The following is a 57,671-nucleotide window of genomic DNA, read 5'->3' on the forward strand; positions in this document are numbered from 1 at the left end:
TTACAACCGCCCGATGATGGAGCGCTGGGATACTGATACCGAAATCTATCGCATGATCCGATTGCTGTCGGGGGTGCGCCGCCTTAACCCGGCGGTGTCTATGGGCGGGCAATGGCAAAAATACATCACTCCGGATGTTTACTGCTATGTGCGTACCTATGGCGAATGTCGTTGCTTTGTGGCGCTGAATCGGGGTGAAGCCACCACAATCGACGAAGTGGAGACCGACATGCCCGACGGCGAACACACCTGTGTGGTAACGCACAACAAGTATGAAGTGAAGGACGGTAAGCTCTATAACCTGCAACTGGATGCACGCGGGGTGATTGTTCTCAGTCATGTAGGCGAACGAGCCAAAGGGCAAACGATCGTGCGGGTGCAACTCAATGGAGTGCAAACTCAGCCCGGTGAACGCATCGTTGTCACAGGTGATTGTCCAGAACTAGGCAACTGGGATATTGCCAAAGCCTATCCACTGGAATATATCAACCCCAATACTTGGTTTGCCGAAATTCCCTTTAATGAAAGCGCCGGAAAACTGGTGAGCTACAAGTATGCCATGTGGCGCGAAGGACAGTCGCCACTGCGGGAAAACTTAGTGGCTCGTCGTTGGGTAATTGCCAGCGAGGGCACGGTGAAGTGGCGCGATACGTGGGCCCCGGGTCGCGAATCTTAACCCCGAAATGGCGAATTAAGGAGTAGGTTGAGAAATAAGGGTTAGGAAGTTATGGTTTAAGCTTCAGCTTGACCCACTGACTTCCTAATTATTTTTCTTCTATTCCTGTGATCGCTTATGAAACGTATGAGCTTTCCCTCCCGTCTGGAGTGGAATGACGAAATTCAAGACATTATTCGCGCAGCAGCAGGCGGTTTTCTGTTTGGTATTCCGCTACTATACACCATGGAGGTCTGGTGGATTGGTTCCTATACAGAACCACCGCTGATGCTGGGAATTTTAGCTACGACGTTTGTAATTGTGTTTTTGCTTAATCACACCGATGGGTTTCGCCAGATACGTCCCGATCGCCCCACCCAGGCAATGACCGATTCGATCGAGGCGATTGCCATTAGCACCATTTGCGCTACATTCATTCTGACGTTGCTGCGTGAAATTACCTCAACCACGCCCCTCGATGAAGCACTGGGTAAGATCGTTTTGGAAGGCGTGCCCTTTGCGTTGGGGGTGGCCTTGGCGCGATCGATTCTGCAAGGCGATCGATTTGAGTCGTCCCAAGCCACCGAGCATCAGGAAGCCGCATCGGAACCATCAGGTCATCCGCCGTCTGCCTCGAAGCCATCCCATTACAACGCCACCTTGGCAGACATTGGAGCCACCTTAATTGGTACGATCATTATTGCTTTTAACATTGCCCCAACCGATGAAGTGCCCATGCTCGTTGCAGCAGCTTCTCCGCCGTGGTTAATTGCAATCGTGCTGGCATCCCTGCTGATTTCTTATAGCATTGTGTTTTTGGCAGGCTTCACCGCGCAACAGCAACGTATTCAGCAACGGGGGCCGTTTCAGCACCCCATTACTGAAACGTTAGTATCCTACCTCATCTCGTTACTGGCGGCGGCCTTGATGCTATGGTTTTTTCATCGCCTTAGCTTTGCTGACCCGTGGACTTCGTGGTTAGAAAATACGGTGATTTTGGGGCTTCCAGCTACGATTGGTGGGGCAGCAGGACGGTTAGCAGTATGAGCAATATGAAACGATCAGTTTCGCAAGGTCAATTTTCGCGGGGTCAATTTTCTCGATCGTCTCAACGATCGCGTCTTTCAGCCGAAGCCATCACGATCGCCATTTCCTCACTGATTGTGGCGGCTCTGATTGGGCTGATTTTGCTCGTGTGGATAACAAAAGACGATCGACCGCCGATTTTGTCAATCAGCACGCCCGAAGCCGTTCGGCAAGAACAAGGCTATTACTATGTGCCTTTCACGGTGAAAAATGACGGTGGCGGTACGGCGGAATCAGTGCAAGTGATTGGCGAACTGCGCATCAACGGACAAGTAGAGGAACAGGGCGAACAACAAATTGACTTTCTTTCTAGTCGTGAAGAGGAAGAAGGCGCATTTGTCTTTAGCCGTAATCCGGCATTAGGGGATTTGGTTCTCCGTATCGCTAGTTATAAACTTCCGTAGTCAACGTTCGAAGATGAGGAAGGATACTACTTTTCTGCGAGCATTGAGGTGGCCCAGTATCTAGTTAAATGGATCACGTTATAGAAGTCGTAACCTACGGAGAATTACTAGTAGCTCCTTGCCAAAAGAAAAACCCCAGAGTTGCCTCTGGGGCTTGAATCAGGGTGCATCTACCATTCACTTTTACCTATATATGGGCTGATGTCCGGACTTGGTGGAGTGTTTTACATAGTTTTTAAATAACTCATTGCCTTTTCAAAGTTTTCACGGATCAATATTTCTTTACGGTTGTAAAAACAAAACCTATTCTATCTAGTCTACGCAAATGCAAACCGAACCGTTACACTTACCGGCTGCCGTGTATATTGTCGGAGCCGGGCCAGGAGATCCAGAGTTGTTGACGATCAAGGCTCAGAAGCTATTGATGCAGGCAGATGTCATTCTGTTTGCTGATTCCCTCGTGCCGCCACAAATTTTGGATATCGCCCGTCCCAATGCCGAGATTATTCGCACAGCAAACAAAACCCTGGAAGATATGCTGCCACTGATGCTCGATCGAGTGCGATCGAATCGATCGGTAGTGCGGTTGCATTCGGGTGATCCGTGTTTGTATGGTGCCGTACACGAGCAAATGCAAGCCCTAGCAGCCGCAGAAATTCCATTTGAGGTGATTCCAGGAATTAGTGCCTTCCAAGCCGCCGCCGCTACGCTGAAGGTGGAATTGACAGTTCCAGGACTGGTGCAAACCATCATCCTAACGCGCATTAGCGGTCGCACTCAGGTTCCAGAGACCGAAGAACTGGCATCCTTGGCGGCTCATCAAGCTAGCCTCTGCCTGTATCTCAGTGCTCGCCATATAGAAGCTTCGCAAGCCAAGCTGATGCAACATTACTCAGCCGATACCCCCGTGGCGATTTGTTTTCGCTTGGGCTGGCCCGACGAAAAAATTTGGGTTGTGCCGCTGAGTCAGATGTCCGAAGTCACCGAACGAGAACGTCTGATCCGCACTACGCTATATGTCATCAGTCCCGCCTTGGCAACTGTAAATGCTGGGCTTTATCCTGATGGGCGCCGATCGCGACTCTATAGCCCCGATCATTCCCATCTGTTTCGCCCAGATAGGGGATAAGGAAGGGATGAAGGAAGAAGGATGGGGGGTGGGCAAAAGGTAAAAGGTAAAAGGCAACTCCTCATCCCCACTCTCCACTCGCCCTACTGTGCCACCCTCAAATCGGTGTAGGAGCGCGATCGTTTTTCCTTCGTGACCACAGCAATGGCTACTCCAATCAAAGCTCCAAACACAGCGGCAGACCCCAGATCTTTCTCTAGATCATAAAAGTAATTGCGAACTGGCTCTCCAGATGGTGTCTTGATTAGCTCTGGCGCAGACACTAGTTGCCAAGTCATTTGCTGAGGTGGCACTTGAGCTTGCAACTCCTCGCGTTGGTCAAAATATTGCTGCAAAATTTTCGTCTCGGCTTGCAGTTGTTGACGCAAGTCGCCATACTGCCGCAGCACCGTTGCCAGTTCTTGCTTGCGTTGCGTCACGGACTTCTGGGCTTCAGCGATGGTTTGCTGCCGCATTTCCATCAGGTTGATCTGATGCACGGTGCTGATGGACTGTTGCAGCAATTTCAACAGTTCTGGCTCTTGAAACACCGGATCTTGTAAATTCGACGCTGGATTAGTCACGTAGCGCTCTAAGGTGTTGACCATTTCTTGCCCTAGTTGGGCGGCTACGGTTTGATGTTGTGCTCGCAGCGATCGCAACGCCTCATCTTCTGCTTGATAGCTGCTTAATGCCGTCACAATTTGCCGATCTAACTCGCGAAACTGTTTCAGCAGGGCTTGATACTGCCCATCGCGATCAAGAATTGCTTGAGCAATCGACTCATCAGGCTGCAAGGCCATTCGCATCTGCAACTCTTCATAATCACGCCGTGCGTTAGCTAACTTGCCCGATAACTCGGCTTCTTGCTTGGCAATTTCGGCCGATCGGGCAGAAAATAGCCGAACTTGCATCTCTAGATTCTTTAATCCATGCTGCTGATGAAAGCGCTGGATTTGATCACGCAGTTCACTCACCCGCTGTTGTGCTTGAGGAATTTGCGCGTCGATAAATTTTAAGCCCTGGCAAGCACTGTCACGACAGCTTTCGTTGTTGTAGTCTACATAGGTTTTGGCCAATTGTTCTAAAACAAGCTGAACGCGCTGCGAGTCGGTATCGCGATAGCGGACTTCCAAGTGGCGATCGCCCTTTACCGTGATATCCAGGTTTTCACTGAAACGTTGGAAATCGAGATCAGGGTGTTCGGCTTGTAGCTGTTCAATGATGGGGTCAAGCAGACGCGGGCTTTCCAAAATTCGAATCTGCGTCTCGGAAATCCGTTGATTGGTGTCATCAATTTGCGGAGTGGCAGCCACACCATCTTGGGGTGCCTGGGTTTGCACCACTAGTTGAAACGTGCCTTCATATTCTGGAACGCGATTGGCAACTTGTCCGGCTGTTCCGGCTGTGACGGCAATTGTTACCCCTGCTGCAATGCCCACTTGTCGAGGAATGGCAAACGATCGAGTGGTTGATTGCACGTTGCCCGGGTTCTGGTCCGGGTTCTGATTGTTGATGGGCACAGCGTCCTCAACCGAGGCTTGACTAACCGCAACAATTGAAGTATCCGAGCAAGACTGAGCCACATCGACCAGATGTGCTGAAGGAAGAGAAAGTTGGGAGGAAGATGTGGGGACACTAGCAACAACCAAGGTTTCTGGCTCGGCTTCTGGTTTGGCTTCTGGCTCGGTCTCAGGAGTTGATTCCAGCTTTACTTCGTTTAAAGGTTGTGGTGTGTCAATCAGCCCTGTGTCAGGCTGTTGACGCTTGGATGCGGTCAGGGCAACCGCCTCGGCTTCCATTGCCCACAACATTTGGTCGATCGCCTCAAGCGATTGGATGAGTTGAAGATCAGAGAGAGTGGGTTCAACCTCTGCCAAACGCAGCATGATATCAATTTCGCTGAAAGCCGCTGCCATTTGCGCATCCGAGATCAAAGAATCAACTTCGATGGATTGCAAAATTCGATCGGCTTGATCGAGCAATTTCACCAATTCCGGAATATCCGAGAGAGAAACATCAAATATCGGACACAGATTAGAATCCGTCGGAGAAGATGCCACTGATCTACGATGACGCAGTAAAACGGTCAATAGCTTTGTCTGATTAATCTTCATGATTAAACTTCCTCCAACTGGACGCTAAGCAGGTATACTGTGTCCCCTGATCCAGGATTACCGAAATCGCCCCCCTGATCCGGAAATTTCGTAATGAGGGTAGACTCTGGAAACCGACGGGAAGCAGATGCGCCATCTAACGTTAATGAGTCGGTAGCGCAAAGACTCGTTGTAAAATTTCTAACCTTGAATCACTTGGGGGTGAAGTGGAAACAGAGGAAGCCGTGCAAGTTGCTGGCGATCGGCTTCAGCAAGTGGGTTTGATGCCGCGTCAGGAGAAACCACAGGAAAAGCGGCTCGTGAATTCCAAGTTCGGGGATCTGTCTGCGCTAGTACAGCTAGCCATGACAAAAAGAGCTTGCAACAAACTAGCCTCAAGCTCTCTTCCGATTGGTGTTTTTTGCACTTGTGTTTTGCAATGATAGCAGTGCGAAGTCAGGTGAGGGAGGGTTATCATGTCACCCTATTCAGTTAAAATTTCCATCACCTGATACTGTCCTACTTTATTCCATGCTTCTATCGCTGAATCGATTCTTCCGAAGTTTGTAGAGCAAGCTGTTGCTCGTAGGTAGGCATTTGTCCAGAAATGAGTCGTTGCCAATAATCTTTCAGATCGGCCGCCACCTCGTTAGAAAGGATGTAACAGCCAAGCAGATTGGGGAATGCCATGCCCAGCAGCAACAGGTCGCTAAAGTCAATAATCAGCGATAGGCTCGCCAAACATCCCAAAAAAGTGAATACCACATAGATAATCTTGAAGACGATCGTGCTGCGTTCTCCAAACAAATAGCCCCAAGCCTGTACGCCATAATAGCTCCAGGAAATGATCGTCGAGAAGGCAAACAAACAAACAGCAATACTCAGAATCACAGGAAACCAACCAATTACATCGGCGAACGCACTGGAGGTCATTTGCACACCGCTTAACTCTTCTCCAGTGTTTTGGTAGGCTCCTGTTAACACAATCACGATCGCCGTCATATTACAAATCACGATTGTGTCAATAAAAGGTTCTAAAAGTGCCACAATGCCTTCGCGAATAGGTTCATCAGTACGAGCCGCTGAGTGAGCAATGGCGGCTGAGCCAATTCCGGCTTCATTGGAGAACGAACTGCGGCGAATGCCCTGCACCATGACGCCAATAATCCCGCCCCCTACTGCGGTTGGAGCAAAGGCTTCTCGAAAGATAGTAGCGATCGCACCGGGAACTTGCGGTAGATTTGCCAAAAACACAATCAAGCAGGCAGCGATGTAAATAACCGCCATCGCAGGAACTAATTTCTCGGCAACAGCCCCAATGCGACGAATTCCGCCGATGATGACAACTCCCGCTAAGAGGGCAAGCACAATGCCAAATAACCAAGCTGGTAGCCCAGGGAAAAGACCAGAAATGGCAGAATAGGCCTGATTGGCCTGAAACATGTTGGCTCCGCCCAACGATCCACCCAGCGTCAAGATACAAAACAGCACCGCCAAGCCTTGCCCCAAAGGCCGCATTCCTCGTTGCGATAGACCACTCGTGAGGTAATACATGGGGCCACCCAACACCGTGCCGTCTGCTAACACACGGCGATACTTCAGCCCCAGCGTACATTCCACAAACTTACTGACCATGCCAAATAGCCCGGCCATCGTCAGCCAGAACATTGCTCCTGGCCCACCCAATTGAATCGCTACGGCTACCCCAGCAATGTTGCCCAAGCCAACCGTCCCAGATAAAGCCGTCGCCAACGCTTGGAAGTGGGATACCTCGCCATCGTCGTGGGGGTCATCATACTTGCCCCGTACGACATCGATCGCATGTTTGAAGCCGCGAAAATTGATGAAACCCATGCGAATCGTGAAGAAAACGGCCGCCACAAACAACCACAACACGATGAAGGGGAAACCATTCTCCCCACCAATGGGAAAGAACAGAATGGTGGCCAAAAAGTTGACAATGGGTTCAATGATAGCGTTGGCGATATTGCCACCCGGTTCTGCCTCCTGAGCCACAGCGCTTGGAGCAAAGATCATCATCAGCCCAATTAAAATCGGTATGGCATACCAGGTTTTGTGCTGCCAAGTGGTAGTGTCTAGCCGATGGTGCAGGCGGTTGATAATCAATCCAGCCTGAGTTTCAACGTTGATTTTTTGTCTCTTCATAACCACAACGATCGGGTATAATCTGCACTCAATTTGATAGTTACTAATCCAGCTTGTTGTCGGCGAAGTACAGCCAATTATGGAAACGTACCAGTGTAATTGGGACAGTGAGCTAGTTTGTAAAAAAACGCAAAAATCCCCACGCTTTCATCCAATACCACTTCTCGTGGATCAATTTTTGTTAAGTTAAACACGCTTACAACAAACAGTTCCTTCTTTCAACCGCAGGATCGATTCATCCCGATGACACAATCTCTCCCGAGAGAGTTGCATCTTAATCAATAGCTTTGATTTGAGGCAGTTTCTGAATTTTAACTTTGTCCTTCAACTGTCTTGATCTCTAGTGGAATACTCGAACGCGGACATAAGCGTACCTCTGGTTGTAAAGCAATTCATTGCCGCAACTAGCCGACCAAGACTCTGCAAAATGACTTGATTTAAGATTTTTATTAATTTAATTTGGCACAGAGAATGATAATTCTAGGTGATTTAATCTACGACATTCGATCGCTAGCGTTGCAATATGGAACGTTTTACCTTGTGTGAACCCGTACTGTAGCGAAACTAACAGCCAGTTTGGCGAAAACACTGCTGATAGTTAAAGTAAACAATTCATTGATATTAGAACAGTCAACTTAATCGTCAGGTGAAACAGAATGAGCCTATTTTCAACCGATCGCATTTTAGTGCCTATTGACTTCTCCGATGGAGCCTTTACGGCCTTGTCCCAAGCCATCGATTTTGTTGGCGACCCAGCCCGCGTGTATGCCTTGCATGTTTTGCAACCTCTAGAACCAACTGATCCGGCGGTTATCTGGCAAACGCTGGACGATCAGACCCGCAAGCAACATGTTGAGAAAGCTTTTTTTGAACGGTGTAGCGACGCTAAGTATCAAGGGCTACATTTTGATGTGGCGATCGGCAACCCCAGTTCTGAAATTGTTGACTATGCCAAACAACACAACATCGATTTGATTGTGGTATCGCCGCATGGTCGTACAGGCCCGCTGGGGCGGTTTTTGCTGGGGTCGGTAGCGGAACGGGTTGTTCGTCATGCCCACTGTCCGGTGTTGGTAGTGCGTAGGTAAACCTATCCTATGCACCAAAGCTGACCTCTTCAACCTTAAACCCGACAAAAAAAGTCGGGTATGTTTGCGGTGTTTTGCGGCCCATGCTACGATGCTCGGCAATGGTTAAAAGGCTATGCGCTGTTATTGCGCGAATTGATTCGTGGTTTAGCACGCTGTGACTGAGTATTCGCTAGCTATTTGCTGTGTTGATGCTGTTGAGAAAAGGTATCTAGGACGATCTCATGACCCAGGCAATCCCAACTTCAACTTCGACCTCTACTGCCGCCACCTTCACGGCTCTTAAATGTAAAGAATGTGGGGCTGAATACGAACCCAAAGCAATGCATGTTTGCGAATTTTGCTTTGGGCCGCTGGAAGTCACCTATGATTACAGCGCTTTGGCTCGAACGGTAACTCGCCGTAGCATCGAGGCTGGGCCAAAGTCTATCTGGCGCTACCGTTCTTTTCTGCCAGTTGCCAGTGAAACACCGATTGATGTCGGGACGGGCATGACACCCCTCTTGAAGGCTAACCGCTTGGCACGTCGCCTGGGTCTCAAGCAGTTGTTCATCAAGAATGATGCCGTTAACATGCCCACTCTCAGCTTCAAAGATCGGGTGGTATCAGTAGCCCTCACCCGTGCGCGTGAACTGGGCTTCACCACAGTGTCTTGCGCTAGTACTGGAAATTTGGCAAATTCTACGGCTGCGATCGCGGCTCATGCCGGGTTAGACTGCTGTGTGTTTATTCCCTCGGATCTCGAAGCGGGCAAGATCTTAGGAACGCTGATTTATGGCCCAACGGTGATGGCAGTGCAAGGCAATTACGATCAGGTGAATCGCCTCTGTTCGGAAGTGGCCAACACGCATGGCTGGGGCTTTGTCAACATCAACTTGCGTCCGTACTACTCGGAAGGTTCAAAAACCTTGGGGTATGAGGTAATTGAGCAACTAGGCTGGCAACTGCCCGATCACATTGTCGCTCCTTTGGCTTCTGGTTCTCTCTTCACCAAGATCTATAAAGGGTTTCAAGAATTTACTCAGGTTGGCTTAGTCGAAGGCAAGTCGGTACGCTTCAGTGGGGCCCAAGCCGACGGCTGCTCTCCGATTGCTCAAGCCTTCAAGGAAGGGCGCGATTTCATCAATCCAGTCAAGCCCAGCACCATTGCCAAGTCGATCGCCATTGGCAACCCCGCCGATGGAGTGTATGCCGTAGATATTGCTCGCAAGACCAACGGCAACATCGAATCAGTCACCGATCAAGAGATCATCGATGGCATCAAGCTGCTAGCCGAAACCGAAGGCATCTTTACCGAAACAGCAGGGGGCACAACAATTGCCGTCCTGAAGAAACTGGTAGAAGCGGGCAAAATTGACCCAGATGAAACCACCGTTGCCTATATCACAGGAAATGGACTCAAGACCCAAGAAGCGGTACAAGGCTATATTGGCGAACCATTGACAATCGAACCCAAACTCGACAGCTTTGAGCGGGCCCTAGAGCGCTCTCGCACCCTCGATCGATTGGAATGGCAACAAGTACTAGTTTAAAGACTGTAGCCATTAATCTAGAGCCATTTGTCTTCTTCTTTCTCCTTCCTGCTTGGTTCTCTTGATTCACCCTTCATTACGTTTACCGTTCAAGCTATGTCTGTTAAAGTTCTAATTCCTACACCTCTGCAAAAATTTACCCGCGACCAAGCCACGATTGAATGTGAGGGCAGCAACATCACTGAGTTGCTAGATTCGCTTGAGCAGGATTTTCCTGGTATCAAGGCTCGTTTGTGCGACGATCAAGGTGAACTGCGTCGTTTCATTAATTTCTACGTCAATAGCGAAGATATTCGCTTCTTAGATGGTAAGAATACTCAACTCAACGCTGGTGATGAAGTCAGCATTGTGCCAGCAGTTGCAGGTGGTTAATCCGCTGAAACTCTGCGAATTATTTCAGAGCATAATCAGCTTGATACTCAACTAACTCAATTTCATTACCGTCTGGATCATTTACATAAATCCGAAACTTGGTCTCTGGAGATGACATTGTATAGTACTCAATGTTGTTCGCCTCTAGAGACATTTTCATCTTTTCGCCATTCTCAATGACGAGACCGACATGATTGATGCCAATTTCCCGATAGGGTTGGCGTTCCCGCTTCATCGCGGGTTGATGATTGAGCGCTAGATAAAACTGCTGATTGCCTAAATGTATCCAACGATCGCCCTGCCATTCTCCTTCTGCCCGCACAAACCAGTCTGGAAACAAAGTCTGGTAAAACGTTTTAGAGGCGTCAATATCGTGACAGGATAAATTAATATGTTCAAACCGCTGAAAATTCATAACGCTTCTCCTATATGAGGTCAATAGGATTAATAGCTAAATCGTACTCGTTATGAATATGAGTTGTCTATCAGCATTCTTACCTACTGTTATTCAAGCTTGTTAATATTCAAACGACGAACTCCGCTGCCTCGTCTGCGAAAAAGGCTCGTGCGTCACCATTGCTTAGCACGAGACCTGGTAATTTGAACGATTAGCTGAACGTATTGTTTGCTGTTATCGTGAACGTTCTCAGCGCCGCTTTTTCAGCTTCGGTTGACCTTGAGTATTAATGTCTAGTTCCTCGCGCCGAATGGTTTCTTCGGCACTTACAGTGTCTCGATCGACTTCTTTACGAATCTGGACTTCTTCACTTACAACCGCTTCTTTGCGAATATCAGGGGTTTCTTCATAGACTTCCATGCGGGCAACTTCGCCTTCTCGGAAATCTACTTGACTAGCATCAACCGCCTGGTGGTTGGTTGGCTGAGTCCGCTCAATCACAACCCGCTCTTTCTCAATCGGAACCGAGACATGGGTAGTTTCGGTTTCAACCCGCTTGCCGATCACTGCCTCACCTGTTTTTTGCCGCTGCTTGTTAGCAACTAGGCGTTCCTCATACAGCTTCAAGGACTGGCGGTTCTGATCGCTTAGGTTATACAAATCCGGATCGCGATCGTAATCATAGGTATCGCGATCATAAGCAGGATCTGAGGAAGTTGAAGGCGCAGTGGACCGATAAACATTCCGCACGTGCTCTTCGTGTTCGTAGTCAATCTTGTCTAGATCATCAAAGTCTGGCAAAGATTCAACTTGGTGCTTAGTCAAACCTTTAGCATAAATGCGGCGCTCGTGAGTATTGATATCGGCTCGCCCAACAGGCAACAAAACCTTTTTCCCAAAGATCCAGAAGCCTGTATCGACTACAAAGTAGCGAAAGCTACCATTCCGATCATCCACGAGAATGTCGTAAACAGAGCCAACCTTGTCGATTTCCCGTTCATCATTGCTTTGAGCATAGACGTCATAGTTTTTGATGTCATCATTATCGGTAGCATTATGACGGTAATCCGAATAGAAATCTCCAAGTTTTAGAAGTGGCATATTGAGTACTCCTCCTTCTTGCTTTGTGGCTTTCGAGTTCCATTTTTCAAGGTTTTCGGAGTTTGTCCCATCTGTCTGTAGTTCGAATCTAGTAGATTTAACTGGGGCCCTTAAGCAATACTTACAGATAGGCGTTAGTTAGAAATACTTGGTTCAATCTGAATTGCCGATCGTTGTGTTCATTGCGGATAAACAGGAGGAAATCGGTAGTGTTGTCTATCACAAAATCGCTAAACGATCGGCGTCTAGCTTTGAAATTTATGATGGACTAGAGATAGATTTCAATCAATAAATTGAGATATTTATAATTCTCAATTTGAAGATTTTGAAGATTCGCACTTTGAGTAAGAATCAATGAACCTCATTGAATACCTATCATTAAGCACAATATTCTAATTTCGCTTTAATTTTATGCAGCTGTAGTTTTGTCTCTGCTATCGTTCAGCCTTGACGCATAGACAATCGTTGCTTCCATATCAGCCGGATTTGCTACGATCGTTGGCGTAGACAGTCTAACAAGATGGAGCAATACGGATGTTCCTTGATGAACTAGCGCCAGTTTTTAAAGAACTGACAGGAAATCCTGTAGCATTTCTGGGTGGATTTGTGTCTGGATTACTGCGGCTTAATCTAGCCGAAGACCCTGTGAAATCCTGGCTTGATCAACAAGCAGGGGGATCTTCTTACACGCCAACTTCTATCAGCAGCAACGGCAATGGTCCTCAAACGATTTCGATCGAGTAGTGCTGTGGCTAAGTGTTAAAATCTGCTTCAATCTTTTACCTAAACCTAATTCTCTATCTGGTTGTACCGTACACTGACCCCTCCCAACCTCCCGTTGGCAAGGGGAGGAGCCGCCAGCGGCAGGGTAAATGTGATGCCGCATGACAAAGGAAAGTATAACCTACTAAACTCGTTAGAGCCTCTAATCGCGAATTAGTGGCTCTTTTTAGGCAATTCATCTATACCAATAAAGCCAAACCCAATCAATCCGCTGTGTCTGGTTGACTACCCACTAAGCTGGCCAACCAGCGTTCTACTTGCGCTCGCAACCGCACCGACGGATTCTTTTGAAAAGTGCTAGATTCGGGCAGTAGAGCTAAGGCACGCCGATAATCGGCAACAGCACAGTTCCAATCGCCCTGTAGGTGATGAGTACGACCGCGTTCTGCGTAAATGTGTCCTTCCAATTTGCCCAGACACAGAGCCAGTTCTAGGCTCTCGATCGCCCGATCATACATTTCTAGCTCACGAAAGGTAATGGCTTGATTAATCCAAGCGCGACTATTGACTGGGTTCAAGTCAAGCGCCACATCATAATCAAGAATGGCTTCCAAAAACTGACCTTGAGCGGCATAGTAATTGGCACGATTGTTATAGGCACTGTCCAAGCGGGGGTTCAGTTCGATCGCCCGGTTATAGTCTGCAAGGGCCGCATCCGCTTGACCATTTTGGAAATACACTAATCCACGGTTGCTGTAATCGTTAGCACTGGTGGGATTACAGTCAATGAGATGGCTGAACAAAACGATGGCTTCAGTGTGATTCCCTTGCTGGGCTTCCGTCAGGGCTTGCTGCCGCAACAAAGCCCGCTGCTTAGCTGAGCTTAAACTCGACTGCACTGGGGGCTGGTGTGTGGAAGGTTTAGCAGGCTTAGCGGCTTCTCCTAATCTTGCTTGCCAATGCTTTTGAACACAACCGATAGTGCTGCACGCCTTAGCCACGGCTGGCTTGAGGAAGCGGCTATTGAGACCGATGCGACGAGTTTGACTAGCGAAAGAGTATGTATTCATGCTGTCCTCACGGTGTGTACAGCCCAACAGAATTTTCGATGCTATGGCGCCTCGATATCTAGTGTCTGGCTTTTCGTCTAACGAAACATCCTTCTGTATGTCACTTAATAGGGCGTCTGACGAGGAAGTGTAAGGTTGAAAGTACGGAAATAGAAATCAGGGTGCTAAGGGACTTCAGGAAGCGAGGAAATCGTGTTTAGGTTGAATCATGGCGGTTCCACCCCTGGATTACATCTGGCTATTATCAGTAGTATTGCGGAAAAACTTCAGTCAATTCGTGAAATTTTCCGGAGGCTAAAGGGAAGAATTTATAAAACTGTGATGAACTTTGAAGCGGTATGAATTGACAAGTGCCTCATTTATACTCTTCGAGGTCTAAGGGCGATCGATTCGGAGAGTTCGTTTAAAGTCACTACGAATCAACACTGGCAAAGTCAAGAGGCATCAGGCAATACGGTCTACCGAAGGACATTGAACTACCGGGAGCACCACTGTACCGCTTTAAAAATTGGTCTCAAAAACGAAAAGTTGGTTTCAAAAACGCAGCTTTTTGGTCTGGTAACTCTAGGTGGAACTGATCACTGCAACCCGAAGATAAAATTTTGACCACTGAACGTGAAACCCTTGAAGCTCACATTGGCAAGTGGCATCAAGCCGAAGAAGATTCGTCAACTGATTGAGTGTGGTTTTGGCTGCAAGCGTTTATCAAGATCAATGAATCTGCAATAAATCTTTACTTATTCTATCGATTCTGCCCTGTTTTTCAACCCTCAGATGATAAGTGAATCGAAGCAACGGTGACGAAATTCACCAGAATGCTTTATAAGGAGTTGGTAAGAAGCTTTACAAAATGATAAGGTTTACTCTCAGTAACACGTTTTGCAGGTTGGTGCCCTCCCTCGAACGTGTGAACCTGGACGACTAAATGAAGGAGTGTGAAAACGATGTCGGAGGCAGTGAAGCCCCTGACTGTGCCAAAGGAGCTATTGGGCCCACCGGGTGACGTAAACCCTACCCTGTTGATGTTTGTAGCAGCCGTTGTCTTAGTTGCCGTGTCAACATCTGGTCATTGGCTGTGGAACTTTCCAGATTGGTATTGTTTTCTCAGCAATACGATCGCCCTGCATCTGGTAGGGACAGTCATTCACGATGCTTCGCATAATGTGGCCCATCGCGATCGCTTGATGAATTCGCTGTTAGGTCACGGCAGTGCGCTGATGTTAGGTTTTTCCTTCCCGGTTTTTACACGGGTACACATGCAACATCATGCAAATGTAAACGACCCAGACAATGACCCAGATCATTTTGTTTCAACGGGTGGGCCACTCTGGCTAATTGCACCCCGTTTTTTCTATCACGAAGTATTTTTCTTTAAACGCAAATTGTGGCGAAAATACGAGTTATTGGAGTGGCTGTTCGATCGCTCTGTATTTGTGGCGATCGTTTGTTTGGCAATTCATTTTAATTTTTTGGATTACCTGTTTAATTTCTGGTTCTCGCCAGCCTTGGTAGTGGGGTTGGCGCTGGGATTATTTTTTGATTATTTACCTCATCGTCCGTTTCAAGAGCGCAACCGTTGGAAAAACGCTAGGGTGTATCCCAGTCCCATTCTCAACCTGCTGATTATGGGGCAGAATTATCACTTGATCCATCACCTCTGGCCGTCCATTCCTTGGTATAATTACCAACCTGCTTACCGAGCAACTCGTCCCTTACTTGACTCTAAGGGCTGTCATCAGACACTGGGACTGCTTCAGGGCAAAGACTTCTGGAGCTTTTTGTACGATGTGTTTCTTGGCATCCGCTTTCACGGACACACTACTTCTACTCAGGGGTTCACCGACCAAGCGATCGATGAGATGTCAACCGCCGATTCGCCTGAACCTACCTCTAAGTGACAGCGGTCAAGTGTAAATCTGAGGTTCGCAGAGTTTTGTAGGGTGGGCAATGCTCACCTTGCATTGCAGTTGCTCAAATGGTGTGAAGCAGGCAAGACGAACGCAGTAGGTCGATCGGTCAAGGAAAGCTTTCATTCAAACTTATTCAAACTATAAGTGTGGCAAGGCAAGCAAGTCCAGCGCTTCATCACAAATTGCCTGTTGTTTAAGTTGTTGTGTAATTTATTACAAAGTTTAGCTCGTTGCTATACCCAACGTCAAAAGTTGCAACACACCCAAATCCTGCTAAACGCGATTGGTAGTGCAAGCGCTAAGCCGAGATTGTTTAAACGCCAAAGTTTTTGAGACACAGCAAAAAAAGTCCGGACATAATAAAATCGCTATGTAATACACTGTATTGCAACCGTATAATTACGTATTTCCTTATGTCTAGTAAAAAGGTGCATTACTCGACAATGTTTAGCTTGAGTTATTTAAACTGTCTACTGATTTTTTATGCTAGTAAGCACTGAAATTGCCAAAGCTCCCGCGTGTAAGCGTTTGATCAAACTATGGGAGGATCGTTACACCCCCAACTTATTTGCCCTTACTTCAGCGCAAGCCCCCTGGGTCTTTAGTGAATTACTCGAAGCATCGTCTCCTGAAGGTCGAGCGATTACCGTATCTAAATTGCAAGAACCACTGATGAATCTTAGATGTGAGCTTGCTGTTATTCAGGCGAAAATGCTTTATGAGTACATCTCAGATGTGCTGAATTTACGAGAAGCCAGGCAACTCACGGAATGCGCCCTTCAGCTTTACATAAAATTGCTAGAGCTTTACCAGCAACCTACGTCGATCGAGACTCCGGTTTTGAGTGGTCTATATACAGATATCGGCGATACATCCCTTGCAGTTTGGGGAATTCCAGACATTGAAGCACTCGCTACAGCAGTAGAGCCAGCACTGCTACAGCTTCAGAAGCAACATGTGGCGTCGATGGACTGGCGTGCACTCGGCTTCATGACCACTCAGTTAAACTTCACGAACAATTTGCTTCTCCAGAAATTGACACCGATAGAACAAGTGTTAATCACTCCCTACTTCAAGTTTGTAGAAGAACAAGTCGCTATTCCCTGGAAACGAATTTGTGCAGCAGCGGCCAGACATGCAGCAGATTCACCTAGGTTAATTGTGGTAGAGCAAATGTTGCCGGTCTCACTCGATGTTGCTTGGTCAGTCTATCGCTATCTATCTTGCCAATTTCCTAACCATTGCAGTCGTAGAGGAACGCTAAACAATCCGGCTGTGATTCATTCCTGTATTCGAGACCTAGAAATGTTCCAAGCGTATCTGTGGCTCTCTGTCCTAGAAGAAAGCCTTTTATCTGTTAAACAGGAACTCGTTACCTTGTGCGTTATGGTCATGGAAAGCGTCGAGATAGCGGAAGCGTTCTTCATTAAAGCAATCCAACTGTTGATGGACGAAATTCTTAGCCGTGTCAGCTTAGACCAAAAAGATCTCTTACTGCCTTATATCGAAGGAATCCAGCAAGCATTTTATGTCAAGCGTGGACGCTTAGGAATTGTGAGTCAGGAAACCGCTTAGGTTAGACGGACTTTGATACCTTCCCCTCATTTCCCTACTCCTGCTCCTACCCTTGGGCGATGGAGAGTCAGAGAATCACCCCGCGACTCCAGCAACACCCATTCTTCCAGCTCCGAGCTCCGCTGCTAGCAATGGGAAGGGACGTGGAGACCTACTCCTCCGTTTCGACTCCCCTGACCCAAATGGAGCAAAGGGGGTGGAAGATGAGGGGGCAATGAGTTGTCAGTTAATCAGCTTCTCATGCTCTAATGGTCTTAGTCCGCTTCACCTTTGTAACGTGTTTGATGATTTTAGTTGCTGCTTTCAGGAATTAAGGAGGATGCCGCTGTAGTCTTATCATGGTTCAACCAACTAACCGAATGATACAGACGAACTTTGAGCTTAAAAGCGTTAGAGGCAAGCTTTGTGTAAAGACACGTTGCAGCTTATGTAAAGTCTTTTTCGGGGTAAATCAGAGCGATCCGTCGCTCTACTAGAGTAAAAGTAGATACTTCTATTGTTCGCTTCTTTTATCTAGTTCTTACAAGCATTTTTATCGATAGTTCGGGGGATCTGCACGTGGCTGGTTTAGTATCTAGTGCATCACTGGTGCGTAATTTTGCTCAACGTTTTGAAAAGCCGTTTACTGGGCTATTTTTAACGGCTGGTTTATTTGTTACAGTGCATCCTGATGTGCTTCTTGACAGCAAGCTTGTCTCCGATCACACACAACAGCTTTCAATTGCATCCTTTCAATCCGCAACATCAGATGTTGCGGCTGATGACATCATCGCTGATGGGGTGTATCTCTATGGTCAAGCATCAGAGCCAGATCAAATTGGTTCGACTTACCTGATCTTTGAAGTAGATCAAGGTCAAGTCGTGGGGGCATTCTATATGCCATATTCCTCATTTGACTGCTTCTATGGCAATGTGTACACCGATCGCCTAGCGCTGACAGTGATTGACAGCTACGAACGCACCTATCACCCTTACGCCATTGCATTGGAGCCGCAAGATGCTGTGGCCATGGTTGGCAATGACCCGATCGCTCCCATGGGACTCGAAGGCTTCCACCAACTAACTGAACCCAGCGGAAATGACCTGCGATTGCTGTCTATTTGCCAATCAGACGTACAATAAACAGACACACACCAATCAGACGTATCACGCAACGCATGGATGCACTAGTGCTTGAGATAGTTTCCTATGCAGAGGCAGCGTCTGCGGTTCGATTTGTACGACAAGCTGTTTTTCAGCAAGAGCAGCAAATTGATCCAGCCCTTGACTTCGACGGCTTGGATGAACTAGCGCAGCATGTGGTTGCCTACAATAATACAGACCCAATTGGAACAGCCCGGATTCGACCGCTAAACGATCGGTCTGCAAAGCTGGAACGTGTGGCCGTGTTGTCGGCTTATCGAGGACGAGGGGTTGGCAAAGCCTTAACAGAGGCAGCGATCGAATTCCTCAGACAACAGAAATTTGTAGAGATCAGGCTCAATGCCCAACTCCACAGCAAGCTGTTTTATCAAAAATTGGGGTTTGAGCCGCGTGGAGAAGAATTTGAGGAAGCGGGAATCCCTCATATTCAAATGTGGCGAGCATTGCAGTAGGACTTGCTAAAAAATTACATTTCAGCAGCGAACCCTGCCCATTTTTGTAAATGGTAGGCTTTGTATTGTGAAAGTTCAAACTGAGTAAATGTATTTTTAAATACGAAATCTCCCTCTTTAGGATGAGGCTGGTGTCGAGCTATCTATCTAAAAAGAGATAATTGACGAATAAATTTGCTTTCAAATCAATAGTACGATCGGTCTTTACTAAATAGGGATCAAACCAAACTCGGTAGGAATTCACGCTAAAAGCATTTGAAAACGTTCAAAAAACAAGAATTTTTCCGCTAATTCAATGAAAGCGTTAATTATTTTGAAGTCAATACAATTGCAGAAATTTAACAAAAAGTTAGAGTGGGGATCAGCCGTTTGCATGACTGATTTCAAGTAATTATGTAACTGAATATACGCATTTAGGTTAGTTGAAATTCAGGGAACAGTTTGCGATTATAGCAATGAAAGCAAAAGAGTTAGCAACAGTTTTTGTAATCTTGTTTACGGTTTTGTTCGTTTAGTTATGTAACTTAGAAGAAACTCATGAATACTCTTAATGAATGTCCTTGTTGCTCTGAACAACTCCTGCGTCATGCCCGTCATGGCCAGGTATACTGGTTTTGCCGCCACTGCCGTCAAGAAATGCCGAATTTGGTGACAGTAGTTTCATCCAATGACAAAAAAGCTGTTAATTCAAAGCAAGATTTATCCCATTTGTTGAATTTGGTTTAGGACTCCTTGAAGTAGGGTAGTCTGCCATTGTCGCTCCATTACCTCTTATCCATTACCTCTTAATTGTTTGCGTTCAGCACTAGCATGAGCCGGGAGTTTCTCGGCTCAATTGTTTTTGTTAGAATATAAAGCTTTTCAAAGAAAATTTTGCTTGTTGATGAAGCAGCGCTATAAAGTTGCTCAGATCTACGTAGCTGCTGTGGTTCTTGATGAATTTTGATTTATTGCTTTCCAATCCGCTAGCCTATCTCAAAATCTACTTATCGTCTGACAACTTCAATTTAGAAGAACAAGCGAGAGCCGTTGGCAATCTAATTGTGATTGCGTGGACGATCTATATTCTGGATTGGGGGATCGGTAAAGGAGCACTAGCCTGGTCGTTGGGGATTCGTCCCCGCACAGTAGGTGGGCTATTAGGCATTCCTGTGGCTCCATTTTTGCATGGTTTAAGTAAAACCAAAGATGGTGAGCCAGACAATTCGCATATTGTTGGTAACACAATTGCTTTTGCTATTTTGGGTTTGTTTATTGCCCTGCAAGGATTGCGCCTGTTTTATGTTGTAACGATCGGTATTGTTTTGATTAGTAGCTTCGGAACGTGGTTATTTGGCAGAGAAGGTAGCATTCATGCCGGGGCAAGTGGCGTCACCTATGGTTACACTGGCTTTCTGCTTGTGTATGGTTTTATTTCTAGAAATCCACTCGCTATCTTTTTAGGAGCACTGGCTTTTTTAATCAATTTAAGGCGAGGGTGGAGCATCAGCGGAGTTCTGCCAACTGACGCCGGTATATCTTGGGAGATGCATCTGTTCGGCTTCTTAGGTGGAATTTTGATGGCCTACCTCATTACCTACGTCACGCTCAGTTGTTGTTCGCCATAGCTTAATTAGCTGATAACCCTCGATGGACCTCACCTTAAATTCCTCTCCCAGAGAGGAGATGGGACTTTAGAGCCGTTCTCCCTTGCTCTCATGCGTGGGAGTAGAGGTTGGGGGATGGGGGAGCAATGAGTTGTTAGGCAATCAGGTTCGCCATAACTTCAAGGTATTTTTCCGAATAATTACTCTGCTAATAGTGGCGATCGATACAACACCGACTCGGATACGATCGCCAATTGTTCATTCATCCAAATCAGTGAAGCTTGCTGTACAATGCCAGCCTTCAATGTGACAAGGGAGAAATTGCGAATGTATCCAGTCTCAGTTGCTTTGATTCGAGGAACACTAGCGGCATTGAGATAAACCGTTCCCTCCATGTCATCTGTTGCCATCGTGCGTAGTCGTTCTTTTGTATGGCGCAACTGGTGGTGCATATGTCCAAAGGCAACCAGTGGAATCCTTTTCCCAATTTGACGAACCTGTGCGATCGCCGCCGCCAAATCCGGATCGCCATAATCACCACCGATGGGTTTCCAGTCCCTACCACAGGGAGCTTCGGCTGCCTCTCCCAAACCTTTGGGTCCACAATGTCCGATGAAGATTAAGGTATCATGGCTTGCCTGTTCCGCAGCTGCCACAATCCGATCGGTTGATTCCTCAAAGCTGTTGACGCCGTAGCGAGACTGGTAGAAATCGCCATGTTTCCACTCAGACCCACCCCAACTGAACGGCCGCCCTCCAATAACTGACAAGTTCAGTGCTGGGAAATCTAGCTTGGCATAGCCTACGTGGGTCTCGCCTAATAGGTCAAGTTGTCGTTGAACCCAGTCCTCCTGCTGTCGGTCATAGGGGCATTTCTCCCGCCCCCACTCTGTCACAGAATACCAAGCGTCATGGTTACCCAAAATCACTGCTTTAGGTAATGGCATCGCTGCAATCGATTGAACTACTGGAATGGATTCATTACCAAAATCGCCCACCAATAGCACCAGATCAATACCCAACTGTTTTAGACAAAGCTGATCCTCGTTATCCCAAAGATCGTGGACATCTCCAACAATCGCTACTTTAATCAGATCAGACTCCGGCTCAAGCTTCACCGACGACAATAAATCCTCTTCGTAACTGCTCATGCTGATTCTAACCGGCTCTAAACCGTATGCCTAATAGTTCGCTGAGCAAACCCAAAGCCCACACTTGGCCGACACCGTTAAGCATATTGTTAGGCATATCGATCGTGGCTGATATGCATTACTATTTTAAAAACCCTTACTTATGGGTCTACCTTTTCAATGTAATTTCGAATGTCATTAAGATCAATATAGCGATCGGTGGCATTGCGTAATTCACGGGCAATCATACCTTCTGTTGAAACCACCGTAATATGAGTATTTTTCGATCGCAGCAGTTCAATAGCCCGTTCAAAATCGCCATCTCCACTGAATAAGATGACCCGATCATACTGATTGACCGTGTTAAACATGTCTACAACAATTTCTATGTCCAAGTTCGCTTTCTGGGAGATCCGCCCAGAACTGTCATCATAGTATTCTTTCAGAATTTTGTGACGAACAGTATATCCCAAGCTGATCAGTGCATCTCTGAAGCCACGCTGATCTTGTGGATCTTTCAAGCCAGTATACCAAAACGCATTCACAAGCGATACGGTTGGATCACTAGTGAAGTACTCTAACACCTTTCTTGGATCAAAGAACCAACCGTTTTTTTGTTGAGCGTAGAACATATTGTTCCCGTCTACGAAAATAGAAAGACGGTTCATAGACGACGACATAGAAACTGACCTAGAGTTTTTGGCAGGAAAGTCGATTAGTCCACTCAAGTTTGACACCTTCCTCCTAACAAATATGAATAAGGACAAGAATTAAACGTCTAAATTTATAATCAAATTGAAGCCTATTACGCGCAGAACAAATAGCGGTGCTTATTAGATTTTATAAGAGCGCTATTGAACAGAGTTGTTATTAGATACTAAGATTCAAAGCTAACCATAGCATTAATTGCAAGCTAGGCGATTCAGCCTTTTGGGAGAAAACTAAACACTTTGAGCTAGTAACTAACCCTGAAAAATTAGGGCGTAAAAACAATCTTACCAATAGGATACAATCGTTTTTTAGGCGATGGCGGTGGTGACAACTGCTCAGGCTCAGCGCTACTGATTTAAGGCTAGATTTAAGGCTAGCTCAAAGATATAGTAGTTTAGCCGATAGAACTAAAAAGGAGTGAATTGATAGATACCAACATGCTCCAAATTTCAGGGGTTAACTATCAGCTTCAGTATTCTATAGAAAAATGTGAGCAATAAAATTCAACCAGGTAGCCACGTCAACTTAAAAGAACGAATCAGATAGTTATCCGCTCAATAACAACATAGGCATTGAGATGCTTGTCACAACAAACTGACTTGAGATATTACGAAATTATAAACATTTGACTAGATATTCCATCTACCTTGTTGTAGATCCAGGTTGCTGAAGATTAGGATTCCGATCGATAGGAGCACCAATCACTCCAGCTTCCAACATACAGTTGGCTATGAGAAATACCAGCCATTTCTAAAGACAGCACATTCACACAAGCTGTAACCCCAGAACCGCAATAAACGATGCGTTCCTCATGCTGGGGAAGCGTTGCCCATCGCTGCTGCTGCTCCAAAACTGACCGCGCATAGCCTTGGGCATCGGTTACATCTTGCCAGGGATAATTGAGCGCACCGGGAATATGACCCGCGATCGGATCAATGGGTTCCCATTCTCCTCGATAGCGTTCGCCTTCTCGGGAATCGATTAAGACAACCGAAGGCAGATCTTTACGCTGCCTGACGGTCTCAATATCCACGACTCGATCGAGTCGCAGCCGAGGCACAAAATGCCCCGATCGCCATGGAGGTATTACAGTACTGAGTGCATAACCCGCTTGCTGCCAAGCTGACAGTCCTCCATCCAAAACAGCAACGTGGTCATGTCCCATATAGCGCAATAGCCACCATAATCGAGATGCAAAAGCAAAGCGAGAGTCGTCATACACCACGACCCAACTAGGCTCTTGTCCATTACCTGAATAAATACCAAAGCAGCTTAATTTTTTTGCTAGTTCGTTCGGATCGGGTAGAGGATGGCGTCCACCGTGCTGGTGTACTGGCCCTGATAAATCCTGATTTAAATCCAGGAAATAAGCACCGGGAATATGACCTGTCTCATATTGCTGGCGTCCTTGTTGAGGAGCAGCTAAATTAAAGCGACAGTCAATTACAACCAGCCGAGGATCACTGAGGTTGTTGTGCAGCCACGCCACAGGAACGATGTAACATTCACCTCTAGCCATAGCGCTGCTGAACAGCGTTCCATCTAACTCCATGTTGACCTAACCATCCCCTAGGGCGTAACTCATACCCTTAGGCTAAAGCGCTAGCGTTTAGAGAATTTATTTATACGCTTCCATCCATATTCTACGCATTTATTCGCGATAAGGCTATGGGTTGGACAAGATTGAGATATGAGATTAGTGTGCAAGAATAGTACTATTCTTGGCAGTCTGGCGATCGAAGCAACGCTAACCGTCGTTACTGCCGATCAATGGCCGTGCCTACTCCGCTGCCCGCTCACCCGCATCAAAGTACTCTATCCACCGAGACTTTATCTATCAAGAAGGATAAAAACTCGGCTAGGCGGCTCATTCTCTTCACTCACTGCAAGATTATCGTAAAGTAGTTTCTTCTAGACAATAATCTCCGTGAAATACCGGATCTCTGCCAGGATTCAATTCTCCATACTGATGACGTAACCCTTCCGTTCAGTATCAATCCCCCGACGTTGGGGAATTTAGGGAGCGGTTCGGGTTGAAATTGGCACTGTTAAACCATCGTCTTAGAATCATTTAGGATCATTATTATTTGTTATTACTCGTTCGTTTCTCCACACTGCTTTGTGGAGTTCAGGAACTGTTGGATGGCTGTATGACTAGGAGATCTATCATCACTCTACTCTGAAGTAGGTACGTTTGCGGACTCAAGCGAGCATTTTCCTGTGAACTGTTTCGATTCCGAAAGACCCAAAATTTTGGTGGTGGATGATCATCCTTCTAGTCGGATGACAGCCGTGGCGCTTTTATCAGTGGAAGGATATGAAGTGCTGGAAGCAGATAGCGGTCAGGTGGCTTTAGAGCGTGTGAGTGAAATGGCTCCTGATTTAATTCTGCTAGATGTGATGATGCCGGGCATGGATGGCTACGAAGTTTGTCGGCGTTTAAAGCAAGAAGAGTTGACTCGGTTAATTCCTATTGTGTTTGTCACGGCCCTCAACGATCGTCGGGCCCGTCTATATGGAATTGAGGTGGGTGGGGATGATTTTCTCTCGAAACCATTTGATCAATTAGAGTTATCAGCGCGAGTCCGATCGCTGATTCGGCAAAAGCGGCTGAATGAAGACTTAGACCATGCCAGTAAGGTATTATTTTCTATTGCTCGTACGGTTGAACGTCGCGATCCGAATACAGGGGATCACTGTGAACGGTTGGTGGTGTTAGGCAAGGCTTTTGGCGAATACATGAAACTGTCGCGGCTGGAAGTGCGCGATCTGATTTGGGGTGGCTATTTGCATGACATTGGTAAGGTGGGAATTCCTGATGCCGTGTTATTAAAAACAGGTAAGTTGTCGCCCGACGAGTGGCAAATTATGCAACAACATGTATTGATTGGTGAACAGATCTGTCAACCCCTGCGCACGATGCGAGGCGTGATTCCCATCATTCGACACCATCACGAACGCTGGGATGGCACTGGCTATCCTGATGGCTTAGTGGGCAATGAAATTCCGCTGCTCGCGCAAATTTTTCAATTAGTTGATATTTATGATGCTCTGACGCACGAACGTCCCTATAAACGCGCCTATAGCCCCAAAGAATCTCTCGATCTAATGGTTCAAGAGACTGAAAAGGGCTGGCGCAATCCAAACTTGATGGAAAAATTTGCGGAGTTTATTGCAACCCAACAGGTAGCAGCTTAGGCCAAGTAATGAAGGGCTTGAACAAAAGTTCGGAAGAAAACGATCGGAAAGGGGACATAAGCGCGATATACTGCGTGGGTGAAAAAGTGCAGGCTAGAGTAAAGTCATGGTAGCGGTAGCAATTTTGGCAGCAGGACGAGGAACGCGCATGAAGTCTCGGTTGCCCAAGGTGTTGCATCCCTTAGGCGGGCGATCGCTACTGGAACGAGTGTTGGGATGTACAACAGGAATTCAACCCACTCGACGGCTGGTGATTGTGGGATATGCAGGCGAGACTGTGAAACAAGCGATGACCCACATTCCCGGTCTAGAATTTGTGGATCAGCCGGAACAGCTTGGAACCGGTCATGCCGTACAGCAGTTATTGCCACATTTACAGGATTTCTCTGACGATCTCTTGGTTCTCAACGGCGATGTTCCCCTGTTGCGCCCCGAAACTTTAACAGCACTGTTAGAAACCCATCAAGCGAATCAAAATGCAGCCACTATCCTCACAGCCCAACTGCCCGATGCCAAGGGTTATGGTCGGGTGTTTTGTGACGGGCAAAATGTGGTGACGCAAATCATTGAAGATCGAGATTGCACACCGGCACAACGACAGAATCGTCGGGTCAATGCTGGCATTTATTGCTTCCGCTGGGCAGCTTTGGCTGAAGTGTTGCCGAAATTGCAAGCTGATAACGATCAAAAAGAGTACTACCTCACTGATGCTGTCAACTTTTTAGATCCAGTGATGGCTGTTGATGTGCAAGATTATCAAGAAATTTTAGGCATTAACGATCGCAAACAACTAGCTACCGCTTACGACATTTTACAAACGCGGCTTAAAGATGACTATATGGCTGCTGGGGTGACGCTAATTGATCCCGATACAATTACCATCGACGATACCGTTCAATTAGAGTCAGATGTGATTATTGAGCCACAAACCCATCTACGTGGCCAAACCATCGTGCGATCGGGCAGTCGCATTGGCCCAGGCAGCCTCATTGAAAACAGCGAAATTGGCGAAAATACCACCGTGCTCTATTCCGTCATCAGCGATAGTGTAGTACAAGCGGGTTCCCGCATTGGTCCCTATGCGCATTTACGGGGACAGGTGCAAGTCGGTGAGGGCTGCCGCATTGGCAATTTTGTAGAACTCAAGAATTCAACATTGGGCGCACACACAAATGCAGCGCATCTTTCGTATATTGGAGATGCAACCTTGGGCAACCGCGTCAATATTGGTGCTGGAACGATTACAGCTAATTATGATGGTGTGCGCAAGCATCGAACTGAGATTGGCGATCGGTGTAAGACTGGCTCAAATAGTGTACTAGTTGCCCCCATTACTCTGGGAGCCGATGTCACCGTTGCGGCCGGTTCAACGGTTGTCGATGATGTTCCTGCTGATTGTTTAGTGGTTGCTCGGGCCCGGCAAGTGGTAAAACCTGGTTGGCGAATGAAATCTCAAGCGAGTTCAACTTCTAGTTCCGCCTCTAGTTCAATCCAGCCTAGTTCCGCTGTGTCTCCAGCCAATCCATCAGTCGATCTACCACCTGACACTTGAAAACCAATCCCCCTTCGCGTGTTCTTTACAAGTGCAGCCTCATTCACGTCAGCCTCTTGCTCCCGATTTCCTCATCCGATCGGGTCGTTTTTGCAACATTTGGTGTAGGTTCTTTCGTCATCACCAATAGATTAGAACAGGCTTACCATAGAAGTAGGCAGCCACCCAATGTCATTCCCTGGGTATGCTCGGCCGTAGACCGCCACTGTTACCCGTTTACTCGTCACCATTGCGCACTCAACGCGTTGACCGTCATGCATTGCACTCAGCTTGTTGAACAAGAACGGAACAGCAACCTGTCCTGACGGGAACTTGTTTTGCAGGGTGTTAATCTACCGATCGCTGGCTTCAATCCACTCATTGACCCATACCGGATAGATCGTGGGATTTTCCTAGTGCTACCCTTTGAATTCGTCGTCATTGGCAAACCAGTTTCTCACCAAACTAAAGATCGTAAACGAGTGCAAGCCTGGAAAGAGATAGTACGCCAGGCTGCACAAGCTTGCTGGGCCGGCCGCCCCCCTCTAGGAGAACCTTTGAGAGTTGTGATTACCCACTATTACGAGGTGCCATCGGGGGAAGAATCAGGAGTTCCTGATAGTGATAATATAGTAAAACCAGTCCGGGATGCGCTCAATGGTGTCATTTATGTAGATGACTACCAGATCACAGACTTTGTTAGCCGCAGACGCAATCTTAACGATTCCTTCAGAGTGAGGGGAATGTCTACCGTTTTAGCAGAGGGATTCTGCAAGGGCGAAGAATTTTTGCATATTAAAATAGAGGCTGCCCCCGATCCGTCGGACTTAAGTTGAGAACCTAGGTGAGAGCATAGAGTGGCTGTTATGACCCGCCGTGAGAGTCAGAATCCATTAGAATATCAACGACTGCTGCGTCTTGCCAGGGAATATCGGAGGAAGGGATACCAAGTCACTCTTCATCCGTCACCAGAGCAGCTTCCCCCGTCGTTGGCCCATTGTTCGCTTGATTTGTTAGCCGTCAGCGACAGTAAAGTAATTGCGGCTGAAGTACGAACTCGCGAAAACTTAACGCTGAACGGCTCAGAAGATCTGCGTCGAATTAGCGAATCTGTGCAAAAGTTACCAGGGTGGGAGTTTGAATTGATTGTCACCAACGCTCGCCATAAAAAGGCTGACTCCTTGGATTAGTGCGTATTAGATTAGTGCGTAACCGCTCAGTTCAAGACTGATCAAAACTCAATAGCTTTAGGCGTTGTGTGAATGGAAACCCTCTAGCCGTTTCCATCATGCAACGCTAATTCTTTACTGTGTCTTTGCAAGCGTGTAAACTTTGCGAGATTTACAGAATCTTTACGAGAAACCACTCCCCACTCCCTAGTCCCTAATTGCCTCATCTACATACCCATCACCCATATCTTCCTCAACATAATTTCCTGGGACATTCTGTCGATCGTCTGACCATTCCTCAGTCCATTCCTCAGATGCATCTTCTGAATTATCCACCTTGCTGGAGGGAATGCGATCGATGTTAATCAAGGATTCAATCACCGTTCGCACGATCGGCGCTGCTACGGTTGATCCATACGCATCTTCGCCTTGCGGTTCATCCACTACCGCTAAAATGGCATATTGGGGATCATCAACGGGGAAAAGACTGATAAAGCTGGTGATTCTAGCACTAGTGTAGCCTCCATCAATCCCAGCTTTTTGGGCTGTTCCTGTTTTGCCAGCGACGCGATAGCCCGGAATTGCTGCGAGTTGCCCAGTTCCTTCTAGTACTGCATCTTCCATCATTAACAGAACAGTTTTCGCAACTTCAGGCGAAAAGATTGGCCGAGGTTGTGGCCGCTCTAATTGCCAACTAATTTCACCATCTGTTTTGATTAACCCTTGGACAACATGCGGGGTCACCATTTTGCCGCCATTTGCCAACATGCTGTGTAATTGCAGCAGCTTAATCGGCGTCAATGAGAATCCTTGTCCAAAAGCAGTCGTAGCAGGTTCGATCGAAGCACTGGTGAACTGCTGATAGCTTTTGAGTTGTCCCCCTGCTTCAGACGGCAAATCAATTCCAGTTGGTTGCTCTAACAATAGTCGTTCCAGCCAGCCATAGTAGACCCCTGGTTCCAGCATTTGCATCATCCGCACCATACCAACGTTGCTGGAATATTGCACAATTTCACTGACCGACAATTGACCGCGTCCGCCATTTTCCTCAAAGTCGGAGTTTTGAATTGGCCAGCCGCCCACTTCGATCGCCCCTTCGTCATAAAACGTGTCATCGGGACGAACCGCACCCGATTGCAGTGCAATAGCGACATTGATGGGCTTAAACGTAGAACCAGGTTCATAGAGATCGCTCAATACCCAGTTGCGCAGTTGCTCTAAATTGGCTTCATAGTACTTATTAGGATCGTAGGACGGTTCTGACACCATGGCCAGAATGGCTCCGTTATGCACATTCATCGCCAGCACCGCTCCCCGTTTGGCGCTGTATTTTGCTAGCTGTTGTTTCAGAGCTAACCGAGCAGAACGCTGGAGACGACTATCAACCGTAAGCTGTAGCTGAAGATCATCTTGTTGTTGCTCTAGGAAGTTGCGCGGCAATTCGATCGGAATAATTGATCCGTCGCCCGATCGGGTCAGAGCCATGCCTTCAATAGAGTGCCGCAACTGCTCTTCAAAGCTATATTCAACACCTGATTGTCCGTGACGATCGACATTGACGTAGCCCACCACATCGGCAAACAGATCTTGCTGTGGATATAACCGTTGCTGTTCTGGCACCAATTCCAGCCCGTCTAGTTGCAGATTAGTAATTTGACGACTGATATCTTCGGGCAATCCATCCTGAAGGCGAATACCGCTTTCACCTTGTTCTAGTTTCTCCATCAATTCTTCTGGTCGATGATTGAGAATGGGTGTCAGGATGCTGGCAATTTCATAGACTGGTTTTTGAAACAAGATTGGATGGGCATACAGTGTATAGACTGGTTGATCCATTGCCAAAACGGTTCCCGTGCGATCGACAATCGGCCGGCGAGGAACCAGCGGATTTAGGTAAATCATCTGCTGGGCTTTGGCTAGCTCTTTCAACGTACTAGCTTGTAAGACCTGAATTCGGAACAAATTCAGCAACAGCAGCAGCATGGCCACCAGCAATATACTCCATACCAGAATCATCCGAAACCGAAGCTGGGATGCCCGTGGAGCCTTAGCCCGTGGGCGCTGCGATCGATTAGGTAGCTGCACTAGCGGGTGTTGCGTCCGGGGCAACTGTCCCAGCCGATGTTGTTGGCTATCAACGAAAAGCCGTTTGGCTACTTGCTGTAATCGAGATGGGGGAGTAGAAGCTAATTGCGAACTCCTACTGGGTCGGCGGCTTAGAGAGGGTTGACTTTCTTTTAGGGGTGAACGCAGTTTAGAGGGGGATGGGTGGACAGACGATCGCTCCGTGGCCGATCGCCGAGCAGACGAATGAGATGAGCGTCCCCTAGATAACTGAGATCGCGTGTTTCGGCTTGTCCATTGCTGTCGCAGAGATTGAAGAAACGAGAAGGAAATAGCCATGAACCAGCCTCAAACAAAAATCACAGTGGAGGGACATATGGAAGCATAGATCAGTTACACGAATCGGTCACACGAATCAGTTACACAAATCAATATCCTAGGGGCTTGGCTGGCGTTGTTTGATGCGTCGATCGCCGTCGTGCTTGAACGAGGGGGCGTTCCGGTGCTGGCATTAGAAAAATAGTGTGATTGGGATCAGGAACCATCAGACCACTATTAGGTGACTCTGCTTGCTGGGCCATCTGGTTTTTTAAGGCTTCATTTCCTGAAATTAACTGTCGTTCCTGCTTTTTTAAAGTTTCAAACTTACTGTATTCCTGCCCCCAGCGCTGCTGCACATACACCGTCCAACCATAGACTGTCAGCACAGACATGATGAGCAAAAATGTTGTCACCGACGAAACCCGCTGTACTCGGATTAACCATTGCAACCACTGGGGAGGCGTTGATGTGCGAGGGAGCGGCGTTACCACAGTTTCATGCACGGCTGTTGGCAACGAAACCCGTCCAGCCGATCGACTACTTCGGCGTCGCGATCGTAACGATGGCACTGCTTCTAGGCGAGCCGAGGCATTGGGCCGCAGGGACGATCGCCTGGCTGACAGACGCTGATTGACTTCATCTGACCTTAAAGCATTTGCCATAACCTCGCACCTGAACTAACTAGTTACTGTTTACCAGCCATTCCCAAAATCATCCGCACCAAATCAAATCTCTAGACCAGGGCACGGACCACCTCATCCTGATTTGCACCAGATATAGTACCCGCTCCATCACAAAAATGGTGTTTCTTTTCGTGAACCAGAATGGAATGTTCCAAAAGTATAAGGGGGACTGACCCAATCGAGATCTATAAAGCGAAAGAAAATTTTGCGATCGCCAAAAACTGGTTGATTTGGGTCAGCTTACCAAATTTTTGCACTAAAAAATAAAGACGCCTTGCCCGGCGTCTTTACAAAATCTAGAATTTTTGCAGTTGTTAATACTGGATGCAATCAAATGGCTTGCAGTGTGAGATCGTAACGAGCCGCTCCAGAGGATTTCTCAACGCTAACGAAGTAGTTACCTGGCGTCAATGTTCGGGAGATGTTAGTACTACCACCACTGGTAGAGTTGTACGTAACTCGCTCACCAGAATCAATCTGACCATTGTTATTGTTGTCTCGGTATAGGTACAAGTAGGTAAAGCCGCTACTGGAGATCGTGGAAAGGTTGGCGTTAAAGTTCCAAGATGGTTTAGTTGAGTTTAGGGTAAATTTGTAAAAATCTTGCTTGTCGAGGTTGCCAACATAGTCTTTAGTGGTGAACGTTCCCGCAAACACGCCCAGATTTCGCGCAGTCGATGGATTGGAACCAGGATCAACAGCGGGTGTGTAATCCGGGTAGGGAACCGTGGTCATGTTTAAGGTATATCGATTGGCCCCACTTGACTTTTCAACGGCTAGGAAATAGGAACCAGGTGTCAACACCTGTGAAATGTTTGTGCCGCTGCTGGACGAGTAGGTGGAATCCACTCGCTCGCCCGAATCTACTTGACCATTATTATTGTTGTCTCGGTATAAGTACAAATAGGTAAAGCCACTGGCAGAAATGTTAGAGAGATTGGCGTTGAAATCACTGACAGAGGTGACGTTGAACTTGTAGTAGTCTGCATTATCCAGGTTGCCAACGTAATCCTTCGTAGTGAACGTTCCAGCCAGCGTACCCAAATTACGCGCAGTAGACGGAGTTGATCCGGCTGTAATGGCTGGGGTGTAGTCGGGATAAGCTGTTGTCGTCAGGACTAGATCATACTGATGCGCACCGCTGGACTTTTCAACGGCTAGGAAATAGGAACCAGGTGTCAACACCTGTGAAATGTTTGTGCTGCTATTGGCAAATTTGTAATCAATGCGTTCCCCGTTATCCACCTGTCCATTGTTATTGTTGTCTCGATAGAGACTTAGGGAGGTGAAACCACCACTCGAAGTTCCAGAAAGGTTAGCATTGAAATCGCTGACTGAGGCAACGTTGAATTTGTAGAAATCTGCCTTATCCAGTTCACCCACATAGTCTTGAAAGCTACGGCTACCAGTGGTGAGTGTACCTAGATTGCGGGCGGTTGCAGGGGTGTTGTCACCCGGAGCAGGATTGGCAGGGGGAAGCAACGGAGCGGCAGTGGCTGTGAGTGCTAGCCGATAGCGGGTATCTTTGCGACCGCGAGCCACACTAACATAGTAGGTCCCGGCGTCAACACCCGTCAGCGAGATTTGACCACGCTTGCCAGTTGGCCTAAGGCGGGCGATCGTCGCTCCTACTTGATTCATCAATCTGATCGTGATAGGAGTTTTAAGCTTACTGACGGTTAAGGACAAGCTGCTACGTTGCGTCAGCCGAAAGCGACGAAAATCAACTCGATCCTGCTTACCCACAAAATCGTTGAAGGCTCTTGTGCCATTGAGTTGTCCCAAGCTACGAGCCGATCGCAGGGAATTGTCTTTATTGCTGATTGACATAATTTAGGGTAGTTGAAGTCGTATGTTGTATGGAATTGAGGATGTGAGTTGATTGACCAACAAACCTCGCACTGCCCTCACTCCAACTCCTCGTCTGCTCTAGGAGAGGGGCGTTCGATCCAGGTTTGGGGTTGAAGTCCCTCCGTCCTGTATGAGAAGGACTTTAGGGATAAGGGGCAAAGAGTCGTCACTCAACTCGGGGTGTGAGTGTAATAAAAGCAAGCAACTTCTACAGCCCCAAAGTGATATTGGGGATAAAAGCCGTTTCTTTAGTAACAGGTTCACTCAACTTGGCGTGAACCTTCTGGCTTTCAGATTCTTCAAGTGCCAAACACGCAATTCTCCCCACGGTTGATCAATAAAACTTACAGTAGATACGACTAAAATAGCGGGTTGAGTATGTTCTATTTGCTACGTGCTATTTTGCGTGTCTACTAGCATATTTCAATTATTTCTTTCCATTTCTCTAGCGGTCAGGATTTTTACTTAAACTTTAAAAAGTTCAATTTTTAGCGAGTCTTGTGATTACTCAAACAATTAATGCTATTCTCGATCGCGCCCTCGCCGGACAGGATATTTCCGAAGCAGAAGGCGTTGTGCTGCTGCAACAAACAGAAGCAGAACCCATTGCCGCCATTCAACAGGTGGCCGATCGGCTGCGACAGCAGCAAGTCGGAGATTCTGTCACCTATGTGATTAACCGTAATATTAACTTCACGAATATCTGCGAACAACACTGTAGCTTTTGTGCGTTTCGGCGAGATGACGGAGACGCCGGGGCTTATTGGCTCAACGAAGCGACCATTTTGGAGAAAGCCAGAGATGCTGTGCAGCGAGGAGCGACTGAAATTTGTATGCAGGGCGGTTTGAATCCGCAAGCCAAACTCCACGGTTCTTCATTGGCTTACTATGTGCACCTCATTCACACCATTAAAGATGCCTTTCCCGATTTACACCTACACGCCTTTTCGCCCCAAGAAATTCAATTCATCGCCCGCGAAGATCAATTGCGCTACATAGATGTAATTCTGGCATTGCAAGCAGTTGGAGTAGACTCGATGCCCGGAACCGCCGCCGAAGTATTGGACGATGAGGTACGGCGCGTGATTTGTCCCGAAAAAATCGACTCAGCAACGTGGCTTGAGATTGTCGGAACGGCACATCGAGTGGGGATGCCCACGACCAGCACGCTGTTATCCGGGCACATTGAAACACCAGAACACCAGATGCGGCATTTAGGGCGACTGCGATCGCTTCAACAAGCGGCCGTTGAACGAGGCGATCGGGGTTTAACAGAATTCATTCTGTTGCCATTTGTTGGACAAGAAGCGCCCAAACCGCTGCGGCGTCGAGTCGGACGCGATCAGCCTGTTCTGGCGGATGCTCTGAAACTAATGGCCGTGGCGCGCATTTTTCTCGGTCATTGGATTCCCAATCACCAACCAAGCTGGGTCAAGCTGGGTCTTGCTGGAGCCACTACAGCACTGAATTGGGGCTGTAATGACATTGGCGGCACCTTGATGGAAGAGCATATTACCACGATGGCCGGGGCGCAGGGTGGAACATGTATGGAAGTGGAGGATCTACGGATGGCGATTGAGTCGATCGGGCGGGTGGCCCAGCAGCGAGATACGCTATATGGCAAGATCAACGATTAGCTGCCTCTCTAAGACATAGAACAGAAGCTTGCATTTCTATTTAGCCCAGCAAGATGGGAATGATGATCGCAGCGATACAAAGCGGTACAATAGGTGCAACCAGTTTTTTAACCTAATTTTCTAATTTTTTGATTCAACATTTAACCTAATTTAAGAATCGCGATGGTGCAAGCATCCTCTGAACTGTTGACGTTAGATGAATTTCTCAGGTTGCCGGAAACCAAACCCGCCCATGACTTCATTGATGGTCAAATCATTGATGGTCAAATCATTCAAAAAACCATGCCTTAAGGAAAACACAGTACAATTCAGCGAATTCCTGTCCCCGAATTTGCAGCAGCTTCTCATCTTACTGTAGGTCAACTCTTCGGTTGATTAGCAGACTGGTTTCATCTCCCTACAGATCACGAATGCGATTACTAAAAAGACTTAAATGAAATACTATCGCCAGTTTAAGTTTATTCTTATCTTTTTTTTTGCGATCGGGCTAGGTTTCATTATTCCTATGAATGCAAGTCAGGGAATCGATCGCGGACTAACGGCGAAAACATCCCTATCTCAGTTGCAAACTCAAACACTGGAACAACAGGCACAACAATTTTATGAACAAGGGCAATACCAACAGGCAATCGATCGATTGCAACAGGCGATCGCGGGTTATGAAAATCAGCCATTGCGTCAAGCCGCTGCCTACAGCAACCTGGCGTTAGCCCATCAACAGCTTGGCAACTGGGCTGAGGCGAATCAAGCTATCTACACCAGCCTGAATTTACTGCAAGCGATCGAAGCCGTTGATCCAATCGTCTTGGCACAGGTATTGAACATTCAGGGAGGGCTGCAACTAGCCCAAGGACAACCCCAAGCGGCGATCGCTAGCTGGCAACAAGCAACAACCTTATTTGAACAAGCCAATTTTGCACAAGCTAATCAGGTCGAGGCGATCGCTCAGATGCATATCCATCAGGCTCACGCCCTGCAAACGATGGGCTTATATCGTCAGGCAATTTCCCAACTGTCTGCCCTTAATCAGCGATTGCAAACGGAATCAGATTCTGTGGTAAAGGCGACGGCGCTTAGAAGTTTAGGCGATGCGCTGATTGTTGCTGGCAATTTACCACAGGCCGAAGCAACGCTGAATCAAAGCTTACAAATTGCCACTCAACTGCCTGATAGTTCTGAAACCCAAGACGCGATCGCTGCCATTTACCTCAGCTTAGGAAATTTGACCCGCGCCCAAGCGTTTGCAGATCTCGGTCGTCAGAATTTAACGCCAACCGAAGCCATCATTCGCCTGACTCAATCTCCCTCAGAGAGATTTGATGCTGCTGAGCGAGCCATCTGGCAGCAACAAACTGCTGCGGCCCAAACCTTTTACCAACAAACTCAAGTGGCCCTCGATCGCTATGAACAGGCGGCCGCTACGGCCATTTCGCAGGATACACAACTTCAGTCCCAACTGAATCAACTTAGTGTCTTCATTGCAACCGATCGGCTCTCTCCTGCCTTGACGTTGTACCCACAGATTCAAACTCGTCTGGATGCGCTTCCTCCTACCCGTCGCAGCATTTATCAACGACTGGATTTGGCACAAAATCTGGCAGAGATAAGGCGGCAGAGATTGTCACACCCTATCGTGGGCGATCAGAACTCAAATGCTATTCCCAGCATCACTGAGATTGCTCAACAATTCACTACAGCACAACAGTACGCTCAATCGATCGGGGATGTTCGATCTCAATCGTTTAGTTTGGGGGGGCTAGGCGAACTATACGAACAAACCGGACAATGGCAAGTGGCACAATCGTTGACAGAACAAGCACTGGAACTCTCTCAGTCCATTGACGCTACAGACATTTCCTATCGCTGGCAGTGGCAACTAGGACGGTTGTTGAACGCTCAAGGTGCTCGAGAAGCAGCGATTTTTGCCTATCAAGAAGCTGTCAACAGTTTGCAATCGTTGCGCAATGATTTAGTGGCTGTGAATCGAGATGTGCAGTTTTCGTTTCGCGAACAAATTGAACCTGTGTACCGAGAATTGGTTGGATTGTTACTTCATTCGGATCAACGTTCAGAATCAAACCTAGAACGTTTGATACAAGCTAGAGATGTGATTGAAGGATTGCAAATTGCAGAACTAGATAACTTTTTTCGAGAAGCGTGCCTAGATACCAAATTTCAACTCGATCGCATTGTCGATCAGGAACAAGTATCAGCAGCCATTCTTTATACCATTCTGTTGCCTAACTATTTAGATGTGATCGTGAAACTACCGCACCAATCGCTGTTGCACGTCACGACAGAAGTAGCCCAGCAAACCGTGGAATCAACGATCGATCAATTGTTGGTGGAACTGAAACGCCCCTTTGTATCACGGCGATCAATGGACTTATCGGCCCAGATTTACGATTGGTTGCTTCGTCCAGTTGAAGCCACACTGCAAAACAGTAACGTTGAAACATTGGTGTTTGTGCTAGATGGATCGTTGCGCAGTTTACCAATGGCAACCTTATATGACGGGCAACAATACTTATTACAGAAATATAGTGTGGCGATCGCCCCTGGTCTGCAATTGCCTGATCCACAACCACTTCAAGCTCAGGCCTTGCACGCGCTGGTGGTAGGGTTGAGTGAAGCTCGCGAAAATTTTCCACCACTCAATTATGTAGTCAAAGAAATTGAACAGATTCAGGCAGATATTCCCAGTCAGGTGCTGTTCAATCAAAGCTTTACGCGGGACAACTTTCAAGCCACTATGCGCTCGCAACCCTTTACAATCGTTCATATCGCCACCCATGGACAATTTAGCTCGAACGCAGCCGGAACGTTTATTCTAGCCTGGGATGAACCGATCGACGTGAATGAACTCAGCACGGTGTTACAAACACAGGAACTCGTTCGTCCAGATCCGATTGAATTGCTGGTTTTAAGTGCCTGTCAAACGGCTGTTGGCGATCGACGAGCGACATTGGGGTTGGCGGGGGTATCTGTTCGAGCCGGGGCCCGCAGTACGATCGCCTCACTGTGGAACTTGGATGATGATTCTGGAGCCGTGTTCATGGGCAAGTTTTATCAAGAGCTATTGAATTCAGTTTCCAAGGCAGAAGCGCTGCGTCGGGCCCAATTGAGCTTGCTCACTGATCCAACCTATCAGTCACCTCGATTTTGGGGTCCCTATGTGTTGTTGGGCAATTGGCTTTAAGGTTCTCTAACGATACTCTCTAACGATACAAAGGGACGATCGTGCGTCAAACGTGAGTGAATTGAGTAAGGGTGGGTTGAGTCAAGCAAGCGTCTTGTAATGAGACTGCTATGAGATCACGGTTATGTTGGGATAGGGGGACGGTCAATTTAAGTTTTATTTTAAGTTACCCTATAACAAGGGTGCAGTTTTGAATGCTGAGTTTTGAACGCTAGAAGAATAAGTAGGTTTGCTTAACACTCCCTCGGCCCTAGCTACACCTAACTGAACGAGTGCTTTTGAGGGACAGATGCAATTAGGGAACAACAGAAACAAAAACAAATACCAAGCTAATGGGCTGCTCTGTCAAAGAAGCAGTTTAATCGGTAGAAAGCAGGCGTATCAAACAGAAGTTACACTGGTCTTAATCGAATTGTGTCGCTGATTTATTCTTTAGGACGGTTCTCCATTTTTCCCTATTGTTCTAATTGCCAGGTTTAACTATCAAGGCTGAATTAGGCAATTGGTTGAGGCTGTTGTTGCACGCTCCACTGCTTCGTTGCTCTTTCTATCTGCCGACTTTCTCTCATGACTGAAGCTTTTCCCGACCGTCTGCTGTGCTCAATTCCTGCGCCAGTTAACGAAGCGAAACGGTTAGAAGCACTGCGACGCTACGAGATTCTTGACACGCCTCCAGAAATTGCATTCGATCGAATTACCACATTAGCAGCGCGTCTATTTGATGCACCGATCGCGCTTGTTTCCCTTGTCGATGCATCTAGAGCATGGTTTAAATCTTGTTACGGGTTTGAGTTACAGGAAGTTCGGCGCGATAACACGATTTGCAGCGTGGCATTGCTGTACGACGACGTGTTGGTGGTTCCTGATACCCAACTAGATGACCGGTTTACCTGTAACCCATTCGTGCAGGCCGATCCGGGGTTACGGTTTTATGCAGGTGCTCCGTTGATTACCCATGATGGGTTCACGCTTGGAACGCTGTGTCTGTTGGACATGAAGCCGCGTCCAGATCTGACCGATGCGCAAAAAGCGACTTTGTCTGATTTGGCTGCTATGGTGGTGGATGAGCTAGAACTGCGATTGGCCGCCCGCCGCATGGCCCAAATTGATACCGCTCTTCTAGAAGTGACGAAAGGAGTCGCTGCTGCCACAGGTGATGCGTTTTTTTTGGCATTGGTACAGCAATTCACCAAAACCTTGGGGGTTGATTATGCTTTTATTGGGTTAGTCGATAGCTCTGACCATTTTGCCGATCGCCCAGATACCGTCAAGACGATCGCGGTTTGTGCCGATGGAGAAATCATCGACAACTTTGAGTACTCCCTGCGTGGCACCCCTTGCCAAGAGGTGCTGCAAACTCGAAAACTGTGTCTCTATCCCAGTGGGGTGCAGTCCCAGTTTCCCCACGCCCCCTTACTGGTTCCGCTTCAGGTCGATAGCTATGCCGCTATTCCCTTTTTTGATTCAGTGGGCGCACCGCTGGGATTGTTGGCCGTTATGGGGCGAACTCCCCTGTCCAATCTCCAGCTTGCAGAATCACTGCTAACTATCTTTGCCCTACGAATTGCTACCGAACTAGAGCGCCAACAAACAGAGTCCGATCGCCAGCAAGCACAACAGGAATTAGCCCGCCTGATCGAACAACGAACCGCCGAACTATCGCAGGCCAACGAATTATTGCGGCGAGAAATTGCAGAACGGCAGCAAACCGAAGTAGCACTGCAAAAAGAACAAGAAACGCTGAAGGTGTTGCTAGATAACGTTCAAGCTGGCATTGTTGCCTGTAATGCTGAGGGCATCTTGACGCTGTTTAATCAAGCGGCACGCGAGTTTCATGGTTTACCCGAACAGCCTTTACCAGCCAGCCAGTGGGCGGAACACTATGATCTCTATTTGCCGGATGGCACAACCCGTATGTCCCAGACCGAAATTCCCCTCTTTCGGGCTTTGCAGGGCGAAATCCTGTACAACGTCGAAATGATGATTGTGCCCAAACAGGGAGCAGCCCGAACGCTGCTTGCTAGTGGACAGGCGATCGTTGATGTGCATGGTCAGAAGCAGGGAGCCGTGGTGATCATGCATGACATTACCGAGCGCAAGCAAGCCGAGGAAGAACGGGCAGAATTAGCACGAGAGCAGGCCGCCCGGGCCCTGGCAGAAATCTCTCAGCAAGCCGCCGAACAAGCCGCCGAACGCACTGCCCGATTACAAGCAGTAACAGCCGCTCTCTCGCAATCCTTGACGCCCTATCAAGTTGCAGATGTAATTGTTGAGCAGAGTCTGGCAGCGTTGGGCGCTAGTTCAGCGTTAGTAGTGCTGCTTACTGACGATCGAACCGAACTTGAAATTATTAAGGCGATTGGCTACGAGCCAGATTTACTCGAAGCTTGGCAACGCTTTCCAGTCACGGCGGATGTGCCCCTCGCAGCAGTCGTGCGGACCGGAGAACCTACTTGGCTTGCTCCTGTGAGCGATCGGATTCAGCGCTATCCTCACTTGGCTGAGATTTACAGCCGCTATGATTTTAAGGCCTGGATGGCTTTGCCTCTCACGGTTGAAGGTAAAACGCTGGGCGGTATTTTGCTGAGTTTTCAAGCATATCAGCCCCAAACTCAGGACGATCGTGATTTTGTTGTAGCCCTGACTCGACAGGGTGCTCAGGCAATTTCGCGGGCCCAACTCTATGAAGCAGAACGTAAAGCCCGCGCTGATGCAGAGCGAGCAAATCAAGTCAAAGACGAGTTTTTGGCAGTCTTGTCCCATGAATTGCGATCGCCACTGAACCCGATTTTGGGCTGGTCAAAATTGCTTCAAACTAAGCATCATGATGCCGTCACCCTAACTCGTGGCTTGCAGACTATTGAACGCAACGCCAAATTGCAAACCCAACTGATTGAAGATTTGTTGGATGTTTCTCGAATTCTGCGCGGCAAACTCAATCTGGACAAGGTTCCAGTCGATCTAAAATCGACGATCGAAGCGGCCATGGAAACGGTGCGGCTGACTGCTGAAGCGAAAGCGATCGAGTTGCAATTCACGGTAAATGATGGGAGAAGTCAGGAAACTCCTTCCACCCTAGCTGTTCCATATCCTAATTCACGAATTCAGACCTTGGGCGATGCAGGGCGATTACAGCAAGTGATTTGGAATTTGCTCTCCAATGCAGTCAAGTTCACACCAGAGGGCGGACGTGTCGAGGTGTACCTAGAACGAAAATTGAGCCATGACGCGGGAATTGATCAAGCGTCTATGTCCCCATCCCCCTATCCCGCCTATGCCCAAATTACCGTCACCGACACTGGTAAGGGCATTACTCCAGAATTTCTACCCTATATTTTCGATCGCTTCCGTCAAGCAGACAGCAAAACCACCCGCAAGTTTGGAGGACTCGGTCTAGGGTTGGCGATCGCTCGACACTTGGTAGAACTACATGGCGGTACAATTCAGGTATCCAGCCCAGGTGAAGGGTTGGGGGCTACGTTTGTGGTGAAGTTGCCGTTGGTTGGCGATCAAGCGTCAGGAATCGCAGATTGGGAAAACAGCCCCAATTCCTCATCTCCTGTATCTCACTCGCCATTGACAGGTTTACGAATTTTGGTAGTGGATGATGAAACGGATGCACGTGAGCTAGTGGTATTCATCTTGAAACAGGCAGGGGCCAGCGTCACACCTGTTACGTCTGCGATCGAAGCGTTGCACGTCTTGAAGACATTAGAGATGGATCTAGTGATCAGTGATGTGGGAATGCCCGATATGGATGGCTATATGCTAATGCAACAGATTGACACTCAGTTTGCTGTCCCCTCAGCCAAACGCCGCAAGCCTCCGGCGATTGCTTTGACAGCCTATGCTGGTGAACTGAATCAGCAGAAAGCTTTGGCAGCGGGATTTCAGCGACATCTCACCAAGCCCATTGAACCAGTTGCCCTAGTGGATACGATCGTGGAGCTAACTCTCAATCAGACTATTTAAACTCTATCCGAACCCCCGAATTGCCCACACTACAATTCAAGTACAAATGAAGTGAGATGCTCACGCAATCTTCCGATTTCAATCGTGGACTAGACGCAGTGCTTGAAACGAATTGGCTTGGGCGACGACCTCTGACGACCCCTACTCACGATGAACAGGAAAGTCAATGAAGATAAAGTCATACCCATTCTCTATCCGATTGCACAGGATGCCGACCCCTCCTAACCTCTCCTTGGTAGGGGGAGGAGCCGCCAGCGGTGAGATGAATGTGATGCCGCATGACCAAGAATGGGGAGCAATGGAAATAATTGAGAGGCACAATCAGGGGATGCAAATTTAGTGACAACCGTTTATGCTAGAAAGGTTGTGAATTTTTTCAGTCACCCCAGCCATGGCTGTACCTAAGAAGAAAACCTCAAGTTCCAAACGGGACATGCGTAGAGCGCATTGGAAGCGCAAAGCAGCTGTTGCAGCGCAAAAAGCTCTGTCGCTTGGTAAGTCTGTTTTGAACTCGTCCAAAGAGAATCGTAGCTTCAGACATCCTCAAGATGAGGAGGACGAAGGCGAAGAGTAAATTGTCTCAGACTGGCTTTGTTTTATTCTGCGTCTGTGTCTTCACTTACAGACGCACCTTACCTAATTTGCCTTTAGTATCAACCGCCTCGTTAAGTTCCTGAAAGTGCAACCAGACATTGTAAGCAGGGACCATATTGGCGGTTTTTTCGCAATTGGGTAATTGCGGGGCATCACAATAGTCCTAGGTTCTCCTCCGCTGCTCTCAAGCAAGCCTCAGCAAAGCATCGGCAAATCCTTTATTCTTGAAATAGGCAAATCCCGATTCGCACGTCAGCTAGGTTGGGCAACTCTACGTTGAGCAAAAGCTATGTTGGGCAAATTTTTTCAAAAACCAGACCCTGAATTCAAAGATCGTGTTCCGCCTGGACAACATCTAGCCAAAGGCTTTCCAGTGTTGACCTATGGTCAAACGCCGCAGGTGAGTACGGAAGGGTGGGAGTTTAAGGTATGGGGCTTAGCCACTCCTAAAACGTTCACCTGGAATGACTTTATGGCCATGCCACAGCACGAATTTACTGCCGATTTTCACTGTGTCACCACATGGTCAAAGCTAGATGTGAAATGGCGCGGGGTAAAAGTTACTGACTTTATGAACTATATCGAGGTAGACCCCAAAGCGGCGCATGTCATGGAGCACTGCTATGGCGGTTATACTACTAATATTGCGATCGAAGATTTTGTTCGCGAAGAAAACTTTTTTGCCCACACCCTGTTCGACGAACCATTGCCTGCCGATCATGGTGGTCCCCTGCGCTTGGTAGTGCCGCACCTATACGCTTGGAAAAGCGCTAAATGGATTAATGGACTTGAGTTTTTAGAACAGATGGAGCTAGGCTTTTGGGAACGCAACGGCTACCATCAGCGAGGGGAACCTTGGGCTGAAGAGCGCTACAGTAGCCGCTGGTGATAAAGCCGCGCGTTACCAAGCAAAACCCCCATCCAAGAAAGGATCTCCTCACCCCCAGATGGCGAAAGGGGGTGGAGAAGATTCCCAGGAAGGAAGTTACAAAACTTTACCAAACTGAGCCGGATGAACTGTGCTGGACGATACAGTTGGACTGGGTTTATTGTCCCATGGTCACTAGATGGCGCCCCTCCAGGCGATCGGGATAACCGAATGGATGATGCTGCACAATTAATACAGGACAAGCAGCATGACGAGTGACGTGATGACTAACGCTTGTATCGAGGTCTTCATCGTTATTAGCATCTCGACGTCCCATCACAATCAAGTCAGACCCCCAACCGATCGCCAATTCACAAATTTGATGACCTGGGTTGGCAAGCGGTTGCGCCAAATCGCAACCTATTCCAGCTTGCGTGGCCACGGCATGAAATTTTCGCAGCATGGTTAGTCCTTGTGACTCACAACTTGCAGGCGATTCGGCATCTGCACACGGCAAGATATGAGCAAGCAAGAGACGAGCATTCACCAGTTGTGCTAACGACAGTGCTGTTTCAAATACACGTGTATTGTTCACTGAGGTGTCTAGTGCTACCAAAATTCTTTCAAACATAGCTACCCCTACTTTTTCCTAACTACTTTGAGGTTAGGAAAAGATTATGAGGAACTATTGAAGATCGGGTTGAAGCGATAAGAAATATACAATTCTACAAAGAACTTGAGTAAAGACTTACTCTTGCTTCCCTCGACTCATGATCTGCCAAAAGATGATCAGGGTGAGAGTTGGAAAGCCAAGTACAAAGCTCCAGTCTAAAATTGCTGCCACTGTTGGGTTGTACATTAATCGTTTTACGCCTCGTTTTAAGTCATGACCTCAAGTGGTGTCGATCGAGTTATACCATGTTTTTTTTGCCCTCAAGTTATACTGAACCTAGCATCACCGGAGTATCTCGCTATGGTTCGTCTTGATGAGAATCCCCCCGTGGTTGGTACAGAAGACATCATCACTGAGCTTGACATCAGCCATCTCGTCATAGAGGACGATACGCCGTTGGACAATTTTCAATCTGAGTTACAGCAGCGGTTATTAGTAGAACCACTTTGTAGTTCTAGGGTGCTTACGCCACCGTTTCTAGCGGCAGCGAATGTTGGATTGTTCTACAAACTGAAAGGCGATCCCATTGTTCCAGATATGTTGCTGAGCTTGGGAGTACAACGGGCCGAAAATTTTTCTGAACGTCGGCATCGCTCCTATTTTGTTTGGGAATTTGGCAAAGTTCCCGATGTCTGTATTGAAATTGTCTCTAACCAAGAAGGCGATGAATTGATTCTATGCCAAAAATCACAACAGAGAGGAAAAGTTGCAAGCAAAAAGGATATCTACGCGCAAATAGGTGTGCCCTATTATGTTGTATTTGATCCTCTGCGGCAAATTCAAGGTGAAGCTGAGATGAACGGGGCATTGTTGCGCGTGTGGTCAATTTCTCCGATCGGTTATACCGAGCTAACTTCCCCTCAGGGTGTTACCCAGATAGGAGAAGTTGTCTGGTTGGAGGGAATCGGACTGGGACTCACCCTCTGGGAAGGCCCGTTTGAAGAAGATATCTCTAGGCTTTGGCTGCGCTGGTGCGATCGAAACGGTCGGGTGATTCCTACAGGTGCAGAAGGTCAAGCCTTTGAGCGCCAACGCGCCGAGCAGGAACACCAACGCGCCGAGCAGGAACGCCAACGGGCAGAACAGGAACACCAACGCGCCGAGCAGGAACGCCAGCGCGCCGAGCAGGAACACCAACGGGCAGAACAGGAACGGCAAGCTAGAGAACGATTGGAAGCCTACCTGCGATCGCAAGGCATTAATCCAGATCAACTTCCTTAGAATGAAAGGCTGTTCAAAGTTAAGGGCAATTAATTTCACCAGCCCTCTGTGGAGGCGTCTAGGTCTTCAAAAAATAGTCTTCAGAATAATAGAGAGAGACCATTAAAAAAATGCCTTCAGGCTAGCGCTGGCAGATGAGCGTTCGGTTAACTGCGCTAGAATAACCCGGATCTAAGTCTCAAACGTGGCAATCTTATAACGCAGTCATAATGAAGTAGGAGTGATCGATAACAATCATGAGACTTCTCAAGTCTGACGGGAAATTGATCAAACCGCTACGGATTGCCCGAGTCATAGGACTCGCATTTATAGTTGGCTTATTGTTCAGCATCTGCTTCGATCGATCACCTGCCATAGCCCAAGAAACCTCCCCTCTCCCGCGGGCTTCAGTCGTTGTAGATGGTACAGAACTGTTTCAGTTGGGTAGCCCTGGAACTTATGAAGCAGAAGAACGGGCAGAAAAGGCCAACCGTCAGATTCGGACCGCCATTACAACCGGACAGCCGCCAAGCATAACGGTATCTGGTAGTGAACAATTGCCTACGCTAGAACTGAATGGCGAACAATTGCTGACTATCACCGAAGAAGATTTGGTTCCAGGTCAAAGTGGTCGCGCCCAAGCACGGGAATGGGCCGAGCGGATTGAAACAGCGATCGAACAGGCGCAAGAACAGCGCACAAGCGGTTATTTGCGAATTGCCGCGATTCAAGCGATCATTGCCGCTCTGATTGCATTGCTGTTGCATTGGTCTATAGGACGCTTTTGGCGACGCACCCTCACTCCAGAACTGCGCACCATTACACAAGTTCCCGATCCTGACAGCGTCCGGATACCACAATATACATCCCTCGATCTGCTGCTGGGCTTTTTGTTGATCGCAGCACGTGTTGGTATTTGGTTAGTTGCGGTACTTTACATTAGCAATTTATTTCCCTGGACGCGACAGTGGAGTTACCGGCTCACAGAGATTTTGATCAGCAGCTTTGTTTCTCCGATCGTGGTGTTGGGCGAAAATCGCTATTCGATCGTGCATCTGTTGATTTTAGCGGGGCTGTTCTTTGCGCTGGAAATTGTTACTAAAACAATCACCAATCTTTTAAAAACTCGTGTCCTACGCCTCACTGTTACCAATCGAGGGACTCGCGAAGTGATCGCGATCCTGATTCGCTACAGTTTGCTGTTCATCGGGGCGATGGTGCTGCTGCAAATTTGGGGCATTGATTTAAGTTCTCTGGCGCTGCTCGCTAGTGCTCTCGGTTTAGGGATTGGTTTAGGACTTCAAGACATCGCTAAAGATATTGGTAGTGGGGTGGTGCTGTTGTTTGAGCGGCCTATCCAAGTGGGGGATTTTGTGCAAGTCGGAGAATATGAAGGCACGATCGAACTGATTGGGGCCCGCAGCACGCTAATCCGTACCCTGGATCACATCTCGATCATTGTGCCGAATTCACGTTTTTTGTCCGCCGAGGTGATCAATTGGAGCCACCACAACCCTGTGTCGCGATTGCATTTGCCCGTCGGAGTTGCCTATGGATCGGACATGAACGCGGTGCGCTCGGCATTACTCGAAGCGGCCCAAGAACACCATCGTGTCTTAATCAATCCTAAACCTCAAGTGTTTTTTAAGGGGTTTGGGGATAGTTCCCTCAATCTAGAACTGCTGGTATGGACGGCTGAACCCAGCAAACATATTTTGATCAAAAGTGAACTGTACTTCAAAATTGAAGAGAAATTCCGCAAATACAGCGTCGAAATACCATTCCCACAGCAAGACCTACATGTGCGATCGGGCAACTTGCCGATTGATCTGTCCCCTGAATTTCAGCAAACTCTCCAGCAACTTCTCAAACTATCGCAAAATGGACAAGCATCACACACTGATAAAACTGTCGATCGAAAGCCTGCGCCGTGACTTTAAAGCTGGGATTTGTGATGTCATGAAGCGTGAGGTTGAAGCTGGAAAACGCTTGAATCTTTAAATGATTCACCCTCTGGGTAAAACACTATTAAAACGCCGCTCTGTAACCCATCAGGATTGCTGCAAGCACACCGCACTTAGTAACTCCGCGCACTCAATCGCAACCGCTTGCTAAGCGCAAAATTTTCTTCTATTCTTTGGATTTAGCCATTAGCCTCTTGTACCGTGGATATCTGCGATCGATCACACGGAAAACCAAGCTCACATTCTGCGTTGCGGCAATTGGCACTATTGCTGTTGGTTCTGGGAATATTTTTCCGTCTTTGTGATTTGGGCGATCGTCCCTATTGGGTCGATGAAGTAGCCACATCGATTCGGGTGGCAGGCTACACCAAGCAACAGGTGATCGAGCAACTGGCAGATGGTCAGTTGCACAGCATCGCGGACCTGCAACACTATCAGCGGCTTAATGTCAACCAAGGTTGGGGGAAAACGCTACAAGCGCTTGTGCAGAGTCCAGAACACGCTCCCCTTTACTTTCTGTTGGCGCGGCTGTGGTCACAATGCTTTGGCTCCTCAGTTGTGGCCATGCGGAGTTTCTCTGTCTTGCTCAGCTTGATTGCGTTACCAGTAATGGCGGCTCTCAGTCGAGCACTGTTTGCACCAGAGAAACCCCGATCGCTCTCATCCTGGACAATGAATGGGACGATTAATGCATTATCAGTGGCGTTGTTGTCTGTTTCACCTTTTTTTGTCGCCTATGCTCAAGAGGCTCGGCCCTACAGTTTATGGATTGTGGTATTGCTAGTGATGCACTGGACGTTGCTAAAAGCTGTCCGCACAGACGATCGCCTTTATTGGATTGGGCACAGTATCAGCACAGCGTTAGCGTTGTATACCTCGCTGTTGAGTGGGTTGGTGATCCTGGGGCACAGTGGCTATGTAGCGATGATGCAGCGATGGCGCTTTGGCTGCGTTTTTCAGCACTACATTCTAACATTAACCCTAGCAATCGGAGCGTTCGTTCCGTGGTTGGTGATTGTGGTACAGCAATGGGATACATTGCAGGACAATACGACCTGGACTCGTGGCGCGTTGGGGAGGTCCCCTTTATTGGCAATTTGGCTCTACAACCTTGCTGTTCTCTATTTTGATGTGCCTGTTGTTCTCTCGCCGTTGTGGATTGGATTCATTGAGGTTTTAACAGCGCTGGCGATCGTCAGTTTCATCGGCGGTGCAATCTATTGGCTCTGCCGCAAAACCGCGCGTTGGCAATGGCTGTTGGTGATGAGCCTAATTGTGACAACTCCTGCTTGCTTAATTGCAACCGATCTCCTCACAGGAAGTCAAATTTCTACAGCGGCTCGATATTGGTTGCCTGCTCATGTGGGTATACAACTGGCAATGATTTATTTATTTACCGATCGGTTGAGTTTAAAGACAACAAAATCCCGATGGCATGGGCTGTTGATAGTGATAATAGCGATTAGCTGCATTTCATGCGGATTTCAGCTATATCAATCTCCGAAATATCAAAAAAGCCGCAATTTACACAATCAACCGATTGCCACCATTCTTAATCAAGCCGATCGGCCTCTTTTGATCGCTGAATCATCCCAAACATTGGATGTAATTTCGCTGAGCTATGACTTGCAATCAGCGGTACAATTCCAAATTCTTGCAAATTCTGGGGCATTACCATCGTTCAAGCAATGCAATATATTTGTGTTTAATCCATCTCGATCGCTACTAGAGGAAATTCAAGCTAATTCTGAGGTGACATTGACGGTTCAATATCAACCAACACGTCTAGTTCCTACGGAAATGGCTCTCTCACTCTGGTCAATTCAATCCCATCGCTGTCATAGCGTTACAAAGATAGCCATTCCAAGTCAGTTGTGAGCATCTATGGTAAACCTACTCTGAATTGTTTTGCTGTCAAACATGCTGCGATCTAGTAATCAAAAATTGCTGAATCCGATCGGCTACACTTTGCGGTTGCTCAAAATGGGGCACATGCCCCGCTGTAATCCAATGCAGTTCGCTTCGGGGAATGGCGCGGTGAAACCGATCGGCATCGTCAGTTCCCAGCATATCGTCAGATTCTCCCCAGAGGATCAACGTTGGAGGTTGAATGGTAGTTAAATCTTCGGGTGAGAAAGCATAGCCGCCGCTACGGGTAAAAGACGCGATTGCTTGTCTCCAAGTCGGCATTTGTTGATGCACCAAACTACAGCGAATTGCATCGACTAAACCCGAATCAGTCCAAGGGAATACCTGCGCCAGTTGCAATGCCATTTGTTTACGAAATGCTAGCCACTCTACGCTCCAACCTAAAACGGGCGCACTCAAAAACGGTCCGATCGGAAAATTACCAGACAAACCCACGCTATCAATTAGCACCAAAGATTGAACGCAATTCGGATATTTCAAGGCAAAATCAATCGCCACGGCTCCACCCATTGATGCACCCACTAGCACGATTGGTTGATTGATTCGTTGCCAAACAGCATGAAGATGCTGCCGGATGGTGAACGGATTAATTGACAAATCGGAGTTGTATTCTGTGAATCCAAATCCCAGTAAATCGATCGCCCAAACATCTCGATCGGCAATGAAACAGGGCAACAGACGACGAAATTCTAGTAGTGAGCTATCAAACCCGTGCAGCAACACTATTGGAGCATTTGACGATTTTGTGAATGAAGTAAGTGCTGACTGATGAATGTAAGCAGTGGCGATCGAAACGTGCTTCTGTGGTAGCATCACCTGCACAACCGATCGTCGCAGTTGTCGAAGTAAGGCGAGCGCGTCTGCATCCTGAATACTGGCTGTAGCGGCTGGCAAAAAATGGATCGACTGATTGTCGAGCATGGCACTACTAGCACGTAAAAGCGCATTTGTACAACCACCGATCGGGCGAACCGTGCGGAGGATGTGGTTTAAAGATGATTCTCCTATTATCGAGGTCAACGCCTCAAACGCTTTAATTAGGAGAGAAGCCATGTTGAGACTTGATGACGGCACGCACTTCATCTACCACCCCTTTGCCGCCACCAACTCTGCGCAGGCTTTTCGTTGCGGATGTCTGACTAAGTTCAAACAATCATCCCCAGTTTTTCTCGATCGTTTTACACAATTGATGCTGCTAGTCTTGATGCTGGTGCGAATGGTACGAATGCGAACACCTGTCCTGCGACGATATCGAGTAAGCTACCCGATCGTATAGCAGGCTTGAGTTCTGACTTGAACTGTTCAGAATCGTTGATTTTCAATCAACAATAGGCAGCTAAAGAAGATACCCATAGCAGTCGAAGGAAGGGTTGGGAAACGGTCAGGCTCACAACTCTTGCTCTGGACGGGGTTTCGCTCTATCCTTTTGCTGTATAAACGTGCTGTATCTGCGTCAACGACGTTCATTATTCAGCAAAGAATGCTGTCAGCTATAGCACAGCGCTGCTTAGAGCCAAGCTTGATGAACTACGAAGATGCACGATCGACTAATACCAATTCTCTAAACTTGGACTATCCATCACCGCATCTATAAGGGCATTTCGCAAAACGCCCCTGTGGGATCTGTAAGGCTAGTTCTAGGAATTGGTACAACACTGTGTAACTGCAAAAAATGATTCTGCGAATACATGGATGATGAATCATTAACTTTTTAGGAATAATTATCTCATTTCTATTCAATTAGAAAAGACTAGAAGTCCGAACAAGGCACAGGATTCGTCCGCGCAACTCACTGTTACGTGAAATTTACTTCAGTTGATATTTTCTATCCTCGACAAAGGATACGAAATACGACGATTTTACTCATTCGCTCGACACAAGGAAGCATCTCTAATGAAAAGAAATTTGAATTGGGAACGCTACAAGCAACTTGAATTGATTCCCGATGCCATGTGGGAAGCCACGTTGGACGAAGCAAAGCAGCACTCAAAATCACAGGGCTGGCTGAATTTGGTTTGGGACTTCCTGGTGGATTGCTTAATTGAAACCACCGAACCGCGCATTCGAGAGAAACACGATCGTCATCACAAGTGCATTAGCTGGGAAGCTTACGACCCCACAACTGGAACAACGCATTGCTTTTCATCAAAGACGGAAGTACTAGCGTGGCTAGAGCGACGGCATTTCCGGTAGACGACCGCTCGATCGCCACTGTTCAGATATTAGGGCTTCATTTTACTTGGGTTCACTGATTGGAATGACAATTTTGCTTTTTGTATTCGCTTTCGTAGTGAAGCAAGAGTGAAACAATTATTTCTTTTTTCATCCAATTGTTGGATGGCAATCCGAACGTCAATTCGTTTTAATCTATTCGGTTCACCCTTCATTCACCAACATGTACAGACCGAAAAAAACAGGGTAATCTCCGAAATTAAACACTGCCTAGACCTGGCTATTCCCCTAGCAGGAGCACAATTAGCTCAATCACTGGTTGCCTTCATCGACACAATGATGATGGGCTGGCTAGGCAGTAGCACGATCGCCGCTGGAGGCTTGGGGGCAGCTACGTTCAATGTGTTTTTGATTACAGGCATTTCGATCGTGTCGGCGGTCAGTCCCCTCACAGCAGAAGCCTATGGAGCCGGAAACGCTCAGCAAGTCGGGCGTGTCGTTCGTCAAGGATTTTGGGTGGCGTTGACGTTTGCCTTGCCGATTACAGTGCTGCTGTGGAGTGCCGGATTTTTCTTGCGGCGACTGGGGCAAGCACCCGAAACTGTTGCGCTAACTGAAACCTACCTACAGGCGATCGCCTGGGGATACTTTCCCGCGTTGGGATTTGCCGTTCTTCGCAGCTATATCTCGTCGCTGTCACGCACCCGTCCCATTATTGTTGTGATTATGGGCGGTACCATTCTGAATATTGTGGGCAATTATGTGCTGATGCTTGGTAAATTGGGATTTCCCGCGTTGGGGCTAGCAGGGATTGGCTGGGCCAGTACCATTTCGCTATGGAGTACCTTTATAGCTCTGGCGCTGTATGCCTTGGTGCATCCCCAACTGCGCGTGTACAAAGCCTTTTCGCATCTATACCGATTCGAGCCAGTGGTTTATTGGGATCTATTGCGCGTGGGCTTGCCGATCGGCATTCTAGCGATTGCAGAAGCGGGACTGTTCACCGTTACCACTTTTCTGATGGGACAAATCAGTACCGTGACGTTGGCTGCTCACCAAATTGCTCTGCAAACGGCGGCAACTTCCTTTATGGTTCCATTGGGCGTTTCGTTTGCCACCACCATTCGAGTGGGGCAAATGCTGGGGCAGGGCGATCGATCGGGTGCTCGTTTGGCTGGATATGTGGGCATGGGCATCGGAGCCACGTTTATGGCCGGCATGAGCTTATTGATGTGGACTATTCCCGAACGAATTGTTTCTCTTTATCTCGATACCACCGATCCAATTAACGCTGATGTCGTAACGGTTGCTAAAAATCTCCTCGGCGTTGCGGCTTGGTTTCAACTGGTAGATGGAATTCAAGTGACAGCCAATGGTGCATTGCGGGGGCTAAAAGATACCTACATTCCCATGATGATTGGCATTGTCGCCTATTGGGGTATTGGTCTCACCAGCGGCTATATTCTCAGTGCTCGGATGGGCCTAGGTGGTGTGGGGCTTTGGTGGGGCTTGGCGATCGGCTTGGCGGTGGCGGCGATGGTTTTGACTTGGCGCTTCAGTATAGCTCGATTGGAACCTGCGATCGTTCCTTGTTCAAAACCGTTGTCGTGAAGGCTAAAGGCTAGAGTCTGAAAGAGGAGAAATAACTTTTTTAGGGGAACAGCAGAAATTTGGGCAGTTGGCAACGTTGAAATTTGTTTGCATTCACCAAATTTTTCGAGCATAGCGATTATGGTGGACTCATCCATTGTTGCTAGCAAATTGAGTTGCCAGCAACTTTGGGTTGCCAGTGAATCGGTGATGCAATGAAGGAGCACGTAACATGGACATTCTGATCGAAAATCTGCTGCCGGATCAGTCCAACCTTGCCATTCCTGGTTATTTTGTTCGCAGTACGGCTCCCCGCAATGTGGAAGATCGGCAGAACTTGGTCGATCGCGATCGTCCCGTGATTCAAGATGTGATTCAGCGGTTGTATGACAACCACATCCGCAGCCAGCAGGAAACGGGGGTTGTGATTGCGATTCATGGCTACAATACCGGGGCAACCGATGATACTGAGACCGTGTGGGATGGTTGGTATCAACCCCTGTGCACCTATGCCAATTATGACGATCCGTTTATTCGACAAGACCCAAACCGCTTTGTGTTTCTGGGCTATCGTTGGCCCTCCGAAAGCGTGGCCCAGAAACATAACCTAAGGACTGCCTTTAGAGCACTACCGTTTCTGCTGAAAACCCTATTGATTACAGGAACCGCCGTAGCGCTACTGTCATTGATTTTGCTACTGGCGATCGGGGCGGCCTGGTGGGCAATTCCGCTCAGCTTGGGCGTGTTTGGGCTATCGTTGGTTGTCTGCTTAGTCCTGTTGCGATTTTCGGTATATTTTCGCGACACCTACCGCGCCACTTACTTTGGCGTCAATGATTTAGTGGAACTGATTCGTCAACTCGATCAAGGACTGGTACAGCTAAAAATGGCAGAATTGCTGCCAGATCAAGCGCTGTTCGATCGTATCTTGACTGATATCCCGGACTTGCAAGGATTAGAGTATTCAGCATTCTTAGGGGCGGTAAATACAATTCGACGAGAACGCGACAAACGTCCGGATTTAATTATTCAATTAGATGATGTTCGATTTCGACAATTCATTCAGCGATTACAGTCATTTTCTGGTATCGACTCTGTTATTGATCCATCTGTGCTCCCCCACTTAGTGCTGCGCCTGGACGCGGTTCAGGCTGAAACGTTGCAGCGAGCCGAAACCTACTGGAAGCGCCGCCCGATCAAGCTGTCGTTTATTGGGCACAGCATGGGCGCTCATGTGACAACGCAAACCATTCGGATTTTATCGGATGTGTTTGACCCCCGATCGATTGGCAAAGTGGGAGATCAATCGGAAAAGATGCCGTCTTCTCGCATTGGTCGGGTGTTTTGCTTGGGGCGATTGGTGCTAGTGTCGCCGGATATTCCGGTACTGGCGATCACATCCGGGCGATCGAATTTTCTGCGATCGTCGCTGCGGCGATTTGAAGAGGCTTATCTGTTCAGCAATGAGGGAGATCTGGCCCTAAGACTTGCTTCCACCGCCGCCAACTATTTTTCGTTTCCAGCCCGCACCCGCACGCAGGGCTATCGCTTAGGTAATGTCACGGTCAAGGCTAATGGCTCTGATGGCAAAACCCTGTTTGGCATTGTCAACATCGCGACACCTATGAACCGCCTGTTGCCCTACCTAGAAGTTAAAGTTTTGAATCAGCGCAAGCCCCAAACGCTCGATCCTAGTCCTGTTGTTCAAGCCAAGCTGAGACAAGAATTAAAAGATGAAGCGGTAATGGTCAACGACGGTGACAAAGACAAGCAATCGTTGGCGGATTTATTCACCTATTTTGACTGTACTGAATACCGCGACTTCACTGACTACAACGCCAAAGCGCAAGAAACCATTCGCAATGTCATGATTTTGAATGGTCAACGATCGCCGTTGAATTTGTTTGACTACGTGCGATTGTTTTTGGCATTTGTGCAATTTTCACCTCGATCGTTTCCTAAAGGGCGCGATGTACACGGTGGCTATTTTTGGGGCAAATTTAGTAAATTGCTGCTGTATCGCTTGGTGTTTTTGGGGTTTTCTGGGTTGCTTGATTCCCTTGACCAAACGCCATTAGAGACACTGGGTATTACTGCTCTGCCTGATTATTTGAAAGCAGAGCTTGAGCAGGCTCGCCTAGCTCCATTGGAACCCACATCAGGCGCAACGGCAAGCCAACTAATCGATCCACCTTTATCGCAGCAACGGCAGACGGCTCTGCGCTATCTCTCTTGGATTTGCCAGCAGAAGCACATCCAAGCGGCCGTGTCTCCAGAACGCTATCAAGTGGATGTCATGGGCATTGAACGGGAAGAGGTGCGCGAGGAAATGTTACTCCGTGAAAAATCTGTCGATGTTATGTCGGATGTTGTGTCACATCGCCACCGCTTGAGCTAAATCGGTCGGAGCGAGGCGATCGTGCAACACCTGTCCATCGCGGAACCAAATAATACGGTGGGTTTTTCGAGCCACGTCTGCTTCGTGTGTCACCATCACGACCGTAATTCCAGAGGCATTCAGTTCGCCAAAAATCTCCAGCACTTCCTGAGTCGTTTGCGAATCAAGCGCTCCGGTTGGCTCGTCGGCTAACAAGACGACTGGACGATTAACGATGGCTCGGGCAATGGCCACCCGCTGCTGTTGTCCACCAGATAGTTGGGTCGGTCGATTGTTGAGACGATTGGCCAATCCAACCCGCGTCAGGGCTTCGGCGGCTCGGTCTTTGCGCTCTTTGGTTGGCACTCCAGCATACACCATCGGCAGCATCACATTTTCTAAAGCTGATAGCTGCGGCAACAAATGAAACTGCTGGAACACAAACCCCAGCTTGCGGTTGCGAATATGCGCCAATTCCTCATCCGATAACTTGGCTACATCTTCGCCGTCTAAGTAGTAGCTACCAGAAGTGGGGCGATCGAGACAGCCAATCACATTCATCGCTGTAGATTTACCGGAGCCAGACGGCCCCATGATGGCGCAATATTCCCCCGCCTCTACCGTTAGGTTCACATCGTTCAATGCATGAACTTCGGTATTGCCAGCCCCATAGACCTTGGAGATATGCTCAAGACGAATGATGGTTTTCATGGTTTGTCTCAGTTAAGCGCTACGCAGAGCCACGATTGGATCCAACTTGGCAGCTTGCCGGGCCGGAAATACGCCGAAAAATAATCCAATTCCGCCGGAAACACCCACCGCTAACACAACCGCTATTGTGGAAACCCCCGCCTGTAGAGGTGTCACTGCTCCAATCAGCGTCACACCTGCCACACCAATGCCTGTCCCGATGATGCCACCGATCGCCGATAGAATAATAGCCTCAATCATAAACTGCACCAAAATATCCTGCTGAGATGCGCCAATGGCTTTACGTAAGCCAATTTCCTGAGTTCGCTCTCGCACCGAAACCAGCATGATATTCATAATGCCAATGCCGCCGACAAACAGGGAGATCCCAGCGATCGCCGCCAGCATCAGAGTTAGAGCACCAGTGACATTGCCAACAATTTCCAAGGCATCTTTTTGGGTGCGGATGGTGAAGCTATCCTCTGCCACCACCTTGTGACGCAAGCGCAGCAGATTGCGAATTTGAAATTGAGCCGCATTGATCGATGCTTCGTCTCGGGCGCTGGTAGAAATGTAAGTGACAGCCGTTCCGTAGGGCGAGTCGTTACCCGTGATGCGGCTAGACATGGTGGAAATGGGAATCAAGGCTACGTCGTCCTGGTTATTGCCTAAAAAAGCACCTTTCGATTCCATTACCCCAATGACCTGAAAGCTAACGTTGCGAATGCGAATTTGCTGACCGATCGGGTCAGTATTGCCAAACAATTTTCTAGCCAGGTCAGATCCTAACGCCACCACCCGGCTGCTGCGCTGCACGTCCAAGTCGCTGAAGAAGCGACCGCGCTCCACATCAAAACTACGGACGATCGTGAAATCGGGGGTGGTTCCGGTGACGCCTGCATTGGTGCGACGATTGCGATAGGTAATCAGTTGTTGTCCCTGAAGTTCTGGCGCAACGGCACTTACCGTAGGAACCTGAGACGCGATCGCCTCGGCATCTTCCAGGGTAAGATCGCGAATCGGTGCAGCGGCGCGGCTATTGGCCTCATCACTACCGGGAATGATAAACAACACATTCGGTCCCAGCGACTCAAACTGCTCAGCAGCATAGCGTTGTGCCCCCTGCCCAACCCCTACCATCGCAATTACCGAGGCATTGCCAATAATAATGCCTAACATCGTCAGGGTACTGCGGAGTTTATTTGCAGTCAGCGTTTTGACTGCCATATTGATACTTTCAAAAATATTCATGGTTTAACGGAGGTTAGGGGTTAGGAATTAGGAGTAGAGGGTTGGGAGTGGATGAGTGGATAGATAAGGAATTGGTTTTGATTCTGCAACCTTTGTCCATTAGCTTTCGTTTCATCCTTCATCCTTATTCTTCAGTTTGATCCCACTGTGAATTAGGAGGAATGTCCGTAAACACCCGCTCGCCTGGTTGCAGTCCTTCTAAGATTTGAGTTTGGTTGCCAACAGACGTGCCTAGCATGACAGGGCGAAATTCTGGCTGATTGGTCTCGTTGGGAACCAAAACACCCGTCTCACCATCACGGGTGACGATCGCCACGGTAGGCACAACCAAGGCATTAGTCATTTCATCGCCCAAAAAGGTGACATCAACGTTCATGCCGGACAACAGCTTGTCTTCTCCGGAAGTCAGCGCAATCCGCACTTGGAAAGAGGT

48 protein-coding genes and 1 pseudogene (2 of these 49 only partly in view) are annotated in these 57,671 nt (G+C 47.9%); 33 read left to right on the forward strand and 16 right to left on the reverse strand.

The genetic code is table 11. The features are described 5' to 3' along the window. The 4 genes from OXH18_RS10465 to cobM all read left to right on the forward strand — a co-directional run. Nucleotides 1-676 carry the final stretch of an alpha-amylase family glycosyl hydrolase gene (locus tag OXH18_RS10465; RefSeq protein ID WP_268612724.1) on the forward strand. The gene continues 1,289 nt to the left of window position 1, outside the view, so the window shows 676 of its 1,965 coding nt (coding positions 1,290-1,965); the start codon falls outside the window, past its left edge; its stop codon occupies nt 674-676. Nucleotides 677-793: 117 nt separating this feature from the next. Next, nucleotides 794-1,702, forward strand: a complete 909-nt coding sequence (locus tag OXH18_RS10470; RefSeq protein ID WP_268612726.1) for a TIGR02587 family membrane protein — start codon at nt 794-796, stop codon at nt 1,700-1,702. 5 nt (nt 1,703-1,707) lie between these two features. Next, on the forward strand, nt 1,708-2,145 hold the full coding sequence (locus OXH18_RS10475) for a TIGR02588 family protein (RefSeq protein WP_268612727.1): 438 nt from the start codon (nt 1,708-1,710) through the stop codon (nt 2,143-2,145). A 325-nt stretch (nt 2,146-2,470) separates the two neighbouring features. After that, a complete protein-coding gene (gene cobM / locus OXH18_RS10480; protein ID WP_268612728.1) occupies nt 2,471-3,274 on the forward strand; it encodes a precorrin-4 C(11)-methyltransferase in 804 nt (267 codons plus the stop codon). 83 nt (nt 3,275-3,357) lie between these two features. Here cobM and OXH18_RS10485 read toward each other — a convergent pair whose 3' ends face one another. Both OXH18_RS10485 and OXH18_RS10490 read right to left on the reverse strand, forming a co-directional pair. Further along, nucleotides 3,358-5,370: a GumC family protein gene (locus tag OXH18_RS10485; protein WP_268612729.1), complete on the reverse strand. Its 2,013-nt coding sequence runs from the start codon at nt 5,368-5,370 to the stop codon at nt 3,358-3,360. Nucleotides 5,371-5,886: 516 nt separating this feature from the next. After that, a complete protein-coding gene (locus OXH18_RS10490; RefSeq protein ID WP_315874701.1) occupies nt 5,887-7,389 on the reverse strand; it encodes an alanine/glycine:cation symporter family protein in 1,503 nt (500 codons plus the stop codon). A gap of 782 nt (nt 7,390-8,171) precedes the next feature. Here OXH18_RS10490 and OXH18_RS10495 point away from each other — a divergent pair. From OXH18_RS10495 to OXH18_RS10505, 3 genes are all read left to right on the forward strand, one after another. Further along, the gene (locus OXH18_RS10495; protein ID WP_268612731.1) at nt 8,172-8,603 is read left to right on the forward strand and encodes a universal stress protein; all 432 of its coding nucleotides are present in this window, start codon (nt 8,172-8,174) and stop codon (nt 8,601-8,603) included. A gap of 224 nt (nt 8,604-8,827) precedes the next feature. Continuing rightward, nucleotides 8,828-10,135 carry a threonine synthase gene (thrC, locus tag OXH18_RS10500; RefSeq protein ID WP_268612732.1) on the forward strand — a complete coding sequence of 436 codons (1,308 nt, stop codon included), beginning with the start codon at nt 8,828-8,830 and terminating at the stop codon, nt 10,133-10,135. Nucleotides 10,136-10,231: 96 nt separating this feature from the next. Further along, entirely contained in the window at nt 10,232-10,507 is a 276-nt protein-coding gene (locus OXH18_RS10505; RefSeq protein WP_268612733.1) for a MoaD/ThiS family protein, read from the forward strand. 19 nt (nt 10,508-10,526) lie between these two features. Here the strand turns inward: OXH18_RS10505 and OXH18_RS10510 are convergent, their stop codons facing one another. Beyond that, on the reverse strand, nt 10,527-10,922 hold the full coding sequence (locus OXH18_RS10510; RefSeq protein WP_268612734.1) for a VOC family protein: 396 nt from the start codon (nt 10,920-10,922) through the stop codon (nt 10,527-10,529). Between the two features lie 231 nt (nt 10,923-11,153). Further along, on the reverse strand, nt 11,154-12,005 hold the full coding sequence (locus tag OXH18_RS10515) for a DUF2382 domain-containing protein (RefSeq protein ID WP_268612735.1): 852 nt from the start codon (nt 12,003-12,005) through the stop codon (nt 11,154-11,156). A 148-nt stretch (nt 12,006-12,153) separates the two neighbouring features. Between OXH18_RS10515 and OXH18_RS10520 the strand changes: the two genes are divergently transcribed. Beyond that, nucleotides 12,154-12,297 (forward strand): hypothetical protein, encoded by a 144-nt coding sequence (locus OXH18_RS10520; RefSeq protein ID WP_268612736.1) that lies wholly within the window; start codon nt 12,154-12,156, stop codon nt 12,295-12,297. Nucleotides 12,298-12,539: 242 nt separating this feature from the next. Next, complete coding sequence (locus OXH18_RS10525; RefSeq protein WP_268612737.1) at nt 12,540-12,749, forward strand: hypothetical protein; 210 nt, start codon at nt 12,540-12,542, stop codon at nt 12,747-12,749. A 242-nt stretch (nt 12,750-12,991) separates the two neighbouring features. On the opposite strand, the gene OXH18_RS10530 is transcribed toward OXH18_RS10525, so the two are convergent. Continuing rightward, nucleotides 12,992-13,798, reverse strand: a complete 807-nt coding sequence (locus OXH18_RS10530) for a tetratricopeptide repeat protein (protein WP_268612738.1) — start codon at nt 13,796-13,798, stop codon at nt 12,992-12,994. 944 nt (nt 13,799-14,742) lie between these two features. Here OXH18_RS10530 and crtR point away from each other — a divergent pair. From crtR to OXH18_RS10555, 6 genes are all read left to right on the forward strand, one after another. Beyond that, complete coding sequence (crtR, locus tag OXH18_RS10535) at nt 14,743-15,696, forward strand: beta-carotene hydroxylase (protein ID WP_268612739.1); 954 nt, start codon at nt 14,743-14,745, stop codon at nt 15,694-15,696. A 495-nt stretch (nt 15,697-16,191) separates the two neighbouring features. Beyond that, nucleotides 16,192-17,283 (forward strand): hypothetical protein, encoded by a 1,092-nt coding sequence (locus tag OXH18_RS10540; protein WP_268612740.1) that lies wholly within the window; start codon nt 16,192-16,194, stop codon nt 17,281-17,283. Nucleotides 17,284-17,841: 558 nt separating this feature from the next. After that, entirely contained in the window at nt 17,842-18,405 is a 564-nt protein-coding gene (locus OXH18_RS10545; RefSeq protein ID WP_268612741.1) for a hypothetical protein, read from the forward strand. Nucleotides 18,406-18,440: 35 nt separating this feature from the next. Beyond that, nucleotides 18,441-18,878 (forward strand): GNAT family N-acetyltransferase, encoded by a 438-nt coding sequence (locus OXH18_RS10550; protein ID WP_268612742.1) that lies wholly within the window; start codon nt 18,441-18,443, stop codon nt 18,876-18,878. A gap of 537 nt (nt 18,879-19,415) precedes the next feature. Beyond that, a complete protein-coding gene (locus tag OXH18_RS25315; RefSeq protein WP_315874647.1) occupies nt 19,416-19,604 on the forward strand; it encodes a hypothetical protein in 189 nt (62 codons plus the stop codon). 209 nt (nt 19,605-19,813) lie between these two features. Next, the gene (locus OXH18_RS10555) at nt 19,814-20,485 is read left to right on the forward strand and encodes a rhomboid family intramembrane serine protease (RefSeq protein WP_268612743.1); all 672 of its coding nucleotides are present in this window, start codon (nt 19,814-19,816) and stop codon (nt 20,483-20,485) included. A 179-nt stretch (nt 20,486-20,664) separates the two neighbouring features. On the opposite strand, the gene OXH18_RS10560 is transcribed toward OXH18_RS10555, so the two are convergent. From OXH18_RS10560 to OXH18_RS10570, 3 genes are all read right to left on the reverse strand, one after another. Continuing rightward, on the reverse strand, nt 20,665-21,615 hold the full coding sequence (locus OXH18_RS10560; protein WP_268612744.1) for a TIGR04168 family protein: 951 nt from the start codon (nt 21,613-21,615) through the stop codon (nt 20,665-20,667). Between the two features lie 140 nt (nt 21,616-21,755). Next, the gene (locus tag OXH18_RS10565) at nt 21,756-22,274 is read right to left on the reverse strand and encodes a LabA-like NYN domain-containing protein (protein WP_268612745.1); all 519 of its coding nucleotides are present in this window, start codon (nt 22,272-22,274) and stop codon (nt 21,756-21,758) included. A 704-nt stretch (nt 22,275-22,978) separates the two neighbouring features. Further along, nucleotides 22,979-23,857, reverse strand: coding sequence for a sulfurtransferase (locus OXH18_RS10570; protein WP_268612746.1), 879 nt, complete (start codon nt 23,855-23,857; stop codon nt 22,979-22,981). 668 nt (nt 23,858-24,525) lie between these two features. On the opposite strand from OXH18_RS10570, the gene OXH18_RS10575 reads away from it, so the two are divergent. From OXH18_RS10575 to OXH18_RS10590, 4 genes are all read left to right on the forward strand, one after another. Continuing rightward, nucleotides 24,526-25,503 carry a response regulator gene (locus tag OXH18_RS10575; RefSeq protein ID WP_268612747.1) on the forward strand — a complete coding sequence of 326 codons (978 nt, stop codon included), beginning with the start codon at nt 24,526-24,528 and terminating at the stop codon, nt 25,501-25,503. 106 nt (nt 25,504-25,609) lie between these two features. Continuing rightward, nucleotides 25,610-27,055, forward strand: a complete 1,446-nt coding sequence (gene glmU, locus OXH18_RS10580) for a bifunctional UDP-N-acetylglucosamine diphosphorylase/glucosamine-1-phosphate N-acetyltransferase GlmU (RefSeq protein ID WP_268612748.1) — start codon at nt 25,610-25,612, stop codon at nt 27,053-27,055. 317 nt (nt 27,056-27,372) lie between these two features. Continuing rightward, nucleotides 27,373-27,870, forward strand: a complete 498-nt coding sequence (locus tag OXH18_RS10585) for a RusA family crossover junction endodeoxyribonuclease (protein ID WP_268612749.1) — start codon at nt 27,373-27,375, stop codon at nt 27,868-27,870. 30 nt (nt 27,871-27,900) lie between these two features. Beyond that, nucleotides 27,901-28,224 carry a hypothetical protein gene (locus tag OXH18_RS10590; protein ID WP_268612750.1) on the forward strand — a complete coding sequence of 108 codons (324 nt, stop codon included), beginning with the start codon at nt 27,901-27,903 and terminating at the stop codon, nt 28,222-28,224. 186 nt (nt 28,225-28,410) lie between these two features. On the opposite strand, the gene OXH18_RS10595 is transcribed toward OXH18_RS10590, so the two are convergent. The 3 genes from OXH18_RS10595 to OXH18_RS10605 all read right to left on the reverse strand — a co-directional run bounded on the left by OXH18_RS10595 (nt 28,411) and on the right by OXH18_RS10605 (nt 33,101). Continuing rightward, a complete protein-coding gene (locus tag OXH18_RS10595) occupies nt 28,411-30,606 on the reverse strand; it encodes a peptidoglycan D,D-transpeptidase FtsI family protein (protein ID WP_268612751.1) in 2,196 nt (731 codons plus the stop codon). Nucleotides 30,607-30,695: 89 nt separating this feature from the next. Beyond that, a complete protein-coding gene (locus tag OXH18_RS10600; RefSeq protein WP_268612752.1) occupies nt 30,696-31,250 on the reverse strand; it encodes a hypothetical protein in 555 nt (184 codons plus the stop codon). Between the two features lie 351 nt (nt 31,251-31,601). Next, nucleotides 31,602-33,101: a hypothetical protein gene (locus OXH18_RS10605; RefSeq protein WP_268612753.1), complete on the reverse strand. Its 1,500-nt coding sequence runs from the start codon at nt 33,099-33,101 to the stop codon at nt 31,602-31,604. A 521-nt stretch (nt 33,102-33,622) separates the two neighbouring features. Between OXH18_RS10605 and cofH the strand changes: the two genes are divergently transcribed. From cofH to OXH18_RS10640, 7 genes and pseudogenes are all read left to right on the forward strand, one after another. After that, on the forward strand, nt 33,623-34,759 hold the full coding sequence (gene cofH, locus OXH18_RS10610) for a 7,8-didemethyl-8-hydroxy-5-deazariboflavin synthase subunit CofH (RefSeq protein ID WP_268612754.1): 1,137 nt from the start codon (nt 33,623-33,625) through the stop codon (nt 34,757-34,759). Nucleotides 34,760-34,921: 162 nt separating this feature from the next. Further along, nucleotides 34,922-35,047: pseudogene (locus OXH18_RS10615) on the forward strand (Uma2 family endonuclease); the annotation flags it as partial. A gap of 145 nt (nt 35,048-35,192) precedes the next feature. Continuing rightward, nucleotides 35,193-37,958 carry a CHAT domain-containing protein gene (locus OXH18_RS10620; protein ID WP_268612755.1) on the forward strand — a complete coding sequence of 922 codons (2,766 nt, stop codon included), beginning with the start codon at nt 35,193-35,195 and terminating at the stop codon, nt 37,956-37,958. 567 nt (nt 37,959-38,525) lie between these two features. Next, a complete protein-coding gene (locus OXH18_RS10625; RefSeq protein WP_268612756.1) occupies nt 38,526-41,930 on the forward strand; it encodes a GAF domain-containing protein in 3,405 nt (1,134 codons plus the stop codon). A gap of 208 nt (nt 41,931-42,138) precedes the next feature. After that, a complete protein-coding gene (locus OXH18_RS10630) occupies nt 42,139-42,270 on the forward strand; it encodes a hypothetical protein (RefSeq protein WP_268612757.1) in 132 nt (43 codons plus the stop codon). A 51-nt stretch (nt 42,271-42,321) separates the two neighbouring features. Beyond that, entirely contained in the window at nt 42,322-42,504 is a 183-nt protein-coding gene (gene rpmF / locus OXH18_RS10635; RefSeq protein ID WP_268612758.1) for a 50S ribosomal protein L32, read from the forward strand. 309 nt (nt 42,505-42,813) lie between these two features. Beyond that, complete coding sequence (locus OXH18_RS10640) at nt 42,814-43,413, forward strand: sulfite oxidase-like oxidoreductase (protein WP_268612759.1); 600 nt, start codon at nt 42,814-42,816, stop codon at nt 43,411-43,413. 157 nt (nt 43,414-43,570) lie between these two features. Here OXH18_RS10640 and OXH18_RS10645 read toward each other — a convergent pair whose 3' ends face one another. After that, the gene (locus tag OXH18_RS10645) at nt 43,571-43,987 is read right to left on the reverse strand and encodes a universal stress protein (RefSeq protein ID WP_268612760.1); all 417 of its coding nucleotides are present in this window, start codon (nt 43,985-43,987) and stop codon (nt 43,571-43,573) included. Nucleotides 43,988-44,365: 378 nt separating this feature from the next. Here OXH18_RS10645 and OXH18_RS10650 point away from each other — a divergent pair, with 378 nt between their 5' ends. From OXH18_RS10650 to OXH18_RS10660, 3 genes are all read left to right on the forward strand, one after another. Further along, nucleotides 44,366-45,286: a Uma2 family endonuclease gene (locus OXH18_RS10650; RefSeq protein ID WP_268612761.1), complete on the forward strand. Its 921-nt coding sequence runs from the start codon at nt 44,366-44,368 to the stop codon at nt 45,284-45,286. Nucleotides 45,287-45,522: 236 nt separating this feature from the next. After that, the gene (locus tag OXH18_RS10655; protein ID WP_268612762.1) at nt 45,523-47,199 is read left to right on the forward strand and encodes a mechanosensitive ion channel family protein; all 1,677 of its coding nucleotides are present in this window, start codon (nt 45,523-45,525) and stop codon (nt 47,197-47,199) included. Between the two features lie 279 nt (nt 47,200-47,478). Continuing rightward, nucleotides 47,479-49,107, forward strand: coding sequence for a glycosyltransferase family 39 protein (locus OXH18_RS10660; protein ID WP_268612763.1), 1,629 nt, complete (start codon nt 47,479-47,481; stop codon nt 49,105-49,107). Nucleotides 49,108-49,143: 36 nt separating this feature from the next. On the opposite strand, the gene OXH18_RS10665 is transcribed toward OXH18_RS10660, so the two are convergent. Further along, entirely contained in the window at nt 49,144-50,211 is a 1,068-nt protein-coding gene (locus OXH18_RS10665) for an alpha/beta fold hydrolase (RefSeq protein ID WP_268612764.1), read from the reverse strand. Here OXH18_RS10665 and OXH18_RS10670 point away from each other — a divergent pair. From OXH18_RS10670 to OXH18_RS10685, 4 genes are all read left to right on the forward strand, one after another. Then, on the forward strand, nt 50,210-50,434 hold the full coding sequence (locus tag OXH18_RS10670; protein WP_268612765.1) for a hypothetical protein: 225 nt from the start codon (nt 50,210-50,212) through the stop codon (nt 50,432-50,434). The genes OXH18_RS10665 and OXH18_RS10670 overlap by 2 nt on opposite strands. Nucleotides 50,435-51,051: 617 nt before the next feature. Beyond that, the gene (locus tag OXH18_RS10675) at nt 51,052-51,351 is read left to right on the forward strand and encodes a hypothetical protein (protein WP_268612766.1); all 300 of its coding nucleotides are present in this window, start codon (nt 51,052-51,054) and stop codon (nt 51,349-51,351) included. A 144-nt stretch (nt 51,352-51,495) separates the two neighbouring features. Further along, a complete protein-coding gene (locus tag OXH18_RS10680; RefSeq protein WP_268612767.1) occupies nt 51,496-52,941 on the forward strand; it encodes an MATE family efflux transporter in 1,446 nt (481 codons plus the stop codon). A gap of 211 nt (nt 52,942-53,152) precedes the next feature. Then, complete coding sequence (locus tag OXH18_RS10685; protein WP_268612768.1) at nt 53,153-55,318, forward strand: hypothetical protein; 2,166 nt, start codon at nt 53,153-53,155, stop codon at nt 55,316-55,318. Here the strand turns inward: OXH18_RS10685 and OXH18_RS10690 are convergent. From OXH18_RS10690 to OXH18_RS10700, 3 genes are all read right to left on the reverse strand, one after another. Next, nucleotides 55,295-56,008: an ABC transporter ATP-binding protein gene (locus OXH18_RS10690; protein WP_268612769.1), complete on the reverse strand. Its 714-nt coding sequence runs from the start codon at nt 56,006-56,008 to the stop codon at nt 55,295-55,297. The two genes, OXH18_RS10685 and OXH18_RS10690, sit on opposite strands and share 24 nt — an antisense overlap. A 12-nt stretch (nt 56,009-56,020) precedes the next feature. Continuing rightward, entirely contained in the window at nt 56,021-57,238 is a 1,218-nt protein-coding gene (locus tag OXH18_RS10695; RefSeq protein ID WP_268612770.1) for an ABC transporter permease, read from the reverse strand. Between the two features lie 124 nt (nt 57,239-57,362). Continuing rightward, nucleotides 57,363-57,671, reverse strand: partial view of an efflux RND transporter periplasmic adaptor subunit gene (locus OXH18_RS10700; protein WP_268612771.1) — the 3' end only. 1,017 nt of this gene lie beyond the right edge of the window; only the last 309 of its 1,326 coding nucleotides appear in the window; its start codon lies off the right edge, out of view; its stop codon occupies nt 57,363-57,365.

The sequence above is a fragment of the Thermocoleostomius sinensis A174 genome, assembly GCF_026802175.1.
In the GTDB taxonomy this organism is placed as follows: domain Bacteria; phylum Cyanobacteriota; class Cyanobacteriia; order Elainellales; family Elainellaceae; genus Thermocoleostomius; species Thermocoleostomius sinensis.

Bases quoted from the DNA above. Each gene is read 5' to 3' on its own strand.
- OXH18_RS10475 (WP_268612727.1), top strand. From the start codon at position 1,708: ATGAAACGATCAGTTTCGCAAGGTCAATTTTCGCGGGGTCAATTTTCT.
- OXH18_RS25315 (WP_315874647.1), top strand. From the start codon at position 19,416: ATGAATACTCTTAATGAATGTCCTTGTTGCTCTGAACAACTCCTGCGT.
- OXH18_RS10670 (WP_268612765.1), top strand. From the start codon at position 50,210: ATGTTGAGACTTGATGACGGCACGCACTTCATCTACCACCCCTTTGCC.
- OXH18_RS10550 (WP_268612742.1), top strand. From the start codon at position 18,441: ATGGATGCACTAGTGCTTGAGATAGTTTCCTATGCAGAGGCAGCGTCT.
- crtR (WP_268612739.1), top strand. From the start codon at position 14,743: ATGTCGGAGGCAGTGAAGCCCCTGACTGTGCCAAAGGAGCTATTGGGC.
- OXH18_RS10565 (WP_268612745.1), bottom strand. From the start codon at position 22,274: ATGTCGTCGTCTATGAACCGTCTTTCTATTTTCGTAGACGGGAACAAT.
- OXH18_RS10505 (WP_268612733.1), top strand. From the start codon at position 10,232: ATGTCTGTTAAAGTTCTAATTCCTACACCTCTGCAAAAATTTACCCGC.
- OXH18_RS10570 (WP_268612746.1), bottom strand. From the start codon at position 23,857: ATGGAGTTAGATGGAACGCTGTTCAGCAGCGCTATGGCTAGAGGTGAA.
- thrC (WP_268612732.1), top strand. From the start codon at position 8,828: ATGACCCAGGCAATCCCAACTTCAACTTCGACCTCTACTGCCGCCACC.
- rpmF (WP_268612758.1), top strand. From the start codon at position 42,322: ATGGCTGTACCTAAGAAGAAAACCTCAAGTTCCAAACGGGACATGCGT.
- OXH18_RS10650 (WP_268612761.1), top strand. From the start codon at position 44,366: ATGGTTCGTCTTGATGAGAATCCCCCCGTGGTTGGTACAGAAGACATC.
- OXH18_RS10625 (WP_268612756.1), top strand. From the start codon at position 38,526: ATGACTGAAGCTTTTCCCGACCGTCTGCTGTGCTCAATTCCTGCGCCA.
- OXH18_RS10620 (WP_268612755.1), top strand. From the start codon at position 35,193: ATGAAATACTATCGCCAGTTTAAGTTTATTCTTATCTTTTTTTTTGCG.
- OXH18_RS10655 (WP_268612762.1), top strand. From the start codon at position 45,523: ATGAGACTTCTCAAGTCTGACGGGAAATTGATCAAACCGCTACGGATT.
- OXH18_RS10665 (WP_268612764.1), bottom strand. From the start codon at position 50,211: ATGGCTTCTCTCCTAATTAAAGCGTTTGAGGCGTTGACCTCGATAATA.
- OXH18_RS10470 (WP_268612726.1), top strand. From the start codon at position 794: ATGAAACGTATGAGCTTTCCCTCCCGTCTGGAGTGGAATGACGAAATT.
- OXH18_RS10525 (WP_268612737.1), top strand. From the start codon at position 12,540: ATGTTCCTTGATGAACTAGCGCCAGTTTTTAAAGAACTGACAGGAAAT.
- OXH18_RS10485 (WP_268612729.1), bottom strand. From the start codon at position 5,370: ATGAAGATTAATCAGACAAAGCTATTGACCGTTTTACTGCGTCATCGT.
- OXH18_RS10510 (WP_268612734.1), bottom strand. From the start codon at position 10,922: ATGAATTTTCAGCGGTTTGAACATATTAATTTATCCTGTCACGATATT.
- OXH18_RS10605 (WP_268612753.1), bottom strand. From the start codon at position 33,101: ATGTCAATCAGCAATAAAGACAATTCCCTGCGATCGGCTCGTAGCTTG.
- OXH18_RS10530 (WP_268612738.1), bottom strand. From the start codon at position 13,798: ATGAATACATACTCTTTCGCTAGTCAAACTCGTCGCATCGGTCTCAAT.
- OXH18_RS10690 (WP_268612769.1), bottom strand. From the start codon at position 56,008: ATGAAAACCATCATTCGTCTTGAGCATATCTCCAAGGTCTATGGGGCT.
- OXH18_RS10495 (WP_268612731.1), top strand. From the start codon at position 8,172: ATGAGCCTATTTTCAACCGATCGCATTTTAGTGCCTATTGACTTCTCC.
- cobM (WP_268612728.1), top strand. From the start codon at position 2,471: ATGCAAACCGAACCGTTACACTTACCGGCTGCCGTGTATATTGTCGGA.
- OXH18_RS10540 (WP_268612740.1), top strand. From the start codon at position 16,192: ATGCTAGTAAGCACTGAAATTGCCAAAGCTCCCGCGTGTAAGCGTTTG.
- OXH18_RS10695 (WP_268612770.1), bottom strand. From the start codon at position 57,238: ATGAATATTTTTGAAAGTATCAATATGGCAGTCAAAACGCTGACTGCA.
- OXH18_RS10560 (WP_268612744.1), bottom strand. From the start codon at position 21,615: ATGAGCAGTTACGAAGAGGATTTATTGTCGTCGGTGAAGCTTGAGCCG.
- OXH18_RS10555 (WP_268612743.1), top strand. From the start codon at position 19,814: ATGAATTTTGATTTATTGCTTTCCAATCCGCTAGCCTATCTCAAAATC.
- OXH18_RS10675 (WP_268612766.1), top strand. From the start codon at position 51,052: ATGAAAAGAAATTTGAATTGGGAACGCTACAAGCAACTTGAATTGATT.
- OXH18_RS10515 (WP_268612735.1), bottom strand. From the start codon at position 12,005: ATGCCACTTCTAAAACTTGGAGATTTCTATTCGGATTACCGTCATAAT.
- OXH18_RS10595 (WP_268612751.1), bottom strand. From the start codon at position 30,606: ATGGCTATTTCCTTCTCGTTTCTTCAATCTCTGCGACAGCAATGGACA.
- OXH18_RS10490 (WP_315874701.1), bottom strand. From the start codon at position 7,389: ATGATGATCTTTGCTCCAAGCGCTGTGGCTCAGGAGGCAGAACCGGGT.
- OXH18_RS10680 (WP_268612767.1), top strand. From the start codon at position 51,496: ATGGCAATCCGAACGTCAATTCGTTTTAATCTATTCGGTTCACCCTTC.
- OXH18_RS10640 (WP_268612759.1), top strand. From the start codon at position 42,814: ATGTTGGGCAAATTTTTTCAAAAACCAGACCCTGAATTCAAAGATCGT.
- glmU (WP_268612748.1), top strand. From the start codon at position 25,610: ATGGTAGCGGTAGCAATTTTGGCAGCAGGACGAGGAACGCGCATGAAG.
- OXH18_RS10685 (WP_268612768.1), top strand. From the start codon at position 53,153: ATGGACATTCTGATCGAAAATCTGCTGCCGGATCAGTCCAACCTTGCC.
- OXH18_RS10630 (WP_268612757.1), top strand. From the start codon at position 42,139: ATGCCGACCCCTCCTAACCTCTCCTTGGTAGGGGGAGGAGCCGCCAGC.
- OXH18_RS10590 (WP_268612750.1), top strand. From the start codon at position 27,901: ATGACCCGCCGTGAGAGTCAGAATCCATTAGAATATCAACGACTGCTG.
- OXH18_RS10600 (WP_268612752.1), bottom strand. From the start codon at position 31,250: ATGGCAAATGCTTTAAGGTCAGATGAAGTCAATCAGCGTCTGTCAGCC.